This window comes from Streptomyces sp. NPDC088707 (assembly GCF_044752725.1).
Classification (GTDB): domain Bacteria; phylum Actinomycetota; class Actinomycetes; order Streptomycetales; family Streptomycetaceae; genus Streptomyces.
Window position 1 is genome coordinate 458,224 of record NZ_JBIVLV010000004.1, and the last position, 56,413, is coordinate 514,636.

Consider the following 56,413-nt stretch of genomic DNA (forward strand, 5'->3'; position numbering starts at 1 on the left):
GGGTGGGCCGCGGGTGTGGTGGGTCTGGAGGACCTGCTGCGTCTGGCGGTGGTGCGTGGCCGGTTGATGGAGTCGCAGCCCGGTGAGGGTGCGATGGCCGCGGTGCATGGCGACGCGGCTGTGGTCGTGGAAGCGCTGAGGGCGTTCCCGGGGGTTGAGGTTGCGGCGTTCAACTCGCCTCGTGTGGTGACGGTTTCGGGTTCGGTGGATGCGGTGGCGCGGTTCCGTGCGGAGTCGGGTCTGCGGTCGCAGCCGTTGGTGGTGAGTCATGCGTTCCACTCCGCGCTGATGGAGGGGGCGGTGGCTCCGTTCGCCGAGGTGGTGTCGGGTGTCGAGTGGTCGGCTCCGCGGGTGGCGTTCGCGTCCACGGTGTCGGGTGGCTGGCACACGCCGGAGTCCGTGAAGGACGCGGGGTTGTGGGCGCGGGGCATTCGTGAGCCGGTGCGGTTCTCGGATGCTGTCGGGCTGGTGTCGGGTGTGGGTGCGGGTGTGGTCTGGGAGATCGGTGCGCAGCCGCAGTTGACGTCGTTGGCGCGTGCGTCGTGGTCGGGCGATGAGCCGTTGTGGTTGTCGACGCTGCGTCGTGACCGGGTGGACCAGGCCGAGGTGTACGCGGCTGTGGCGTCGTACACGGGTTCGGGTTCGGGTTCGGTGGACTGGGCGGGTGTGCATGCCGGCAAGGGCCACCGCACGATGACCCTGCCCACGTACCCCTTCAACCGACAGAGGTACTGGATCACCCCGAACGCGAACCCGAACGCGAACACGCACGCGACACGCGCCCCAGGCGTGGACTCGACCCCACCTTCTCCCCCTGCTCCGCCCCCGACCCCGTCCGCCCCCCGTCCCGCCCTTCCGAACAACGTGCAACACCCGCACCACACGAACGAGAGGTACCAGCACCATGGCTAGCGAGTACGGACTGAAGCGTCACTTCAACGGTGACGCGGCCCGCCTCATCGGCGGCAAGATCCGAGTCGTCCACCCCGATTTCGACGTGGAGGACTACGCGGCCGAGACCGAGCGGCGCATCCCCGGACTGGAGCTGAAGGACCGCGTCCTGGTCCTCGCGGAAGGCCTGCGGTCCCGGCTCCCCGAGGACTACGCGAAGGCCGTGCCGATCCTCCTCGCCATCCTCGAGGATGAACTCGCCGAGGGCGAGGGCATGTTCAACAGCAGCTGGTTCCTCATGCCGGTGGCCCGCTTCGTCGAGGAGTACGGCCTCGACCACCCCGAGCTGTCCCTCGAAGCCATCGAGGAGATCACCAAGCGGCACACCGGCGAGTACGCCATCCGCCCCTACCTCGAACAGCACTACGAGCTGACGATGGAGAAGGTCGCCGGCTGGGCGGTGAGCCCCAGTCACAACGTGCGCCGGCTGGCCACCGAGGGCGTCCGCCCCCGGCTGCCCTGGCATCGCACGCTGGCCTTCTTCGTCAAGGACCCGCAGCCGGTCCTGGAGATCCTCGAACCGCTGCGCAGCGACCCGTCCGAGTACGTACGGAAGTCCGTCGCCAACAACCTCAACGACATCTCCAAGGACCACCCCGAGGTCGCGCTCGCCACGGCGCTGCGCTGGCTGGAGGAGAGTCCCACCCCCGAGACCCGGTGGATCGTCAGGCACGGCCTGCGGACCCTCGTGAAGAAGGGCGACCAGCAGGCCCTGGGCCTGCTCGGGGCCACCGGCGGCGAGCACGTGGTCGTACCCCGGCTGCGGATCACCCCGGATGCGGTGACCGTCGGCGACACCCTCGTCATCGACTTCGACATCGAGAACACCGACGACCGACGGCACAGCATCGCCGTCGACTACGTGGTGCACCACGTCCGCAAGAACGGACGCAGCATCCCCAAGGTCTTCAAGCTGACCACGATCGAACTCGGGCCCGGCGAGAAGCGGACGCTGGCGAAGTCCCACCCCATCAGGGAGGTTCAGACGCGTACGTACTACTCCGGCGAGCACGCCGTCGACATCCAGGTGAACGGCCTCGTGCGGGCCACCGGCCGCTTCGGGTTGCGTACGTGAGCGCCCGTCGGGTCACCCTCAGGGCCGCCGATCCGCTGGTCGCCGACCACCGGATCGGCGGGGTCCCGGTCGTCCCCGCCGCCGCCCAGATCGACGCCCTGCTCTCCGCCCGCGCCGCCGACCTGCCCGACCGGGTGTGGCAGCTGGACCAGATCGCGTTCAAGACGCCGCTGACCGTCTCCGGCCCCGAGGCCGCCATCGAGGTGGCGCCGGCGGGAGAGGGCCGGTACGCGGTCCGTTCTCTGCCGTCCGCGCCCGGTGCGGAGCCGGTCGAGCACAGCGTCGCCCGTGTGTCGAGCACTCTCTTACCGCCGCCTCGGTACGTCGACGTGGCCGCGCTCAGGGCGGGCTGCACCCAGCACGTTCCGCTGACGGACATGGCCGCGTGGCGGGACGCGAGCGGCATCTCGTACGGGCCCGCATACCGGGTCGTCCGGTCGGCGGACCGGGGGCCCGGACGCATGCTGCTGATGCTCCGCGTCGAGGACGGGGCGGAAGGCGGCGCCGTGCCCCCGTTCGTACCGCCGCCGCTGCTCGACAGCGTCTTCCAGGCGCTCGGCATGCTCGACGACGGCTCGGCCGGCATGTGCCTGCCCTGGTACGTCGGTCGGCTGGTGGCCCGCCGCCGGATCTCCGGCACGGTGATCGCCCTGGTCGAGAGGGACGAGACCGCCGACACCGGTGGCGGGGTCGTCCGGGGCCGGGCGGTGGTCTGCAGCCAGCAGGGGGAGGTACTCCTGGAACTGGACCGGATCACCCTCAAGGCCGCGGGCCCTGCGGCACCCGACCCGGCCGGCGGCACCGCCACCGCGCCCGTCCCGGTGTCCCGGCCGGGCGGCCTCCCCGTGGCGCCCGCCGTGCCCGGGGCACCCGCGGTGTCCGCCGCACCCCCGGCGCCCGCCGAAGGGCTCCGGGGCGGTGCCGGGCAGGGACCGGCGGCGGTCCCGACGATCGAGGCCCTGGTCTGGCGCGAGACGGCCCCGGGACCCGCCCGCCCCGACCCGGCCGCCGCCCCCCAGGAATCCGCCGGTGCCGGGGGACCGGTGGCCGGCGCCGAGTGCACCGTCCTGCTGGTGGCGGCACACGCGCCCCGTACGACCGAGGGCCACCGCGTCCTCCACCTGACGCCGGAGCGGCTGGTCGACGAGGGCCTCGACGCCCTGCCGGACGGCACCGCTCCCCAGGACGTCGTCTACGTGGTCCCCGAAGGCCCGGCGGACGACGCGGCGGCGGCGACCAAGGCCCTCCAGGGCGTCTTCGCGCTGGTCCGCCGGCTCGCCGCCCGCACGCCCATGCCCGACCTGCTGATCGTCACCGGCACCGCGCACGCGGTGACGGAGGGGGAGGCGGTCGACCCCCTCATGACGGCCCTGTGGGGCCTCGGCCGCACCCTGCGCGTCGAGCACCCTCGCACCAGGGTCCGCCTGGCCGACCTCGGCTCCGGCCCGGACCGGGCCGGGGGAGCGGGGGACGCCGACGGGGCCGCCCTCTGGGAGGCGCTGCGCCGGGACGGCACGGAGCTCGCCCTCAGGAACGGCACCTGGTACGAGCCCCTGCTGCTGACGGCGCCCCCGACCCCCGCACGCGACGTGCGGTACCGGGGCGGCCGCTTCCTGATCACCGGCGGCATGGGCGGCATCGGCCTGCGCGTGGCGGAGTTCCTCGCGGACGAGGGATGCGCCCGGCTGACGCTGGTCGGGCGGACCGTACCCTCACAGGGCGAGGCACGAGAGCGCCTCGACCGGCTCGCCGGGCGCTGCGACCTCGATGTCGTCGCCGCGGACGTCCGCTCCCTCGGGGAGGCGCTGTCCGGCCCCTTCGACGGGGTGTTCCACGCGGCGGGCGTGCTCCGCGACGGACTCGCCCGCAGCCTCATGCCCGACCGGGTGGACGCCGTTCTCGGCCCCAAGGTCGGCGGTACGCACGCCCTCGCCGACCTCGTCTCGGGCGGTGAACACCCCGCCTTCGTCGTCCTGTTCTCCTCGATCGCGGCCGTCCGGGCCAACCTCGGCCAGAGCGCCTACGCCGCGGCCAACGGCTACCTGGACGGCTATGCCGCCCGCCGACGGGCGGAGGGCCTCCCCTGGTACAGCCTCGGCTGGGGCCTGTGGACGGTCGGCATGGGCGAGAGCATCGCGCCCAAGGCCGCCGCCCACGGCGTCGCCGCGCTCACCGAGGACGACGGCATCGCATTGCTCCGCACGGCCCTGAGCCGTCCACCCGCGCACTACGTACTCTCCGCCGCGAACGCGAAGGACGCATCCATGACTGCTGTCACGCCCGATGCCGGCCTCTGGCCGTCGCTCACCCTCGCCCTCGGGAAGGTCCTGCACCTCGACTCGGTCTCCGCCGAGGACGACCTCCTCGAGCTGGGCCTCGACTCCATGATGGCCGTCGAACTCGCGGCCTCGCTGGCCGCCGATGGGCTCGACGTGGACCCGATGGCGTTCTTCGAGCACACCCGGGTCGGCACGCTCCTCACGCACCTGGAGTCCCTCCCTCGCGCCGCCGCCCAGGCGCCGCCCCCGCCCCTGCTCGCGCCCCGCGAGTCGCCCTACGAGGCCCCCGCGGCGCCCGTCGCCGCGGCCCCGTCGACCGCCGTACGGGCGCCGGAGCGGCCGCCGGTACCGGAGCCGGCTCCCGTCCCGGCCGCGAACGGCTTCGTGCCCGACTGGGACCGCTACCGCGACACGGCGCCCTCTCCCGCGGTCCCCGCGGCCCGGGCGAACCCCGCCTACGAGCCCTCCCGCCCGCTGTCCCCGCGCACCAGCCCCGACACGGCCTCCCTGCCCACACCCGCCGTCACGCCCACCCCCGGCACGGCGCCCGCTCCCGGAGCCCGCACCCCCCGCCGAACCCTCCCCGGCCGGCTGGCCGACGCCCCGCAGGGCACCTTCCTCGACCGCCGCATCGACGCGCTGTCGGCCGAGGACCGCGGGATCGTCGCGAGGGGCGAGTACTTCTACGAGCCCGTGATCGAGGAGGCGTCGGGGTCCCGCATCAAGTTCGACGGCCGCTGGTTCCTGAACTTCGCCTCGTACAGTTACCTCGGGCTGATCGGGCACCCCTACATCGACGACCAGGCGCTGCGCGCCGTCGAGCGGCACGGGACCGGCGCCCACGGTGTACGGCTGCTGGCCGGCACCCTGCACCTGCACCGGGAGCTGGAGCTGGCCCTCGCCCGCTTCCTCGGCGCGGAGGACGCCATCGTGTTCTCCAGCGGCTACATGGCGAACGTGGCCACGGTCGGCGCCCTCGTCGGCCCGGGCGACACCGTGATCGGCGACGTCTACAACCACGCCAGCATCCTGGACGGGTACCGGCTGTCCAACGCCAAGGTCGTCACCTACGCCCACAACGACCTCGCCGACCTCGAACGCGCCCTGCGCAAGGCGGGAGACGGCGGTCGGCTGGTGGTCACCGACGCCGTGTTCAGCATGGACGGCGACGTGGCCGACCTGCCCGGCATCCTGGAGCTCTGCGAGCGGTACGACGCCCCGCTGATGGTCGACGAGGCGCACAGCCTCGGCGTGCTGGGCGACACCGGGCGCGGCATCACCGAGCACTTCGGCATCGACCCGGACCGCGTCCACGTCAAGATGGGCACGCTCTCCAAGACCGTCCCGAGCGCCGGCGGCTACGTCGCCGGCTCCCGTGACCTGATCTTCGCGCTGAAGAACAACGCGCGGGGCTGGATGTTCTCCGCGGCGGCCACGCCCGCCCAGGTGGCCGCCGCCAAGGCCGCCGTCGAGGTGATGACCGCCGCGCCGTCCCTCCCCCGTGAACTGCGGGCCAGGACCACCCGGTACCGGGACCAGCTGCACGCCCTGGGCTTCGACACGCTCGCCAGTGAGACGCCCGTCGTGCCCCTGATCTGTGCCAGCGCCGACCAGGCCGTGGAGATGGCGCGCTTGTGCCAGCAGGACGGGCTCTTCGTCCAGCCGATCGTGTACCCGGCCGTACCGCGGACCCTTCCCCGGCTGCGGACGATCGTCAACCTCAGTCACACCGAGGCCGACTTGGACGCGGCGGTCCTCACGCTGGAGAAGGCCGGCCGCGCCTGCGGCCTCATCCGCTGACAGACCGGTGCCGCGCGGCACCGTTCCCCGGCACGGGGGAGCACCGCGCACCCGCGACGACCGACGTAGGGATCAACGCACCGACCGGTGCACCGAGAGGTGTTCCGGCCGAACACCGGCCCGCCGGCCGCACAGCGGCCGGCGACCCGGATGACGTACCGACCGATGTACCGCGAGCAAGGGGGATTCGACCATGACCGACACCACGGCGTTCTTCGGAGCGGTTCTGAAGACCATCGCCTCCACCCGCAACCACGACAGTGACCCGGCGGCGTTCGCGTCCGGAGTGGCGGAGCCGGCGGCGCGCATCCGCGCGCTGGAGAAGGAGATCGGCGAGAGGGGACTGACCCCCGCCGAGGCCGAGGAGATCCTCCGTCTGCTGGAGACGACGCTGCGCACCAAGCGCACACCCGACGAGGAGCGCGAGTACTACCTCCAGTACATCGAGAAGGTGTCCGGCGTCAGCCGCGCCTCGCTGGGAGTGTCCGGCTGGTGAGCGGCTCCCGACTCGCGTGGTTCAGCCACGAGATCTGCTTCTGGCACGACCCGGGCGCCGGTTCGGGATACGTGCCGGTCGGGCCGGGCGTCGAACCGCTGCGGCAGTTCGCGGTCGACCCCGACCTGCGGCGTGCCGAGGGCCTGGTCAAGGCGACCGGGGTGATGGACCACTACACCGTCCACACCCCGGCGCCGGCAACCGACGAGGAACTGCTCCTCGTCCACGTCCCCGGCCACATCGACCGGGTCGAGGCCGCCTCGGCAGCCGGTGCCGGCGACGCCGGCGTGTACGCGCACGTCAACTACCACAGCGCGCGGGCGGCCAGGCTCGCCGCCGGTGCCTGTGTCCAGGCCGCGACGGGCGTCCTGGACGGCAGGTTCGACCGCGCCTACTGCCTGGTGCGCCCGCCCGGCCACCACGCCGAGCCCGACCGGGCGATGGCGCTGTGCCTCTACAACAACCTGGCGGTGGCGGCCCGCGCGGCACAGCGCCACGGGGCGCGACGGGTACTGGTCCTCGACTGGGACGTGCACCACGGCAACGGCATCCAGCGCACCTTCTACGAGGACCCCGACGTCCTGTACATCTCCGTCCACCAGGACGGGCTGTTCCCCACCGCGTCCGGTCTCGTCATGGAGACCGGCGCCGGCGAGGGCGCGGGCAGCACGCTGAACGTGCCGCTGCCCGCCGGTTCCGGCCACGGCGCCTACCTCGCGGTCATGGAACGGATCGTGGAGCCGGCGGCCCGCGCCTTCGCCCCGGACCTGATCCTGGTGGCGGCGGGCGTGGACGCGGGCGGCCACGACCCGATGGGCCGGATGATGTGCACCAGCCGGACCTTCCACGCCATGGCCTCGGCCATGGTCCGGCTCGCCGACGAACTGACAGGCGGCCGGGTCGTGTTCGCCCACGAGGGCGGCTACTCGGCGTGGTACCAGCCGATGCTGGTGCTCGGCACGGCCACCGGGATCGCCGGGCTGCCGACGCCCGAGGACCCGTTCCTGCACTCCCTGGAGCACCTCCCGGGGCAGCGCCTCCAGCGCCATCAGGAGCGGGTGATCCTGCACCTGCAGAAGCACCACCCGCTGCTGGCCGGCCGCGCGCCGGCCGGGCTGCCCGTGACTGCCGGACACGCCGTGTCCGGGGACGCGGGGACCGGATGAGCGGCTGGTGGATGAAGGTGGGCAGCGGGGCCCGCCGTACCGCCGAGAGCGGCCCGGGGCACGCGCCCCGGGCCCGCCCGCGGTTCCGGGTGGTGGCGCTCCCGCACGCCGGCGGGTGGCCGTCCGCCTTCCGCTCCTGGTGGCAGGTGCTGCCGGAGGAGGTTGAGTGCGTCGTGGCCCAGCTGCCCGGCCGAGGCGCGCGCATCAGTGAACCGCCCATGAACCGGTTGGAGCCGATGGTCGAGGCCCTGGCCCGCGAACTGGCCGAGCTGGAACCGCTGCCGTACGCCGTCGTCGGGCACAGCTTCGGCAGCGTCCTCGGCTTCGAGCTCACCCGCGCGATGGAGGCCAAGGGCCTGCCCCCGACGCGCCTCGCGGTATCGGCGCGGCAGCCGCCGTGCTTCCCCAGCGAGCCTCCCTTCGCCCACCTCAGAACCGACGCGGAGCTGCTGGAGCACCTGACGGACATAGGGGGGATGTCCCCGGGGGTGAGGGACCGCGCCGACCTGGTCGGTCCGTCGCTGCTGGCGATCCGCGCCGACCTGGAGGCGATGGAGACCTATCGGCGTCCCCGGTCCGGGGTGGGTGTCCCGATTCTCGCACTCGGCGCCGTGGACGACCCGGTGGTGATCGGCGACCGGATGCACCTGTGGTCGCTGGAGACCTCCGGCCCCTTCGAGTACCGCACCTTCACCGGAGGCCACTTCTACCTGTACACCCCGGCCAACGCGGCCGCCGTCACGGCGCTTCTGCTGCCTTCCGCCACCGCGCCGCCGCAGGCGGCGCCCCTTATGCCTCTGCCCGGCGCCCGCGCCGGGCAGCGATGAGTACGTCCCCGAAAGGAACACCGTTGACCACCGACGTCGACACCCCCGCACAGGCGACGCCACGTGAGTGGCTGGGCCTGGCAGTCCTGGCACTGCCGACCCTGCTGCTCTCCATCGACGTGAGCGTGCTGCACCTCGCCGTGCCGCACATCAGCGCGGCCCTGGACCCCTCCGCCTCCCAGATGCTGTGGATCATCGACATCTACGGCTTTCTGATCGCCGGCTTCCTGGTGACCATGGGCACCCTCGGCGACCGCATCGGCCGCCGCAAGCTGCTGCTGATCGGCGCGGCCGCCTTCGGCCTCGCTTCGCTGGCAGCCGTCTACGCCGACGGCCCGGTCGCCCTGATCGCGGCGCGGGCGGCGATGGGCCTCGCCGGAGCCACGCTGATGCCCTCCACGCTGGCCCTGATCATCAACATGTTCCAGGACGCCCGGCAGCGCGGTGTGGCCATCGCCGTCTGGGTCACGATGTTCTCCGTGGGCATCGCGCTCGGCCCGGTGGTGGGCGGCGCCATGCTGGAGTACTTCTGGTGGGGTTCCGTCTTCCTGCTCGGCGTGCCGATCATGGTGCTGCTCCTGGTGGCCGGTCCGCTGCTGCTGCCGGAGTACCGTGACGAGGAGGCCGGGGGCCTCGACCTGACGAGCGTGGCACTGTCGCTCGCCGCCATACTCCCGGTGATCTACGGCCTGAAGGAGATCGCCAACTCCGGGTTCGGGGCGGTTCCCGTCTCCGCCGTCGTCGTGGGCCTCGTCGTCGCCGTGCTCTTCGTCCGCCGCCAGCGGACCCTGGAGAACCCGCTGATGGACCTGGCGCTGTTCCGGACCGCCACCTTCCGCACCGCGCTGGTGACGCTGCTGCTCAGCATGCTGGTGGCGGGCGGCACGTACCTGATGGTGACCCAGTTCCTCCAGCTCGTCGGCGGCCTGAGCCCCATGAAGGCGGGCCTGTACCTGCTGCCGGCGGCGTTCGCGCTGATCGTCACCGCGGTGGTGTCCCCGATGGCGGCGAGCCGCTTCCGTCCCGCGTACGTGGTCGCGGTCGGCCTGCTGGTCTCGGCGGTCGGTCACCTGATGCTGAGCATGGCCGACAGCACCTCGGGCATCGCCCAGGTGGTGACCGGTTTCGCCTTCGTGTACGCCGGTGGCGGCCCGCTGATCGCGCTGGGCACGGACATCGTGGTCGGGGCCGCTCCGCCGGAGCGGGCCGGCGGGGCTGCGGCCCTCTCGGAGACGAGCACCGAGCTCGGCATGGCGCTGGGCGTGGCGATCCTCGGCAGCCTCGGCGCCGCCCTCTACCACGCAGGCGTCAAGGTGCCGGAGGGGGCTCCGGACTCCGCGGGTGACACGCTGGCCGGGGCCGTCGACGCCGCTCGGGGCCTGCCCGCGGAAGCGGCGTCCGGGCTGCTGGCCTCCGCGCGTGAGGCGTTCACGGACGGCCTGAACGTCATCGGCGGCATCGGGGCCGCCGTCGCGGTCGCCTCCGCCGTGCTGGTGGCCGTCGTCGTGAAGCTGCCCGCCACGGGTGGGCAGACCGACGACTCGGACGGTGCGCCCGAAGCGGCGCCGGTCGTCGGCGCGGAGAAGTAGCGGTACGTCCCGCCCCTGAAGGGCGGCCCGAGTTCGGCCCGCGTCCCTGGTGGACGCGGGCCGAACCCGTCATGCCCCCGTACCGGAGCCGTCCGTGTACGCGTCGGCGTAGTCGGCCGTGGGAGGGATGGGCGTGATGACGTCCACCAGAACGCCGTCGGGGGCGGCCACGATGAAGTGGCGCTGTCCGAAGGCCTCGCTCCGCAGCTCCAGGGCGACCCGGAGCCCCGCGCGCCGCACCAGCCGCTCGTACTCGGCGTCCACGTCCGTCACCTCGAAGTTGAGGAGGAGGCCGCCGGCCGGGCGGCGGTGGCCTTCGGGAACGGTGGGGTGGTCGGCCGAGACCAGGGCCAGTTCGTGGTACGGCGGTTCGGGCCGGCGCAGGCTGACGTACCAGTCACTGGAATAGGTCGTCTCGAAGCCGAAGTGCGTGCGGTAGAAGGCCACTGCCTCTTCGAGGACTTCGGTGCAGATCACCGGATAGAAGCTGGTCAGGGTCGAGGAGGTCATCGGGGCACCGTTCCGATCGCGAGATACGTCCGTTCGGTTCCTCAACGACCCTCGCGTCCCGGCGTCACGCCAGGGCGTGTCCTGGGCGCCCCCCGCTCGTTGCCCCTCTCAAGGGCGCGTTGACATACCTGAGGTACGCCCTTAGCGTCATTTGACCTACCGTTGGTATGTGAGCGGAGCCGTCTCGATGATAACCAGCCTGTGTCCGGTGATCTGCACGTCCCGCATGGACCAGACCCGCAGCTTCTACGGAAGACTCTTCGGGCTCACCGTCGCCTATGCGACCCCGTGGTACACCGCGCTGGCCCGGTCGGGGGAGCGGCACCCCACGCTCGCCCTCCTCGACCACACCCACCCCGCTCTACCCGAGGCGTTCCGCACGCCGATGCGCGCGGTCCGGATCACCCTGGACGTGGAGGACCGCCCCGAGGTGTGGGAGCGGTTCGCCGCCGACGGAGCCGTACGGGGCGGGGGCCTGCGGCATGCTTCCCTCGTCGACCCCAACGGGGTCCGGATCGACGTCCAGGTGGCCTGACCCGCAGGCTGAGCGGCCGTCACTTCGCCCGCAGCGCCTCCAGGAGCCGCGTCAGCGCGTGCCGAGTGGCCTCCAGGTCGGCGGAGTCCTCCGACGAGGCCAGCCACAACGCGGCCTCGTTCATCGCCCCGGAGAGCAGATGTGTCAGCGGCGCTGCGGGCTGTGCCGGGATGACGCCCTCGGCGATCAGGGTCTCGATGGCATCGGCGAGGTGCCGACCTGAGGTGGCCGCGGTCATCGCCCGCCAGCTCGGCCAGCCGAGCACCGCCGGTCCGTCCACCAGCATGACGCGCTGGACCGACGGATTCGTGGTGGCGTCGAGGAACGCCTGGCAGCCCGAGGCGAGTTGGGTCCAGGAGTCTTCCTGGGCGTCCGCCGTCGCGGCGACGTACGCGGCCACCTCCTCCTGGACCTCTTCCAGCACGGCCTGGAAGAGTGCGCTCTTGCTTTCGAAGTGGTGGTAGAGCGCTCCCTTGGTGACGCCCGCCGCCTGGACGACCTCCGACAGGTTGACGGCGGCGTACCCGTGAGTCGAGAAGAGCCGTCGACTCTCGCTCAACAGGGTGTGCCGCGTCTGTTCGCGCTGCAGCGCCCGGACCCCACTTCTCATCGTGCCCCCGTTTCCCGCCTGGCTTGCTGAAAGCTTGCCCATACGGTACTTCGTGACCGCGCGAGGAGGCAGCCTGCCGTGCTCGGCGTCGTCAGACAGGGTTGCCGAGCGGCGGGTGATCGAGCACCCGGGGCTTGTACTCGACCAGCTGGATGCGGCCGTCGAAGGTGCGGTGCTCGGTCATCTCAAGGGCGACGTCCGGATAGCCGTCGTAGATGCGTTCTTCGCCGGTGGCCCCGGTGATCACCGGGAACATCACGACCCGGAACCGGTCGACGAGCCCGGCCCGCAGCAGGGACCGGCACAGGGCGAGGCTGCCGATCGTGCTGAGGAGTCCCGATCCGCTCGACTTCATGGCGCGCACCGCCTCGACGGCATCGTCCCGGACGAGCGTCGAGTTGGCCCATGTCAGTGGCTCCTCCAGCGAGGAGGAGAACACCACCTTGGAGGCTTGCGTGAGCTCGTCGACGGACGCCTCCTCCTCGGGCCTGAACTCGTCCTGGCCCGCCGGAACCTCGCCGGCGGCGAAGCCCGACATCAGGCGGTAGGTGTTCGCCCCCATCAGGTAGGTGGCCTCGGGCTGCTCGCTGAGCCACGCGAGGTACTCCGGGCCCTCAAGGCCCCAGAACCCGGGCCATCCCTCTCCCGAGGCGTAGCCGTCGAGGGAGGTGATGAAGTCGACGAGAAGCTCTGACATGGCGGTGTCCTTCCTAGGGGTGGCACGACCTTGGACCGGCCGGGCGACACGAACTCGTCGGCCGCGCTGGGGAATACCGAGATGCCCACGAGGCTGCAGCCGATCGGATCAGCGGGATGGCCGACCGCTACCGACAGCCGGCGACCCTGGAGCCTGACGTCCGGGCTCCTTCCGGACCGTACGCATGTATGCCTTCCGGTGCTGACGGAACGAGGTATGAGGGGGATCTTCCCGGGCACCCGAGTGAGGGAGGGAGTTGCTTCCCTCCCGACTCAGTGAGGTGGTGTGGTGATGGCAAGCGACGTACAGGTCGGCCCTCCGACCCGGCTGGGCTCGACGGAGCCGCAGCAGGCGCTCCCTGCGAATCCGGTTCCTCCCGGCCCACCGGCGCCGTCGCCGGAGCTGGTTCTCGAGCGCAGCCGACCAGAGGCGACCATGGGGACTCCGCCCAACGATCCGGTCCCGCCGAGCCCCACCCCGACGCCAGGGCCGGGGCCTGGCCCGCAGCCGGGCCCACTGCCCGGTCCGGTACCCGTGCCGGGGGGCCCTGACCCCGTGCCGCCGGCTCCGCCGCAGCCCGAGCCGGATCCCCAGCCGGGCGGTCCGCGACCGGAGCCGGGCCCCCACCCTGGTCCACTGCCCGGTCCGGTACCCGCACCGGAGCCGGTCATCTGACGGCTGCCCCTGCTCCGGCGCGCGACGACTGGCCACCCCGCGGCCCGGCCCTCGCTCCCCGGCCGTTGACGAGCGTGGGGCCGTGGTCGCCCAGGCGTTCAGCGACCTCCGGCGTGCCGGGCCACTCGCTTGGCAAGGTCGGCAGCAAGCCGGCTGGCCGCATAGCCGTGATGCGTGGTGTCGAGGGACACCAGTCTCTGCAGGTAGCCGATGGTCTGCAGCACCTCAGCGGTGGTCAGCAGAGGCAGGCGGGGGTCTTCGGTCTCCGTGGGGTCGCCGGTCATCGGCTCAGCAGTCTTCATGGGGGTTGATACTGGCTTGTCCAGGCCTCGGCTGGAAGAACCCGCGCCGTCGGCAGGCCGACGACGCACGCGGACACAGCATCGTCCCCGGCGGCCCCGACCTTGTACGCCCCCAGTCGTGGACCGCGTACACGAGCGTCGGCGGAAACACTCCGTAGCCGGTGCGCAGCCCGCACCGCGCGGAGGCCGAGACCGTTCGACCGCAACGTGCATGGAACGGCCTGCGGGGGAAGGCGTGCAGGGGACGCGTACACCCGAGAAGGGACGGACACCATGGCACGACCGAGGATCGTGGTCGTCGGCGCGGGCTTCGCCGGCGTCGCGTGCGTACGCCGCCTAGAGCGGACGCTGTCACCCGGAGAGGCGGAGATCCTGCTGGTCACTCCGTTCTCCTACCAGCTCTACCTGCCCCTGCTGCCGCAGGTGGCCTCCGGGGTGCTCACCCCCCAGTCCGTGGCCGTGTCGCTGCGCCGCAGCCGCCGCCACCGGACCCGGATCGTGCCCGGCGGGGCCGTGGGAGTCGACACCCGGGCCAAGGTCTGCGTCATCCGGAGAATCACCGGGGAGTTGGTCGACCAGCCGTACGACTACCTGGCGCTCGCGCCGGGGAGCGTGACCCGCACCTTCGACATCCCCGGCCTGGCGGAGCACGGCCGGGGCATGAAGACGCTGGCCGAGGCGGCCCACCTGCGCGACCACGTGATCGCCCAGCTCGACCTGGCGGACGCCGCCGCACCAGGCTCGGCGGAACGGGCCTCACGACTCGGGTTCGTCGTGGTCGGCGGCGGCTACGCGGGCACCGAGACGGCCGCCTCCCTGCAGCGGCTCACCATGAACGCCGTCGGCCGCTACCCCCGGCTGGACCGGCGCGACATCAGCTGGCACCTCGTGGACGTGGCCCCGAAGCTGATGCCCGAGCTCGGCGACCGGCTGGGCCAGGCGGCCCTCGATGTGTTGCGCCGCCGAGGCATCGAGGTCTCGCTCGGTACCTCCGTGGCCAAGGCCGGCCCCGAGGACGTCACTCTCACCGACGGCCGCGTGCTGCCCTGCCGCACCCTCGTCTGGACCGCCGGCGTCGCCGCGAGCCCGCTCGTCGCCACGCTGGGCGCCGAGACCGCCAGGAGCGGAAGGCTGGTCGTCTCGCCGGACCTGCGGGTGCCGGGGGCGGAGGGCGCGTTCGCCCTCGGCGACGCCGCCGCCGTGCCCGACCTCGTCGGCGGCGGGGACGGTGTGGTGTGCCCGCCCACCGCACAACACGCCCAGCGCCAGGGCAAGGTCGCTGCCGACAACCTCGTCGCCACGCTCCGGGGCACGCCGCTGCGCTCGTACACCCACAAGGACCTCGGACTCGTGGTGGACCTCGGCGGCCGCGACGGCGTCTCCCGGCCGCTCGGCATCGACCTGCGCGGGATGCCCGCCCAGGCCGTGGCCCGCGGCTACCACTGGGCGGCACTGCGCACCGGCGCCGCCAAGACCCGGGTGATGACGAACTGGCTCCTGAACGCGGTGGCCGGCGACGACTTCGTCCGGACCGGATTCCAGGCGTACAAACCAGGGACGCTGCGGGACTTCGAGTACACGGACGACTACCTCACCCCGGAGGAGGTGCGGGCCCGCACGGCGACCGAGGGAGCCTGACAGTCCCGGCGAGCGAGCTCGCCGGCAGGGCGGCCGAACCACCAAGGGGCGGCTCCTCGTTCCTGCGGCTCCATCCGAACACCGGGCAAGGGCGCGGCCATCGCACGGCATGGCCGCGCCCAGCACGCACGGTGATGCCGCGGTGCGGGGGTTCGAAGGCCAGGCGCACGAGAGGGCGGTGACTGTTCGGTCCAGCAGTCTCGTACGGGCGGCCGGTCGTCCGACAGGAAACGTGCAACGACGCTGCAGTCGCGCGGGTAGCGACGCGGTTGCGGGGTAGGCGCGCCGTGACGGCGACATGACCCCTTTGAACAGCAACCGAATCGTCTCGGTCAAGCGCGGCGCCGATGCTCCCATCCGGGACACCACCAGCGCTGACCGCAGCACCTGACTGACGTGTCGCCCGGTTCGGCAGATCGACGGAAGGCAAGGTGTCCCCATCATGAGCAGGGCAGAGCGGCAGCCCCACCCCCCGGACGACTCGGTCGGCGTCCTGGTTTCGCGCGCCTCACAGCAGATATCCGAGCTGGTACGCGAGGAGATGCAACTGGCCCGGGCGGAGATGACCCAGAAGGGCAAGCGCTACGGGAAGGGCGGCGGCCTCTTCGGTGCCACAGGAGTCATCGGCCTCCTGGCCCTCCAGGCTCTGACGGCAGCCTGCATCGCCGCTCTCGCGCTGGTTCTGCCGGTGTGGGCGTCCGCCCTCATCATCACCGCGGCCCTGGGGATCGTGGCGGCCGTGACCGGCCTGGCCGGAAAGAAGCAGATCGCGCGGGCCGGCAGCCCGGCTCCCGAGCAGACCATCGACAGCGTGAAGGCCGACCTGGCCGAGATCAAGGAGAAGGCACACCGATGAACGACGACGCCCGAACCAACATCGGCACCCCCGACCCCACCCCTGCCGACCTCGGCTCTGCCGAACTGCGCGACCAGGTCGAACGCACCCGTGACGAGCTCGGCCGGACCGTAGAGGCCCTCGCCGCGAAGGCCGACATCAAGGCACAGGCCAAGGAGAAGACGGCCGCCCTCAAGGGCCAGGCCGCCGAGAAGGCCGCACAGGTCTCAGAACAGATCCGCGAGACGGCGGGGCACGCCGCCCAGGCGGTGAAGGACAAGACGCCCGACTCGCTCCAGCAGAAGACCGCGCAGGCCGCAGCACATGCACGGGAGAGTGCGGCCAAGGCCGGCCAGTACGCGACGGACAAGATGCCCGACCCGCTGCTGGAACAGGCCGGGCACGCGGCGACGGCCGCACGATCCAACCGCGCCCCGCTCCTGGCGGCCGTCGCCGCCGTAGCCGTCTTCCTCCTGGTCCGCCGCAACCGGGGACGTCGCCGATGAAGGCATCCAAGGCATCCACGATTGCCTACAAGCCGGTCGGGCTGGCCCTGGGCACCCTCAGCGGTGTGCTCGCAGGCGCCGCGTTCAAGCAGGCGTGGAAGCGCATCGAGGGCGAGGGCGATGCTCCTGACGCCACCGACGAGAACCGCACCTGGAGGGAGATCCTGCTTGCCGCAGCCATCCAGGGCGCGATCTTCGCCGTGGTCAAGGCGTCGGTCGACCGGTCGGGGGCCGTGGCGATCCGGCGGGTGACGGGCACCTGGCCGGGCTGATCCGTCGCGGTGCCGGCCGCTTTCCCCGAGGCGGCCGGCACCACCCGTGTCGGGACGCCCCGGCCTGGTGCGTTCGGGCAGCGAAGTCTGCCCCGCCCCCGCCCTTTCTGTCCTTCTCCACGTACCGGGACTTCTGTCATGGATGGCTTCAGCCCACTTCCATGAAAGGCGCTCCCTCGTATGTCTCAGGAACGCATCCCCAAAACCTCCGGTATCGAACGGCAGGTTGCGGCCCGAGCTCCGCTGCCTCCGTCCGACGCTCTGAACATCCAGCGCACCGCTGGAAACGCGGTGATGGTCCAGCTGCTCCGCCAGTCCGGTCACCCCTGGGCCCAGCCCGCCCACGAGCAGCACGGCCCCGGCTGCAGCCATCAAGACGGGCCGGGGGGCGAGGCACTGGAGCCGGTGCAGCGATCCGCAGTCCACGGCGGGCCGGTGCAACGCTCCGCAGTCCACGGCGATACGGTGCAACGCTCCGCAGTCCATGACGTGCTGTCCACCGCCGGCCGGCCACTGGACGACTCGACCCGTACCGATATGGAGGCGAAGTTCGGTGCGGACTTCTCCGGAGTCCGTATCCACGACAACTCGGCGGCCCGGGCGTCGGCCGCCGAGGTCGGCGCGCGCGCCTACACCTCCGGCGACCACGTGGTGATCGGTGAGGGTGGCGGAGACAAGCACACCCTGGCCCATGAGCTGACCCATGTCATCCAGCAGCGCCAGGGCCCCGTGGCCGGAACCGACAACGGCGGCGGCCTGCGGGTCTCCGATCCGTCCGACAGGTTCGAGCGCGAGGCCGAGGCGAACGCGAGCCGGGTGATGAGCATGGGCTCCTCCCGGACCACGACACCCGGCGCCGAGCCGGCCGGGCCGGTGGGGCACGGGGGAGCCGGCCCGATCCAGCGAGCCCCCACGGTGCGGGAGACCAGGCTGATCGGGCAGGTGGGTCCTTCGTGCTGGCTGTACGTGCTGGAATCCATGGCCAACGCGTACGGCCTCAACACCACGGCACTCAACGCGGCGATGCGGTCCTTCCCCGAGAAGGCCGATCGAGATGCCAGGGCCGCCACCCAGAAAACCGAGAGGCGGTCGACAGGTGTCCAGATGATGGGGGAGAGCCTGCAGGCGATGCGAGCGACCATCGAGAGCATGGACGGTGACGCGGTCACGTACGACCAGCTTCTGGCGACGATCCGTACCCGCGTGCCGAAACCCGGCCCGTCCGGTGCCTTCGCTAACAGCATCTGCGCCCAGGGCGAGAGCGTCCGGAAGGAGACGCTCATCGGGCTGTTCGACAAGGCGATCGAGAAATCGGAGCTCCTCCTGTCGCTCACCTCCGCCGACGGCGACGAGGTCACCAAGATCCTCAACGCCGGCCAGCAGGTGATCAGCCCGTTCCCCGAGAACGGCAGCGACGAGGATCAGCGTTACGCGATCTCCGACGCCAAGATCTCCATGGGGCAGATCACCAACTTCCCGCAGTACATGACGGTGCGGAAGAGGTTCACCAGCGCCACCGTCACCGCGGCCGACCGGCAACTCGTCAACGACTTCCGGAACATCCCCGGGAACGCAGGCAAGGCCGCGCTCCTCGACTGGACGGCAAGGACGGGCCTGCAGCGCTCGGCGCATGCCGTGCTGCTCACCGGCTACGACGAGGCGAACGGGTTCGTGTACTACAAGGACCCGAACGTTCCGGCCGCCGAGATCAAGGTCACCTTCCAGCAGTTCCTGGAGATGGCGGGCGAGGACGGGACGAAGGACAAGCTCACGATGCGCCCGTTCATCGCGGGTACCAACGGCCGCCAGTCGAATCTGGAGAAGCTGGCGGACTGATGCACCCGCGGGTCACCGGAGCCGGGACAGGCGGGACGGATGCCCGCGGGTCGTCAGACGGTCAGGGACCAGGCGACCGAGTTCTCCCGCCACAGCCGGACGAGCGCCTCGTGCCCGGCCACGACACCGGGGAGCCGGTTCCACAGCGCCAGGTACAGACGGTCGGCGGGCCTGGGCACTCCACGGCGGCCGGGCCGCGCTCCGGCGCCGCGGCATGGCCCAGCTCCGGCACTGCGGCCGGGCCCCGGCCCGTCCGTGGCGGTTCCGTCACCGACAGGTGGCTCGTTCCGCGACACCCTCGACACCGCCCCCCAGCCCACGAGCTGGACCGGCTACCCGCCGACCGGTAACGAGACCCCGCTCCTACTCGGCGTGCGAGGCTGGTGGCTGCACTACACAAGGCGCCCCAACCAGTTCGGCGACCTGTGTCAGCTGCGACCACCGGCTGCGCATCCGTACCGCGACCTGCACCGATCAGGACCACGACAGCTTCGAGCCGCCGTTCTAGGGGCTGTCCGGCCGCACTGCTCGTTGCGGACGTCCAGGATCAGGTGCCGGCTCCTGCGCCGGGTTCGTGGCGGCCCGCTTCGAGGGAACGGGGGAGGGGTCCCTCCTTCGGGACGATCGCATCTGCGTCATCTCGGCGAACCACCACGTACCCGCCACCACGCAGGCCAGCAGCAGTCCGTTCAACATGGCCCTGGTCCAGGTGGCGTGCTCCGCCCAGCGTCCCATAGCGGTCAGCGCGCCCCAGCTGACCAGCAGGACGCCCGCAACCCTTACACGTCGGTGTCTGAACATGCCGGCTCGGCTACCCGCGGCAGCAGCGCTCACACCACTCTCGCGCCCCGCGTCGCAGGAGGGGGCGCCGACACGTGGGGGTAGCCCGTGAGCCGGAACAGCATGGCGGGGCGGATGATCCGCTGTGGGGTGACGTGAGTGCCTTCTTTGACCTGGCCCTGACGGGGGCGTTGTTGCCGGACGTGCGTGTCCCGGACGCCTCGGTGGAGGACTGACAGGCGGGTGACGGCGCCCCGACGCAGAGGACGGCTCCGGAGGTGGTGGCTGCAGCACGGTCGACTCGATGCGGCTCACCGCCCCGGCGGTCGCGACGCCGCGTGCGGCGGAGCACCGTCTCGTCGCCCGCTATACCGATACCGTCCGCATCCTGAAAGCCGGACGGATCACCGGCAGCGGCTCCGCCGCTCGGCGCCTGCCCGATTCAGACGCGCCAGGTCAGATCGCGGTGGGGATGTAGCGTGCTGCAGCGAGCCTGGCCAGTGTTCGAAGTCTCGCAAAGTACCAGGCGCAGTATTCCGAGTTGATCACGGGCGCGATCTTGTCGAGATCGGCCACGCATGCCCAGAGGGTGGCGACGCCGCGGTCGTCGAGCCCTCCGTCCAGCTCTCTCTGAACGAGGCCGGCGACGTCGGCATCCAGAAGGATCAACTCCACGCCCTCAAGGTCAATGCCGCGGAAGCTGTCGGGGTACAGGGCGCGCCGGTGCTCTTCCCACAGTCGGGCGAGCGCGTCGTCTTCAGGGTGTGCGCGGCTCGTGTCGACGACCGCCGCATTCACCTCGGAGGGTGGGAGAAGGAGCAGGGCGACAGCGTCGAAGACGGCCCCCACCATGACGATGGCCCCTGCCGCGTTGAGAGCGGCACTCGTCTGGGTGCCTTGCGTGAGACTGTCGCGCAGTCGTCGGCTGCGGTCGAGTGCGGCTGCGAGCTCGGCCGTGATGAGTCCGGTGTCCGTGGCACGCTCGATGAGAATGTGGAGCGGTTCGCTCAGGGCCAGTTGCTCGACGAGGACGTGCTCCAAGGCGAACAAGGAGTGCGTGACGGCGACGGTGGCGAACTCGTACCGGTAGAAGGAGTGTCGGATGAGCTCGCGGGACGTCTCCAGCGTACTCATGACGTACATCGACGCCCCTTCGGGCATGACGAGATCAGCCACCAGCGCGTCCATGTCCGCGAAGTCGAGAACAACGCCGTGGACGCGCGGGTCCTGTATCGGCAGAGGGAGTGGGCTGGGCAAGGGAGGCAGGGGTGTCACCCCCGCAGTCTCGTCAACTGAAGGACTTGTGCCAACGGTTTTACTCGCACCCTTTCGCCGTCTCGGGCAGGCTGCGGTGGACCAGCCGGCATCCCCTTGGGTAGGGGTGGCAAGCCGGGAAGCGGCAATGTATGCCTGCCCGGGGCCTTCCTACCCGCAGGCGCCCCGCCCCGCCCTTCCCCCCTGGGGGGCACCCTTTCCGCCTCCGGCGCTGATCCGACTCGGAACGGAAGCAGAGGGGAAGAGGTGTATGGAGTGGTGCCCGCAGCGCGGCCATCGGCGTGCTGGTTGTTCTCGACCCGTTGGGAAGCGCAACGCCCCCGGATCTCGTCACCAATGGTCGGGTTCGAGGAGCATGCTGCTGCTTTCGCGTATCTCCCTGACGGAGCCAGGGCTGTGGGAGTGGTGCCGGCACGGGCGGTGTGACCGCCCCCGAAGGCGGCCCGTAGTGCCCGAGTCATCGCCCACCCATCCAGCCTCTACCTGCTGCACTTCCGCACTGCGGTTGCTGTCGAGGTCAGAACCCACGGTGGGGAGGAACGTCCGATCGCATGAGGCGGACTCGCTCGGCTGGTATACGGCCGGGCAGGTAGACGAATCCGTTGCCGTTGTCGAGGAGCAACCCCTCATCGACGCCGTCCACGGACCAGAGATCAACCGGCCCACCGGTGTTGTTGATCTGAAGGAAGAACCCCACTTCCTCCTCGCCTCGACAGAGGAAGATCCCCTCCACCTCAGGGCGGCGGCTGCCGGCGATTCCCGGTGCGGCGCCCATCCGGGCCCAATCCAGACCATGCCGTGCGATCGACTGCCGATTGAGCAGGGACGAGACGTGGATGTAGTTCGACGTATTCAACACTCCAGGAGTATAGGAGGCAGTGAGGCTTACTCCTCAGGTCGAGGTGGTCAGCCGGGTCCCGCCGGTGTCGAAGACATGAGCTTCCCGAACGGGTCGGTGAGGCCTTGGATGTTCATGCCGTGCTGACGGTGCTTGCCGGAGTAGATGGGGCGGTCAGCCGCGATGCGTTCGATGGCCAGCAGGGTGCCGTGCAGGATCACGAACGCCTTGGGCGCGGCAACTGCCATTGCCTGCTGGAGGGCGGAGGCGAGGACGGCCAGGACGTCCACGGCCTCGGTGCCGTAGCGGTGGGCGGTGGCCAGGCCGACGTCGAACCCGGCCGCGAGGTGGGCGAAGGTGTGACCGCAGCGCAGACGCCAGCGGGTGCCGAGTCGTGGTGCGGCGGCCTCATCCTTACGATGCTTGTGGGGTTGAGGGCGGGGCCACCGGGGACCTGGCTGGGGTCGTTGGCGATGGCGGTCGTTGCGCCAGCCTCTTCTGTAGTGCGTATGGGGCAGCCGACGAGCACTCGTCCCGACAACGTGAACTATGGGACGACCTCAAGCACGGTTGATCACCAGCGACCAGCCCGTCATCCTCTCGACCGACGCGCCAGTGGGTTCCCCCTCAACGCTGCCCAGTCGATACCTGCGGTGGCCCCTCAGCCCCAGCCGCATGCTCGTGCTCAGCCCGGACCGGCAGCCGCACAGAGTCGTGCACTGCGTTCTCCCCCGTAGGGAGGTCGATCGGTTCCGTGCTGCAGCCATCAGGATGCCGAAGCAGCGATCACTGCCCTTCCGCACGACATGGACCTGCCGTAGGCCGAAGCCTTCGACGCCGACCCCAGCCCCCCGCCGTGGCGGCACCGCTGCAGGCCGGCAGGCCATCGATCGTGCCCGCGGACGGGTGGTCCCTGTCCGGGGCGGCATGCGGCACCCGAGTGCTGGGGGTGCTGCAAACGTGATGTGGCGCCCCCAGCCCGGCACCGGGCTGAGGGCGGCACGTCGGGTCTGTCAGGTGCCTGCCTTCGGGTAGAGCAGGTTCAGCACCGAGTAGTCCTGGGACGACGGGTGCTGCGGGAACTCGGGAACCGACATGCAGCTGTTGGTCGACCCGTTGTGATCCAGCCCCAGTGCGTGCCCCATCTCATGGCACGCGACGCTGCGCCGTGCCGCGTAGGTGTTCGGCGTGACCTGATCGTTGAGCCTCACGACGACTGAACCGTCTACGAAGTACCCGCCGGAGGTCGTGTACGAGGTCTGGCCGTACCAGTCGGTTCCGTAGCTGCCGCTGTAGGTGTGCACGCAGTGCCGGCCGCTGGGGCAGCCGGCTGTGTACCAGCGGTAGTAGGCGTCGATGCCGGGCGACTGGTACCAGTCGACCTGGGCGTCACTCACCGGCCAACTGTCGCTGGTGTGGTCGAGGAAGTACACCTGCGGGTCGTTGTAGGCCCCGTAGGACCACTTGGCGCCGCACAGCGCGGACGCGGTTCCGACGATCGGGGAACAGCCGAGTGTCCCGATGCCGGCAGTGGCTGTCGGTTCTGCGTCCTGCACACCGCGGATGCCTTGGTGTCGCAGGGACGCCCTCAGCTCATCGGGCGTGACGCCTGCGGCGGGCTCGTAGATGGCGGTGTAGACGGTGCCGTCCCCTCGTTCCTGAACGACGTACACCGCTTTGTCGTACTGGGCGGCAGCGGCCTTGGCGTCTGTGCCGCGCAACGGATCTGCAGCAGCTTGTGGCACCGTCAGCCCCATCAGCATCAGCATGAGGCCGGCCAGTCCGACGATGGGTCTGGTTACTCGTAGCACGTAGTTCCCCCCATTTGGACGCCCCCGACCGCGTCCGCGATCGAAGACACGGCGCCGCGAGGAGCAGACTGGCATGTATGCGTCAGGGGCGGGGACTCCATTTTCGGGCGATCAATCGCGGAGTGGAACGAGGTGCGTGCTGTCGGGGATGTGCGTGCTGCCATGCCCGGTGGAATAGGACAGGTGGGCGTCGGCCCTGGGCAAAGCGCACCAAGCGGAACGCCTCAGGACTTGGCCGACTGACCGGCTTCTGCAAGCCGGTGAGGGCTTTCCAACCGGGCTGCCTGGCTTACCGGTTGGGCTTACAGACAGGTGAAGCCGCTGGTAGATGGGCTCTCGGTCAAGAAACTCGTCTCCACCAGAGGCTTCGCACGCCTGTGACCCCTTCGGCGTCGACGTGTCCAGTTCTGCCCTGCTCTCCCTGCCGGACTGGCTCCGCCGACGCCCGCAAGGAGCTCGCTATCCGGTGGAGACGACTGAATGCGAGGCGGGGCTTGCTCGCACTCGCCCATGCCCATGCCCATGCCCATGCCCTCGAGCATGTCGGCGTACAGCGGGGAGTCGGCGAGGGGCTGGCGTTCGCCGATATTGCGCTATCCCCACGTCTCGTAGGGGGCCTGGACGCGGGGGTGGGTGACCTCGACAAGGAGGGCGGCCAGCGGTCCGGGGCCCCAGCCGACGAGGTCGGCGTGCAGCTGCTGGGAAGTCTGGACGATCGCGTTGTTCCCCAGGGGGAAGTTCACCTATTCCCCAGGTCCTGGCTTGGGAGATTAGGTTGCGCCGGGTAGTCCGAGGGCGACCATGAGGGCCGAGGAGAGCTGTTCCGCGAACAGAGCCGACCCGGTGAGCGTCTGCCGGATGGCCTCCTCGTCGGGAGTCAGTCCAGCGGCGGCCGACCAGGCGAGTGCACCGGCGACGGCGGGTTCGATGGGGAAGTGCTCCAGAGGGATCTCGTAGCTCTTCGCCGTCTCGCGGTTGAGCAGGCCCTCCCATCTGCTCCCGTCCGGCGTGAGGGCCTCGACGAAACCCACGTCGCTGTCCAGGAAGGACACCATGACGGCCGATGTCCCTGTGCTCTGGACGAGCTTCGCCAGGCTGCGCCGACCGGCGTCGGCGAAGTCCGTCACTCGCCAGCCTTCCGCCGACGCCTCCGTGTCTTCAACGCCCGTGAACCCGGCTGCCCGCATGAGTCGGTGCAGTTCCCCCGTGGACCGGGTCGTCAATGATCCGCCTGAGTTTCCTATGGCCAGCAAGCTAGCGGATGCCTCTGACAAGCCAGCTCGTGGCACTGAGACGCCGACGAGGGAAGCCGCGGTGGCGGACCCTAATGCACCTTGTCGGTCGTGTTCCTGGGCCGCTTGTACGGGCGGTAGCTGGGCCCGTTCATGATCACCTGATGACTGGTGTTGATGGAGCCGGTCCAGGAGCGACTCGGCGACGACGGGGTTGGGAAGAGGGGATACCAGTCGCTGGACGCCCGGTTGCTGGTGATGATCAGAGACCGACCCTGGCGCTCGGAGACGAGCTCGTAAAGGTCATCCGCCTGGGCCGCGGACAGCTGGCGCATCGGGAAGTCGTCGAGGATAAGGACGTCGGGCCGGATGAGTTCGCGGAGCCGTTTCTCCCACGTGCGGTCTGCGTGGCCGCCGGCGAGCTCGGCGAGGATGCGGCTGGTCTTGGCGAAGCGGACGTGGGCGCCCTGGCGGACGGCGAGGTGGCCGAGGGTCTGGGCGATGTGCGTCTTGCCGACGCCGACGGGCCCGAAGAGGATGACCGATTCGCCGGCGTGCAGCCAGCGAGTGCGCCGAGGTCGCGGATCTGGGCTGCGGGCAGTTTCGAGGGGGCGGTGAAGTCGAACTCCTATCCAGCGTGACCTGCTGCTCGAACTTCGCCCACTGCAGACGTCGTTGGAAGGTGACGGTCTCACGGCGGGTGATCTCGTCTTGGTAGAGGACCTGGAGGAAGTCGAGGTAACGAGCTCGCTGCCGTAGGCCTGTGCCGGGCGGGCGTCGAGGGTCTCCAGCATGCGCACGGTCGCAGCGACTTGAGCGACTTCCGCAGGGCGCCGTCCATCAGGGTCATCGGGCTTCCACCTCGGCTTCGTCGTGCACCTGGTCGTCGTGGATGTCGTCCGTCGTGTCGGGGGCCGCGACGGTGGCGAAGAGCCGGGCGGGATCGTGGAGGACGGCCGCAGCCCCCGCATCTCCGCTGGTGTCGGGCTCGGGATCGGTCTCGGTGCCGGCGATGAGGATGCCCTTGATCGTGCGGTAGGACGGGTCGCCGACCGCGATGGTCCCGGCGCAAGCGGCCTCCAGTCGCGTGTCGCCGTACTTCTTCCGCAGACCGAGCACCCCTGGGCCGCGCGGAGCTGATAGAGCACGTTGACCTCCAACAGCTGGTCGACGACGTCGCCGCAGGCGTCGCCGACCTCGGACGCCTGGCCGCGACACCAGACCGGCGTGCGCATCGCTCTTATCAGTGCATTTTCCCTGGTCAAGGGCTGCATGCGTCTTGACGAGCTGTCCATCGTGGAAGACCTGGACCATGTGGCGGTGGAGCGGACATCGACGCGGCAGCCGATGAGCTTCCAAGGAACCGAGTAGAGGGTGCGGCCGATCGGCCGCACCAGGATCACCCCGGAGTTGGTCCTGGCCGCAAGGCTTATACGTCTCGGGCGATCCGCAGTCATCTCCGTCAGTGCCGCATCCGGGCCGTGATCCCGCAGCCCGCCCGCCGACCAAACCGCGAACCGCCAAACGCCTGGGCAGCCCGCGGCGGCAGGCCACCGGCCTTCGACCTCGAGGCATACAAGCAACGCAACACGGTCGAGCGGTGCATCAACAAGCTCAAGCAGTGGCGCTGCCTTGCCACCCGATACGACAAGACCGCCACCATCTACCTGGCCGGCCTTCACCTTGCAGGGATCCTCATCTCGTCGGACAGATGATCCGGAGGTGCGGCTAATCTGCCCGGTCGAGTGTGACTTCGATGTCGATCGGAGCGGACCGCCACATCGCGCTGAGGAGCGGGTCCTGGTCGATGAAATGGCGTGTCTGCGCGAGCGCATCCGCTCTGGGCTCACCGATGGCAGCGTGATCGAAGCCGCTATCTCCGGCACCGTTGATGCGCAGGTCCGCCCAGGCTGGGTCCTCGGCGAAGCATGCCTGGAACGCCACCTTCCAGTACTGGGGCTGCCAGTGCTGATCCTGCCGATCGCCGTCCTCGTTGACCGCTAGCAGTCGCCCAAGAGACAGCGCGGGCTGGTTCTGGGTCCAGTCCCAGACGCCCCACTCAACGATGAAGCCGTCCCCGTCGTCCTCAGGCCCCTCAATGCCCTCGAGCGGTACCTGCACGAACTCCTCAAAGGCAGCCCACGCCGCCTCCATGATGCAGGCACCAGCGGTGACGCCATGCCGGCCCAGTAACTGCTCGAACACTGCGGCGCTGGTCCGCCATGAGATGGACATGCCGCCAGGCTAGCTGTACCGATCACCCCCTCCAGGCTCAGGACGAGGCCCCGCTTCGTGATCCGAAGGAAACGGCCTAGGCAATGTCTTCAAATGATCACCGCTGGTGGATGATGGTGTCGTGATACGTCGCCATGAACTGTCCGACGCCGAGTGCGAGTTCGTCCGGCCGCTGCTGCCGGAATCGTTGCGGGGACGCAAGCGGCTGGATGACCGCAGGGTCCTGAACGGGATCGTGTGGAAGTTCCGGACCGGGACGGCCTGGCGGGACGTGCCCGAGCGTTATGGTCCGTGGGCCACGCTCCACACGCGTTTCCGCAGGTGGGCGGCGGACGGCACCTTCGACCGGATGCTCCGGGCGCCCAGGCCACAGCGGACGCGGCGGGCGACATCGACTGGCTGGTGTTGGTCGACTCCACGGTCGTCCGAGCCCAGCAACATGCGGCGGGGGCCCGAGAAGGAGGCTCCGCGACCCGGCGCTCGGCCGGTCCAGAGGCGGGCTGACCAGCAAGATCCACCTGGCCTGCGACGGGCGGGGCCGGCCGCTCTCCTTCGTCGTCACGGGTGGCAACACCAACGACTGCACCCGGTTCACCGCGGTGATGGAGCGATCCGAGTGCCCCGGATCGGACCGGGACGGCCCCGGGTCCGGCCCGATCACGTCCTGGGCGACAAGGGCTACAGCTCGAAAGCGATCCGCGCCTGGCTCCGCCGCCGCGGCATACCGCACACGATTCCCGAGAGGGCCGATCAGGTTCGCAACCGGGCCCGGCGGGGCAGCCGCGGAGGCCGCCCGCCAAGCTTCGACCGCGAGGCCTACAAGCACCGCAACGTCGTGGAACGCTGCTTCAACCGCCTGAAGCAGGCGACACCCTGCTTGTTCCCAAGCTGCGCCGCCTCGCGCGTTCGGTGCCCGACGCCCGCGATATCGACGACTTGCTCCCTGCCTGCGGAGTCAAGCTTTCGCTCGGCGGCACCCTCAACGACCCCGCCGACCCGATGGGCAAGATGTTCTTCAACATCCCGGCCACCTTCGCCGAGTTCGAGATCGACCTCCTGCGCACGCGCCACCCGTGAAAGCATGGCGGTGGCGCGGGCCAAGGGCAAACTCAAGGAGAAGCAGCCCACGCTCACCGCCCGCCAGCAGAGCCACCTGGTCCAGCAGCACCAGTCCGGCGAGCACACCACCGCCGACCTCGACGAGCTCCTCTCCGTCAGCCGCGCCACCGTCTACCGCGTCCTTGAGCGCCATCAGAACGCATCCGCGCCTTGTACCGCTGGTGGGCCGTGACGTGATGCCCTACGTCTACCGGGTCACCAAGTACGACCCCGTCGACCGCGACCAGTACGGCCACTACGCCGGCACTGAGCCAGCGACCAGCGACCACGGACCGGTCGAAGCCGCCTATCTGGAGGCCGTCGCCGCCTTCGCCGAGGAATGCGGCGTCGACCAGCTGGCGATCCGTGAGCCGCAGCTCGGCCGTTTCGCCCACTTCGGCCTGGAACCACCGGTCGATGGCTACGGTTTGGCTCGCCTCATTCCCGCCGACCCCGCCGACCCCGCCGGGTTTCACGACGGTGCGCTGGTGCGCATCGGCGTCGGTCTGGAACTCGTCCGGGCCATGCTCCGCGACCACGGCGCCTGGTGCCGTCTGGAGGCGGAGGGAGCGTTCACGGTGCACGTCGGCTGGGACCAGTACCTCTACGTCGGCAGCAACCTGCTCTGCGAAGAAGCGCTGACACGCACCCGTGCGCGCGGCCTGTTCCCCGAACGACTGAACGCATCGCCGTACGACTTCGCCCCCGACGACCCACAGCACGAGCAGCGCCCGGCCGACGCCGACTTCTGGGGTCGCCTGCGCTGGACCGTCAGCGCCCACCGCGTCACATACCTGGAGGAGACCTACGCCGCGAACGCCTCCCGGTGGCACCGCCTGACCTGCGACTCCATCGAGACCGTGCGCTCTCGGTTGGCCCCACGCTCCCAGCTGGCGGTCTGGCCGGACCTGCTCACCGACGTCGACACGGCCGTGGCGGCTCTGCCCGACGAAGGCCCGGTGGAGGTCATCTGGGAGGACGAGGACGGACAGATCACGAGCATGGTCTGGGACGAGACCCGGTTCGAAGCAGTGACCTCCCAGCCCGCCGGCGCGCGTGCCGCCGCCGTCGTATCCATGGACGCCGGTGAAGCTCTCCCCCTGTTCACCGCTGTGCTGCCGGACAGCGACGGTGTCCTGCGAGCACGCTGGCAGACCGAACCGACGCCAGCGACCGGGAATGGGCCTTCCTGAAAACCCTGCGACGCGGCCAGGTCGTCACCGGCTTGGTGACGACCATCGCAGCCTTCGGCGTCACCTTCGTGGACATCGGCGGCTTCACCGCGATGATCAACATTCCGGAGCTGTCCTGGCGGCACATCAACCACCCGTCCGACGTCGTCAGCGTCGGCCAGGAGATCACCGCCGAAGTCCTCGACGTCGACATGGTGCGGGAGCGTGTGCCGCTATCGCTGAAGGCACTGCAGCCGGATCCGATGCTGGATCTCGCGCGGCAGGTCGGTCAGATCGTCACCGGCCCCGTCACGAAGCTCGTACCGTTCGGCGCCTTCGTCCGTATCGAGGACTCCGAGGAAGGTTTCGAGGGACTGGTCCACAACCCCGAACTGGCTGACGAGCACGTGGAAAGGCCCGAAGACGTCGTTCAGGTCGGCGCATCACTCACCGTCAAGATCCTCGACGTCGATCCCACCCGGCGCCGGATCGCACTGTCACACAAGCAGGCACTCGCCGTCGCCCCGGAGGGGCACCGTCACGCCTGACGAGGAATTCGACTCGATGAGCCCCACAGCGGGCGTGCAGAGGACTGCTGACCTCAGCGCAGACGACCACGGGATCCGACAGACGCCCTGGCGGTCCCGCTTTACTGGGCAGGACGTTCGTTGTCGGTCAGTCCCGGCGGGCGCCCGGGAAGATCCAGGGGATGACGACTGCAGCCCGCCTGGTCTCCTTCAGCCACCTGCCGAGGTGGTCCGGACACGATCGGTTTTCAGCGCGTGGTGAGGACAGGCTGGGGTCGGTAGCTAGAACGGCGGGTCTTCGCTGCATCCACTTGTCCAGTCGTCTTCCGACGACGCGCGTTCGGCCATAAGGCGGGCGTATCGTTCACGGGCTGCGATGTCGGCCGCGTTGTCCGCATCGCTGGTTTCGTGACCCCAGGCCTTCGGCGCGTCCAGGACGCGCGCGCATCTCAGCGTCCTCGTGGAGGAACCGTCGGTACATTTCCGGTTCCGCCAGAAGAGTCACGACCCTAATGTCTTGCGACGACATGACACGGCACGACACGACACCCGCATGACTCCTTGACACCGGCTGCCCTCGCCATCGCACGTGGCCACAGGATGCCCGCCGAGGTAGCGCCGTAGCGCCGACGCCGCGTGACACGCTGGCTCCGGCCGGCAGGCACAGGCGGTCCGGCCGGATCTGCGCGTGCAGCAGCCTGTCCCACCACCGGGCCACACGGTTGCGTGCGCCATCACGAGCAGGAGCTCGGGGCCCCGGCCGGCACATCCACGGTCAAGCACTCGCGAATGGCCCCAAGAACGGGGACCGGTGACGGCGCCCGTCGCGCGGTTCGCGGTGTAATCAGGTAGTCAGGAAGGGTGAACGAGGACGCGACCGACCCTTTCGTGCATGTCCGGGGCGCCGGCGAGAACAACCTGCGGAACATCGATGTCGACGTTCCGCGGAACGCGCTCGTCGCCTTCACCGGTGTCTCCGGTTCGGGTAAGTCCTCGCTCGCGTTCGGCACGCTCTACGCGGAGGCCCAGCGGCGCTACTTCGAATCCGTGGCACCGTACGCCCGAAGGTTGTTGCAGCAGGTCGGCGCACCGCACGTGCAGGAGATCACGGGGCTGCCGCCGGCCGTGGCACTGCAGCAGCGACGTGGGGCGCCCAGCTCGCGCTCGACGGTCGGAACCCTCACCACGCTGTCGAATCTGTTGCGCATGCTGTACTCCCGCGCCGGCACCTATCCGCCCCGGGCCGCACGGCTCGAAGCCGAGTCCTTCTCCCCCAACACGGCGGCCGGAGCGTGCCCGGAGTGCCACGGGCTGGGCGCCGTGCACGACGTCACCGAAGACCTGCTCGTCCCGGACCCCTCACTGAGCATCCGCGAGGGAGCCATCGCCGCCTGGCCGGGCGCCTGGCAGGGCGCCAACCTGCGCAGTGTCGTGAGCGGCCTGGGAATCGACATCGACCGACCGTGGCGCAGGCTGAGGAAGAAGGACCGGGAATGGCTGCTGTACACCGACGAGCAGCCCTCCGTATACGTCGAGCCGGAGGAGGGCCGCGTCGACTACGGCTACCAGGGGAAGTTCTGGAGCGCCCGCAAGCACGTCATGCACGTCCTCGCGGACTCCAAGAGCGAGAAGACGCGCGAGCGGGCGCTGCGGTTCGTCATGAGTGTGCCCTGCCCCGCGTGTCAGGGCAGCGGGCTGCGGCCCGAAGCGCTCGCCGTGACCTTCGCCGGACGTTCCATCGCCGAGATCAACGCGATGCCGCTCACCAAGGTCGTGGCGCTGCTGCGGCCCGTCGCGGCGCGGTCCGAGGCCGACGCCACCACGTCGACCGCCCGATCGGGGGAGACGACCGAGGTCGCGGTCCGGATCTGCGGCGACCTCGTCGCGCGAATCGAGGTACTGCTCGACCTGGGCCTGGGATATCTCAGCCTCGGGCGCCGCTCGACGACCCTGTCGCCGGGCGAGGCGCAGCGCCTGAGGATCGCCACCCAGCTGCGCTCGGGGCTGTTCGGCGTGGTCTACGTCCTCGACGAACCCTCCGCGGGGCTGCACCCCGCTGACGCGGAACCGCTGCTGGAGGTGCTGGATCGCCTCAAGGCGGCGGGCAACTCGCTGTTCGTCGTAGAACACGACATGGACGTGGTACGGCGGGCGGACTGGGTGGTCGACATCGGTCCCGGCGCGGGTGAGGGCGGCGGATGCGTGCTGTACAGCGGCCCGGTCGCCGGTCTCGAGCGGGTCGGGGAGTCGGCCACGGGCCAGTACCTGTTCGGGCGCGTCCAGCCGCTCGATCGGCGCCCGCGCGCACCGCACGGCTGGCTGCACCTGCGCGGTGTCTCCCGGCACAATCTGCACGACGTGTCCGTCGACGTGCCGCTCTGTGTACTGACGGCGGTGACGGGCGTGTCCGGTTCCGGGAAGTCGACGTTGGTGACGCAGGTGCTCGCCGAGGTCGTCCGCGGCCACCTCGGACTCGTACCCGAGGAGCCCGCCGAAGCGCAGCTGGAGGTCGACGTCCAGAACGCGTCGGGGGTCGAGTCGTTCGACCGGCTGGTCCGGGTTGACCAACGGCCCATCGGCCGAACGCCCCGATCCAACCTCGCCACGTACACCGGGATGTTCGACGCGGTGCGCAAGCTGTACGCGGCGACGGACGAAGCCAGGGCACGAGGCTACTCGGCCGGGCGGTTCTCCTTCAACGTGCCCGAGGGACGGTGCGAGACTTGCCAGGGCGAAGGATTCGTCGCGGTGGAACTGCTGTTCCTGCCCGGCACATACGCGCCCTGCCCGACCTGCGAAGGCGCCCGGTACAACGCCGAAACGCTGGAAGTCACCTACCGCGGCAAGAACATCGCGGAAGTTCTGGCGCTGTCCGTCGACAACGCCGCCGAGTTCCTGTCCGCCATTCCCGCCGCCTCCCGCAGTCTGGAGACGTTGCGCGAGGTGGGACTGGGGTACCTGCGGCTGGGCCAGCCCGCAACGGAACTCAGCGGAGGTGAGGCGCAACGCATCAAACTGGCCACCGAACTGCAACGAGCCCGCCGCGGGCACGCCCTCTACCTGCTCGACGAGCCGACGGCGGGTCTGCACCCCTCGGACATCGCGCTCCTGCTGCGACAGCTGCACCGCCTCGTCGACGCCGGCAACACGGTCGTCCTTGTAGAACACGACCTGGACACGATCGCCACCGCCGACTGGGTCATCGACCTCGGCCCGGGCGGCGGCGACGCGGGCGGGCGGGTGGTCGCGGCGGGCCCGCCGGCCAAGGTGGCGAAGGCCCGGGGCAGCGCCACCGCGCCCTATCTCGCAGCCCGGCTGGCGCGCTCCTGACGACAGCGCGAGCGACTGAGCACGGGTCAGCTCCGATCGCCCCCCGCTCGGCGGTGAACAACTGGAAGGCCCGCCGCGGCGGGCGGTGCTGTCCTAGACGAGCTGGTACCCCCAGCGCGGCTACGACGGGCCGACGGTCCCGGCTTGGGCGAAGCGGATGCCAGGTGAGTGGCCGAGACCGCGATGCCGGAGTTGGGATCAAGAGGGGGGTACGGCCCGGTCCTCGACAACCTTCGCGTCCTTGAGGTCCACGACGGCCAGGTGCTTCCCAATCGTGCGGTCGACCGTGTTCCGTTACTGCATCGGCGAGGGCGCCGGCCGGGGAGTACTCAATCTTCCCTATGGCCGCGTCGGCGGGAAGGTGCACGGCCGTGCCTGCGGGCTTGGAGACGAGGTGCAGGCTTTCGCGCCGTGACCCGTCCTACCGCACCATCATGATCGTGTCCCCAGCGAGCTTCCAGAGGGGCGCGCCCGGGCCGGCAGAGCTGGTGTCGATGTCGACGGGCGCGCCGCCCGCCACGTCCAGGATCCGGTAAGCAGACGCGCGGATCTGCTCAAGGCCTGCTCGAACTGGCCTGCAGCCTCATATGCCTCCGCCGCCTGCGAACTTCCTTCAAAAAGATCAACGTGGGGCAACATGCCGGAGCCGGCGGCAGGGCGGCAATGTCGGCTCGTGCCCTTGGGGCTGAGCTCAGGTGAGGTCGAAGGTGATGTGCACCGAACCGTGCCCGTTTGGCACCTCCATGAGCGTGAGGCAGCCATCCGCCGCTTCGAAGACTCTCACCAACACCCCGCTGTTCTCCTCGTTGTCCTCGCCGGGAAACACAACGGAGAAGTGGGGGTCCATCTCCATCAGGAAGTCCCAGCCCTCCCGCTGGGTCGTGTCGAGGAGATGGGCATGGCGACCGGTTGCCTGCCACGTACCGACCTCGTCGACAGCGACTGTGATATCGATGCCGTACTTCTCAAGGCAGATCTCGCGATTGGCCCACCATTCGAGGCTGGCCTGACCCACGAATCGATCCATGAGCACACTATGCACGGCACCCAGGCCGGACGGTCAAGTTCGTTGGGCTGCCGGCCGTCGTAGGGCGGTCCGTGAGACGAAGCTTTGGGCAGGCTGGACAGGCCTCCGCCCCAACAGAATGCACCGTGTATGCCTTCGCTGCCTCCGGATCTCATTCCGAAACCATCAGTAAGCCAAGCGGCGATACACCTCACCGGCCGAGTACTTCGCCACCGTCACCCAGTTCGTCGACGACTTCGACCGGCCCCTGAGGACGGCGTACACCGTCCCGGACTCCCAGGGCGACCTGACCGGCACTTACGTCTACAGCGACACCTACAACACCGACGGAACCCCTCAAGGCTCTTCCCTACCGGCCGAAGGCGGCCTGCCTGCCGAGCCGCTCCGGGTACTGGCGTCCACGTACCAGGTCGCACCCCCGGCTGCTCCGAGTGGAATCGGTGCGGGGGAGAGAGTTGGCGTGAGTAGTGCAAGCCGCAGGGCCCTTGGCTCTGGCCCTGATGTCCTCGAGCCGGCTGCCCGTGACCCGCGGGCCCGGACCGCCGCCGAACGCGCCGTCACCGGCCAATGGATCGCCGAACCGTGCTCCACCCCAGTGGAGCCCCGGCCCGCCCGGCGGCCTCTCGGCGGGTAGCCGGCAGCGTCGATCATCTGGACGGGATCGACCACGCCGTCGCGGGCGTCCGTTCCTTCTCCGCCTAACCGAGTCCACCGAGTCGGAGGGCGTTCCTCATCTCACTGAGCTTCGCGGTCGTCGCCGGGGTCCACTCCTTCGCCTGTTCACCGAGACGGAGGGCGTTGTCGATCTCGCTGAGTTTCGCGGGGGACAGAACACCCGCTCGCTCGATCAGGTCGTCCCGGGACACGGTGGTCAGCCACGTGCAAGGGGTGAGGCCCGGGCGCGGCAACGCGAACCGCAGCACGCCTTCAAAGGGCAGGCCTTCCACGGCGCCTACTGCCACTTCGACGCCCAGACCGGTGATGTCGACACCCGCCCGAGCGACGACCTGCATGACCCGGATCCCGGACGCGTCGTCTCCCGACAACAGCACGACCGGCCGCGGCTCGTCGAACTCCACCCACCAGACTTCGCCACGTTGCACATGTCCTCCTGACACAGGAACGGCGGCCGGACGCTGCGCGACGCCGGCGCGCCCGGAGACGGGTGTGGCCACCCGTTGATCATCGGCGTGAAGACAAACGATCACGCTGTGGCCGCAGGCCACAGCGTAGGCCCTGCCCGCTGGCAGGAGGCGTTCGAGGGTCTGATGAGTCGGATAGCGGGAACGGGTCACACGGGGACGAACCCCGTTACCGCATCCGGAAGTTGTGCTCGGACTGCTGTCGGCCCGGCCGCGCAAGAGTGGTGGACCACCTGCACGACGACCAGACGGTACTGGTGGTCGACGAGACCGGGAACGTGAAGAAGGGCACCGACACCGCTCGGCGCCGCCAGAGTCACTTGCGCCTGCTGTTCGTGCCGCTGTAAACCCATGGCCATGTTGCCCGAGAGATCCTTCCGCAGTGAAGAATTGGCACCCGGTGACCGATTCGACTGTTTCGCGGCCCTCATGGCCGAGACGCACGCACCGATGGAAATGGAAAGCGACTATGCTACTGAATTCCTAGTGAACCAGCGCGTCATTTCTCTGGGGGAGGTAGCGGTCTACCCGGCGGAATGCCAACCCCTTGTCTTCCGTCGCACCGCGAAGCTCATCCGGAAGGCTGATCCCGAGGCGTACCACCTGTCCCTCATCCAGCGCGGGGAAGGACACGTCACCCTCGGCAAAGAGACCCGTACGCACCGCGCGTACGACCTGCACACCAGCGACACTTCCAGGGTCTGGGAGATCCAAACCGGGCGTGAGCCCCTCCGCTTCATCGGCGTGGAGATACCCAAGGCGCTGCTGCCCCTGCCCGCGCGGGAAGCCGACCGAGTGATCGGTGGGAGGTTGTCGGCACGAGAGGGGACGGGGGCGCTGCTGGCGCAGTTCCTGACCCGGATGGTGGCGGACAGCAGGTCGTACCGGCCATCCGAGGCACCCCGTTTACGGACCGTTCTGGCTGATCTGGTGGCCGCGGTCTTTGCTGGTTCCCTCGACGCAGAGCGCAGTCTGCCGTACGAGACGCACCGGCGGACACTGGCTCTCAGTATCAGGACCTTCATCCGGGAGAACGCCGACGACTCCCGGCTGGATGTCCCCTCGATTGCTGCCGCGCACCACATCTCGGTCAGCTACCTCCACCGGCTGTTCCAGCAGGAGGGGGACGGCACCACGGTCGGGAGGGCTCTGCTGCGTCAGCGTCTGGAGCACGCGCGTCGTGACCTGCTCGACCCGCTGCTGCGGGAGATGCCCGTGAACGGGATCGCCGCACGCCGTGGCTTCAGTCACCCGGCTGCCTTCAGCCGCGCGTTCCGCGACGCCTACGCGATGACCCCCACCGCCTACCGCAGGACGACGCCCACCACCACCGGGGGTGGCGAGTAGACGGATCGTCAAGGCGCTGTCGACTCCTGGCCAACGACTCGGCCCGGCTCCGCTCCACACAATGATTCACGTTCGAGCGGGACCCGCCGAGTCCGGTAGGGATCCCTGTGTCAGTCAAGGAAATGGAGCTCCCATGAAGATGGGCATGCGTCGTGCCGCCGTCGGTCTCTTCGCTCTCGCGGCGATCGCCGGTTCGTCCCCGGCCTTCGCCTGGTCGCAGACGCACTACGGGGCCAAGGCGTGGACGGAACAGTCCGACACGGTCATGAACATCCGCGACCTGGAGGCGGACGGCAACTCCGTGAAGGCCGAGTACTACCGCAACGCCCACCCGGCCGACAAGCTCACGCTGTGGAACAAGGCCGGCGCTGAGGGCCCGGCCGACAACGACGGCAACCCGGGCACGGTGGAGAGCGGCAAGCACTCCACCATCTTCCGCGGCCAGGCCTGCGAGGTCCGCAACAACCTGCCCGACCTCTGCGGCGGTATGGAGTCCTTCTGAGCAAGCCGCCCTGCGGCCCGTGAACGCCCGCGCCCTACCGGGGCGTCACCCCGCAGGACCTGACAACCGCTCGTCGCACGCCGGGAGGCGACCTCTCGCACAGGCCGCCTCCCGGCGCCGACGTGGAGTGTACGCAGCCGCCCATCGAGAAGAACGGGGAGACCACGCAGTGCAAGGCCAAGACGACCCACCGGTACTCGACATCCAGAGGCTGACCTGCCACGTGCCAGGCCGGACGCTCTTCGAGGACGTCACCCTGAGCATCCGGGCAGGTGAGTCCGTGGCTGTCACCGGACCGAGCGGCAGCGGGAAGAGCACGCTCCTGATGAGCATCCTCGGCCTCATCCGCCCGGCCGAGGGCACCGTACGGGTCGCGGGCGCCGACCTCGGCGCGATGTCCCCACGTGCGCTCGCCCGGCACCGGCGCCGCAACATGGGCATGGTCTTCCAGTTCGGTGAACTCCTCCCCGAACTCTCTCCGTTGGAGAACGTGGCACTGGCCGGCCTGCTCGGCGGCATGCGGCCCAAGGAGGCCGACCGCCGCGCGACGGAACTGCTGGACGAGCTCGGCGTCCACCCGGTGAACGGACCCGTGGACACCTTGTCCGGCGGCGAACGCCAGCGCACTGCGGTCGCCCGCGCTCTGATGAACGAACCGGCACTGCTGCTGGCCGACGAACCCACCGGCTCGCTCGACCCCGCCCACCGCCACGCCGTCACCGAACTCCTCCACACCCTCCCCGCCACCCGAGGGTGCGCCTTGCTGCTCGTCACCCACGACGAGGCAGTGGCCCGGCGCGCCGACCGGCGCGTCACCCTCGATGCCGGGCACCTGGTGCCGCAAGACGCCACCGCCCCACCGCAACCACGCGACACCTCCACAGGCCGACAACGCACCGCGCCGCTCGACTGGCTACCCGGTGCCCGCTCCACCTCCCGTTCCCGGGCCCGCTCATGACCACAGGCAGGCTCGCATCGCAGCTGTGGAGGATCGGTGCGTCGACCGCACACCGTGCGGAAGCCGGTCGCATCCGTTCCTGGGCCCTGGCCCTGGCCACCGCGCTGCTCACCCTCGCCGTCGGCGGACTGGCGGTCACCGACGCCTCCTTCGACGGCCGCACACAACGCACTCTGGAACGCTCTCCCCGTCTGACCGCCGCCTACCCCGACGAGCCGGTGCGAGCCCTGTGGAGATGGGATCCTGCCGAGGCCGACGGCCTGGCCTACGACGTCATCCACCTCGAACCGCTCACGGACCGGCTGACGCCCCCACCCGGCCTGCCACGCTGGCCCCTGCCCGGCGAAGCCTTCGCATCCCGTGCACTGCTCGACGCCTCCGGCGAAGACGCGGTGGCCGCGCAGTACGGCCGCCTCGCCGGTGTGATCGACCCCGCCGGCCTGGAGGCTCCCGGCGAGTTCCTGGTCTACACCCGGCCCACCGCAGCCATGCTGGACCGCTCTGTGATGCAAGGAATCAGCGGCTTCGGCGAGACGACCGGTACCGGCGTCCTGGGCGAGCACCTGCACTACTTCGGGAAGGGCGAACTCCTCGCCGCCTACGCCGGGTTCGTGCTCCTGCCCGTGGCCCTGCTCGTCACCATTGCCGTCCGCACAGGAGCCGCTGCCCGGGACCGCAGAACCATGCTGCTCGCGGCACTCGGCAGCAGTTGGTTCGCGCGTGCCTGCTGCACGGCCGGCGAGGCGGCCCGGCCGGTTGCACTGGGCGCGGCCGCAGGAGCGGTGGCCACGCTGCCCGCACTCCTCACGGACATCCCCTTCCCTTCCACGACGTTCATCCTGGCAGCCCGGGACGTACGTGCGGTGGCCCCGCTGCTGGCAGGCATCCTGGTAGCCGTCCCGGTCGCCACCCTCCTCGTGACTGTCCTCGCGCAACCGCGCCGCCGCGCGCGGGCCACCCGCCCGACGGCAGTCCACACCCGCAGAGCCACCTGGAGCCTGTGGCTGTTCCCGGTCGCGCTGCTCTTCACGGTCCGGGTCGTCGACCTGGCGCCTCCCGACACAGTCGTGGTCCTCTATGCCACCGGGTACCTGCTCGTCCTGGTCACCCTCCCCAGCGCCATCGGCACGGGCGTCAGCCTGCTGGGACCGCATCTCGCGACCCTCGGCTACCGGAGGGGCGCCGCCGGCCTGCTCCTCGCCGGGCGGCGGATGGCCGCAGCGCCCCACACGGTCACTCGCCTGGTCGCCGCCCTCGTCATCGCCATCGGCATCGCCGTTCAGATCCAGGTGTGGACGGCGTCCCTGACCGCGGCAGGCCAGGGAGCAGTCGACTCGCGCCATCGGCTGGGCACCAGTGTGCTGCGGGTCGCCCCGTACGCAGAACCCGCCAAGGTGCAAGCGTTCCACGACGCGCTGCCGCCGGAAGTACACGCACTCGCGGTGCGGGTGCACACAGAGGGCAGGGGCCGGGTTGAACTCGTCGGCGACTGTCCCGCGCTGCGCGAGCTGCGCATTCCCTGCAACGTGCGTCCGCAGCCGATCTCCTTGGCAACATCCGGGCCACGTCTACGGGAGTACCTCGGCGGTGCCGGCGCAGCAGACGGCATGGAGGTCGTGGTGCGATCTGGCGACATCGCGCAGCTACCTGCGGCCGCCGATGCCGGACGCGAGCTGGTTCTCTTCGGCACCGGCGGCCGGCAACTTCCGCTGGCCACGCTGAACGGGGTTGCCCACCGCCACCTCGCCATGACCGCCAGAGTCGATTACGTGCTCAACGGCGGCGGCCTGGGCAAACTGACCATCGCGGCGGGCTGGCTGCGTCTGCTGTCCACGGCCGGCATCACCATCGTCTGTCTGAGCGCGGGCATCGGCGCGACAACAGACTTCCTGCGCTTCGGACGCGAACTCGCGCCCCTGTCCGTGATAGCGCCCGGAACGCGGCTCTACGGTGCGGTCGCGGGCTGGTCCCTCCTGCTCCCGGCAGTCCTGGCCTCGCTCGCCGGGGTCGGCTTGGCCTGGTGGCTGGCCGCGCCGGTCAGGAGTGTCGCCCCCAGCGACCCCCTGGGCCTGGCGTCCCTCACCTCGGGCGCGCTGCTGTGCGCCCTCGCGCTGACGGTGTGGGGGGCAGCCACGGCGCTACGGGCAGCAGCCGGGTGGCGGCCGGTCGGCGACTGAACCCCGCCACCGACCCGGGCGGTGATGTCCACCCACCGCAACCGCGTCCGGCGGACTACGTCCCTCATCCATACCCATGCACCGCATGATCAGCGAGGCGTTCCCGCTGCGGTACGCGAATTCTCAGATCACGCGAGTTCTGCCTCAGACCAGTGCGCCGGTTCCTTGCTGGCGGCCCCTTGACCAGCGGGTTCGTAGGACTGAAAGTGGATCTCCTGATCGACTGGGGCGGGATGCATGACGCATGACGAATACGCCGACCGTTGCGAGGAGCTCTTCGCAGTGGGTGGGTTCGCGGAGGCGCGTAAGGCGGCCGAATCCGGTCTGGGGGAACTCGGGCCCGATCCGGTGCTCTACCGGTGGCTCGGCCTCGCACACGCGGCGGAGGACGAGGACGACCATGATGCCGAGGCGCAGAAGGCCTACGAGACTGGGCTGGCGCAGTGGCCGGACGACCTCGGACTGCTTGTCTCCTACCTGGAGCTGTGTCTGCGGGCCGACGGGTGGACGTATCCCGGGCGGGTCGCTCGGGTGGACCGGCTCAAGGAGCGGATCGCGCGCCTCGCGCCTGCGGGGTCGCCCGAGGCGGTACGGGTGGAGGCCGCGCTCGACTGGGCCGGGCGGGGCTACTGGCAGGACGTACGGGAGAGGACGGCTGCCGCGCGGACCGATCGAGCGGCGGTGACGTCCCACAGCGCTGATGTTGCTGGAGCGTTGGAGCGGGGTGGCCAGGCGCCTGCGCATCCGGAGGACCTGCGTGCCGCGGAGGTTGCGGCCGCGCTGGAGCTGTTGGCCGGCCCGTGGCAGGCCCCGCTCCGGCTCATGGTCCGCCACCGGGTGGCCGCTTACGTCATCACTTTCGTGCTGGTTCTCGCCACGAACAAGGCTCTGGTGCTGAGCGGGACCGTCTCCTACAGCGTGTGGGGCTGGATCTGGTTCGCGCCCCTCCTGCTGGCCGACTCGAAGCTCAAGCAGGCCCGGCGGCTGGCCCGGCAGGGTGTGATTGCCGCGATGGAGGCTCGGCACGCCGCAGGCTGACTGATCGCCGCTCCAGGACCCAGCGGCTCTTGCCCAGGCCCGATCCGTGGGGACGCCGCGTCGGGGGATCTTGGATGAGATGCCGCGGCCCCGGAGGATGCGGCGGTATGTGTCGTAGGCGTAGGCGTAGGCGTAGGCGTAGGCGTAGGCGTAGGCGTAGTCGTAGCCGCGGTCGGCGAACAGCCGGCCCGGCCGATGGCTTGGTCGCCCCCGGAGTCCTCGGATGCGGGGGATCGCATCCGGCGGCGGCGACAGCGGGTGACGTCGTGCCTGTTTCCGCCGGTCAGCGAGACGGCGAGGGGTGTGCCGTGGCGGTCGACGATCAGATGGCACCTGTCGAAGCCGTCGAGCCGGGCACGCTCTCCCCCCAGAGCAAGGGCAGGAAGGAAGATTGAACGCTCAGAATGCGGCCCCCGTCCAGCGCCATGCAGGAACTGGGAACAACTCTTCCGCTCTGACCCAGCCCACCGAACAGAGACTGAAGCGACTCGAACGACTCAACTTCCGGCATCATCCGACGAAATGTGTCTCCGTGACCTCGCCATGCCATCGGGTGACACGGCTCGGCCGGACGAGTGACTGTGGCCGCCGCGGGGCCGCTGCCGGACGAACCGGTGTTCCAAGCTCAGTGCCGCCGCCGTCTCCGGCGGCAGTCTCCACCGCGTCTGTGCCGTGCGTTCGGATCGACCATGGCTGTTCGAGGAGTCTCACTTCATGAGTTCACGCGTCATCGCCGTCACGGCCGCCGCGCTCGCGGCCACCGCGACACTCGTGCAACCCGCCCATGCCGCCCCGCTCGTCGACGGGGTCTACCGGTTCGCGGCTGTCACGGACGGCAAGTGTCTGGTCTGGCCCAAAACACACGCGAGTATCGGCGTGGTGTCGCTGGGTGACTGCACGGAGACCGCGTCCACCTCGGCGAACTGGCAGGTGCTGAGCCGCCCCGACGGAATGATGGAGGTCTCCCCGTCGGGCTCGAACCCGCGCACCTGCCTGAAAGTGACGTCGCAACACAGCGTGTCGGTCACCTGCTGCGGTGACCGGTACGGCGACTGGACCGTCTCCTACGGCTCGGCCGGGCCTGGCAGCGTGGTGTGGGCTGACATCGAGCACACGCCCCGCGACTTCTCCCCCTCGTACGGAAAGATCGTGGACGATCCCGGCGTGACCGGCCGGATCGTGGTCAGGCACGCCCCCATCGAACCGCACTACTGGGCATTGCAGCCGGCCGGATAGGAGTCGTCGGGCCGATCGCGGCCCCGGATGTCCCATGCCCCTTGCCCCCTCGTGCCGCAGGCGGCGCTGAACCCGGTCCACCGCCAAGCGCGGTGTTGCGCCCGGTGCGGTCGCAGAGGTTCACGGAGTCGGGGCCGCGTCCTGCCGCTCCTGCGAAAGGATCTCCGAACCAGGTCACTGTCCCGGAATCCGCTTCTCCGCCCACTCCGGCGTGCGGAAGGCGCCGCCGTACATGGGGAGGTGGATCCGCTCGCCGTAGCGGGCGAGTTGGGCCCAGGGGCGGTTGAGGCCGGCCGAGCCCTGCTCACGTACCCGAGTGACGGTGTCCAGGTCCAGGACGTCGACGAGGATCTCCTCGCCGGTGCCGGCCTGCTGGCGGACGATCCCCTCGGGGTCGACGATCGCGCTGGAGCCGACGCCGGCCGGGTCGGAGGCGTTGACGTTGACGACGTACACCTGGTTGGTCCACGCGTTGGCGCGGGCGCAGACCAGCTCCATCTCCCGGTCGCGGGTGGTGGTGAGGGTGGGCTGAACGATGATCTCGGCGCCGAGCCAGGCGAGTTGGCGGACGGTCTCGGGGAAGGAGCCGAAGCCGTCGATCCCGAAGGGGTCCAGCCAGCTCAGTGAGGGAGCCTGGGCGCCGTCGCGGGCGAGGGCGGCGACTCCGAAGCTGATGAGGGCGAGCAGCTGGAGGCCGAGCAGGACGTACTGGAGGCCGGCCGCGAGGCGCAGGCCCCGGCGGGCGACGCCGGTGAGGACGGCGAGGATCAGCACGGCGACGACGGCGACGATGAGGGCGTCGTCCGCCTCCTTCCCCAGGCCGAGGAAGCTGAGCAGATAGCCGGAACTGACCTGCGCGAGCGCGGCCATGGCGATGAGGGTGGCGATCTGCGGCACCCAGCCGCCGGCGAACCAGCCGGTTCTGGGGCCGAAGGCGCGGGTGTTCCAGACGAAGGTGGTGCCGCAGTCGGGCATCTCGCGGTTGAGCTCGCGGAAGGCGAAGGCGGTGAGCAGGATCGGTACGAAGCCGAGGAGGAGCGCGGCCGGCGCGAGGTCACCGACGACCAGGGCGACGTAGCCGAGGGTGACGGTGATGCTGTAGGCCGGAGCGGTGGAGGACAGGCCGAGTGCGACAGAGGCGAGGAGACCGACGGAGCCGCTGCGCAGGCCCTTGTCCGTCTCGTCCGGGTGCGGCGTCGTCATGACGTGCTCCTGGGGAGGGGAGGAGTTTGTTAAACGCAGATTTAAGAGCGGGTTGCTGGGCGAGTCAAGGCTGTACCGACTATTCTCTGAATCGACGTATAACTGACTCAGGAGGGGAGAGGGCCTCATGGCGGCGAAGTCCAGAGAGACGAAGAAGGGCGCCGGCGGCGGCAGGGGCGCGCGCAGGGCCGAGCTGGCGGAGGCGGTGCAGCGCGCTCTCCTCACCCGCGGCCTGGAAGGGCTGCGGCTGCGCGACGTTGCCGAAGAGGCCGGCGTCACCCCGGCCGCGGTGCTCTACTACGGAGACCTCGACGCCCTCGTCCACGAGACCTATCAGCAGGCCATCACCCGCTACAGCCAGGACCGCGAGGCGGCCGCCGACGGCTTCGACGACGCCCGCCTCAAGCTCAGGGCCTGCATCGACAAGGGTGTGGCAGCCGGACCGGACGACGGGCTCACCCGGCTGCTCTTCGAGTACTGGCCGCGCTGTCTGCGCGACGCCAAGGCGGCCGCCCTCGACAGCTCTCTGACGGAGCGCCAGGTCGCGGTCTACGCGGAGATCCTCACTCTCGGCCGCGCCCAGGGTCACTTCGCCCTCCAGGACCCGCCCCGGCTGATCGCCGCCAACTTCGTGGCCATGGAGGACGGCTACCAGATGGAGGTCCTCGCCGGCCGCCGCACCCGCGCCGAGGTGATCGCCGCCCTGCACTCGTACGCCCGCGCCGCCACGGGCCACGACCCCAGCGCCGCGAGGGACCACGAGGCCCGCCAGGCTCCCTGATCACGAGCACCACCGGCAGGGACCGACGATCCGATGTTCTGAACGAAACAGCCTGGTGCCCTGAGTCAGAGGTTTGTCGCTGGTTTCGGTGTGAGTCGTCCTGGTCCGAAGACCCCGCCGTTGTCAGTGACTGCTGCCCAGCGGGCTGTGTGGGAGGGCTGGCTGCGTCGGCGTATGACCGCTCAGGCGTTGGCTCAGCGATCGCGGATCGTGTGGGAGTGCGCGGACGGCCACTCGGTCATGGAGGTGGCCCGCCGGCTGCGGATTGCTCCGGACACGTCCGCACCTGGCGGCGTCGCTTTCTCGGGAAGGGCCTGGACGGCCTGTGGGACGAGTCCAGGCCGGGTGTCCCGCGGAAGATCACCGACGCGGACGTGGAACGGGTGATCATCAGGACGCTCGGGGAGACACGAAGACACCGGAGAACGCAACACACTGGTCGACGAGGTCGATGGGGGCGCCGACGGGCATGCCGCAGTCGACCGTCTCAAGGACTGGGGGGCGTTCGCGCTGGCACCTCACCGTTCGCAGAACTCAGGTTGTCGACCGATCCGTTCTTCATCGACAAGGTCCGCGACGTCGTCGTCACAGGTTCAGGAGGAGTCCTCAGAGGCGGCCGCGAGCGTCTTGTCCACAGCACCTGACCGGGCGGCACCGTCGACTGCCACACAGATACCGAAGACACGATCGTGGCTGGTCCATCCGTTGACCCGACCACGGTTGTTGCTGATCTGCACCCGCTTCCTGGCGGGGTCCACAGACGACACCACGTGCAAGTAGACCGTTCCGGCGACACGGGCAAGGACGATGTCCCCGACCCCCAACTTCGACGGGTCGACGGGAGCAACGACCACCTGCTGCCGACTGCGTATCAGCGGGACCATCGAGGAGCCGCTGGGCCGGAACGTCACGGTGGCCCCGCCTGCAACCCTGCCTGCCAGTGCATCCAATGCGCCCATCCGACGATCGTGGCAGATTCCCCCGCCCCACCCCACCGATTACTTGTCCGTGCTCCACCAGCGAGGCGAACGTCGCCTGATGCGGCACTCGTGCGACGTGGACCGTCCCACGATCACCTGGACCATCGGCGACGAGCGACCCTTGCTCGCCGAGCGCGCGTGCACGACCCGCCCCGGCGTCCGGCTGCGAACGTCGACCCGAAGTCATCGCCGGAGTCGGCAGCGACCTCACCTTCTTCGGGACCCCGGACCGGCTGGCCACCTTCGCTGGGCTCGCGCCGGCACCGCGGTACTCGGGGAAGAAGAGCGGCAACTTCCACCGACCCGCCACTACCACCGAGGCCTACAGCGCGTCTTCTACCTGTCCGCCCTGACCGGCGTCCGCTACGACCCCGACTCCAGGGCCTTCTACGACCGCAAACGAGCCGAGGGGAAAGGCCATACCCAGGCCGTGTTGGCCTTCGCCCGACACCGTGTCAACGTCCTATGGGCTCATCGGTGACCAGTGGCTCTACGAAGTCGCACCACCCCTGGCCACGCTGCACTGAGCATTTTACAACCTCACGTTGATGCGAGGTGAAGGATGTAGACGGCCTTCACGACGTCGGTGATCCGGTGGTGCTGCAGCGAAGCTTCCGCAGTAGGTGCCACCCTTTGAGGGTGGCCATGGCCTGCTCGCCGACGCAGCGGATCTTGGCGTGGGTGGTGTTGTGGGGCGCTTCCTCCCCTTGAGCTGGCGGACTTGGAACGGTACCCGAACGGGGTCACCGGCACCTTGTTACGCCTTGTCGCCCAGCATCCGAGTCCTGCATCGGCGAGGGCTTCAATGGTCCCGTGCTGTCGCCCGGCGGTCAGGTCGTGAGTCGAGCCGGGCAGAGTCCGCGAGGCCCAAAGCAGCCGTCCATGCGGATCTGTGAGGACCTGGACGTTCATGCCGTGGTGCTTGTGTTTCCCGGAGTAGTAGAGGTGTCGTCGGCGATGCGGTCGATCGGCAGCAGGGTCCGTCGGGGATGACGAATGCCTTCTACCGGATCGTCCGCATCGCCTCGGCTTGGTCGAGAACCCGTCTACCAGGAGCTTCGTCGTTGCACAGGACTGTCCAACTCGCGGTCGGCACAGCCAGCTGGGAAAGAGTTCCGTGCCCGCTGAACAGCGTGGACGCTGGGCGGTGTGAACGCGCGACTTGAAAGGTTCTGGTTTGTAGCGCTTTACGCTGAGGCGGGCATCACACCTGCCGGGCAGCTCTTGATCTTGTGGGGAGTCGCTGATGAAATCCAGCGTTCCGTTGAAGAGGGAGAGACTGTGGGATACCTGATTGCGGTGATCGCCACGGGGGTGCTGTGGGTCGCTATCCACTTGGCCAGCAGGGATGGTGCTACCTGGGGAGCCGTGGCTGACTGGGCACGCTCACAGCGATAGGGCGGTCGGGCTGAGGTTCCCCTGAGATGCGGAGCCTTAGCTACTCGCTGGCTACGTCCGGGACGCTGAAGGGCCGTAGACCGCCGGGTGGTCAGATGCTGGACCAGCATCGATGCCACCGACCTTGCGTAGGACGAGGGCCAGGAGGCGTGCTCGCGCTGGCGCAGCCTGCACTCAATGCAGACTCGTTTAGACCTGGGTGGACTGGTAGCCAGTTCAGGAGGCCTTGCGCCCATCTCGGTGGTACACCGCCAACTCCGCGACAGTTGCCAGCTGCTCAACAACGCCGCAGCGATCCCGCCACAGCGCCAAGGTTCTCTGCGAGACCGCTGACCAGGAGATGCAAACCTGATCGTGCTGACAAACAGGTTGGAAATGCTTACTGACCTGGCTCGGTGCCAGGTCGGCCTTCAATGTGCCGAGCGCGAAGGAGTCGGCGGGCGCATTCGCAGGCCTCGTGACGTTGGCTACGGATCCCGGATGACCTCGACGGCCTTCATGCTGAAGGCGGGGAGGCGGTCCTGTTGTACTCATCGACATCCGGAATCACGCCAGTAGCGGCAAGAAAGGCTATTGCTTCGCGGTCCAGCGCCAGCCGAAGGGGTTGTGCTTGTCGTCGGCCGGCCACCACGCACTCACCCAACGGGTGTTGCTCCAGCGGTGCCCTCTGCAGTGCGTCGGTCCAGGGGCGCGCAGAGGGTACGGGACGTCCCCACTGCTCCAGGATGACCAGGCCGCCGGGCTGCCCCACCCGCGCGTGCCGGCCGTGCGAGGCGGGCCGGCTGCCCGGTGTCCGTACGCCCGCAGCAGCTCCCGCGGGCGGGTGCGGTGCTGCTCCACGAGCGCTTCCAGGCCTTGATGCAGCCCTCGCGTTTCTGGGTGCGCACCGCTCCCAGTGCGATGTCCGAGAACTCCCCGTCCGGTCAGTGGCGCATCCCTGGGCAGCAGCGGTCCACCGCAACCCTTCCGCGGCCGCCAGGACGTCCCAGTCAGGCAGTCAATGGATCCAGGACGAACAGCCATACCGCCGTTCGACGCAGCGACGTATCTGCCCAGCCGGCCAGTTGGGCTTGTGGTGTCACGACCATTTCCGGGCATTTCCGTTCTCTGGTGGCTCGAACCTTCATTCCGGACTGTTTAGATAGAAATCCGGTCATGCGAGGAACTCTCCGTTACCCCTGATGGACCGTCCGTATAGGTTCTGGCGTGGTTCGGGCGTCCCGTAACGGCCCGGGCCACAGGCTCATCCACCGGATCTGAAGGGGGAAGTCGCATGGCTGACATCGATCTCGGAGTGGCGTCGGACTGGGACGAGGGGGACACCCACGCCCGTATCAAGCTGCGGGAGAACCAGGTCTACCCGGGCTCGCCGAAGAAGGACGTGCTCATCAGCTCCCCGGTGAGCATCGAGCTGTCGGTGAACACGAACCACTCGACCTCGCAGGAGGCGGACAAGATCTACTTCACGACCCACCACGGCTCGACGAAGAAGATCATCGCGGTGCTCGACTCCGACGGGAACCTGCACATTGCCGGACGCCTGATCACCGAGCAGAAGGACCTCGGCTACTAGGACATCCCTCCCGGGGGAGGCCACGCGAGGGGCAAGGCCGCGTGATGACGTGCGCTTGCCCGCCATCCGTCCGCACCGCACAAGGGCCCGCACGACCGATCCGGTCGGCGGGCCCTTCTCGTTATCGACACCGCCAAGGCCGGTATGCGAAAGCCGGCAGGGAAGGAGCCGCCACGATCCCGACGACGCGCGTCACTCCCACCTCATCCCGATCGCCGGCACCTGCTCCATCCGCTCCGGTGACAGTGACGCGGCCCGGCTTCGCTGGTTCCCGGTCCAGGCCCCCAGCTCGCGTTCCCGCTCCTGTTCCAGCGCAAGCACTTTCGCCGACGTGCGGGCGGGCGGCGGGGGATGGCCGAATTCTCCGCTCTACGACGCCCTCGAGCGGCAAGGGCGCGGAAGGCCGGGAGGTTCCCGGCGGTGAAGGAACCGCGCCAACAGGAAGGCACCGGTCGGCAGCGTAGACCTGTTCCCCCGCGGCTGGCCGTAGCGGCGGTGCCGCCGGTATCGCCGAGAGATCTGAACCGCTACCGGCGATCGACCGGATCGCCGCCGACCCCCTCTACTCCGGGAAGCACAAGAAGCGCCGGTCATCAGGCCGCGACGAGCTCCTGCTCGCGGTCCGGCGCTTCGACCTTGGGCTTCTTGTTCGGCAGTGAGAGCCGGAAGACCTTGCGCCACGCGGAGAACACCTGCTTGGGGAGCGGCCCGGTGACGTACTCCAGCTCGTACTTCTCGAACAGCGCGTGCACCTTTACCGCGACCTCGGCGTACCGGTTGCTCGGCAGGTCCGGGAACAGGTGGTGCTCGATTTGGTGCGACAGGTTGCCGGTCATGAAGTGCATGGCCCTGCTGCCACTGATGTTCGCCGAGCCCATCATCTGGCGCAGGTACCACTGGCCGCGTGTCTCGCCCTTGATCGACCGGCGCTCGAAGACCTGTACGCCTTCGGGGAAGTGCCCGCACATGATCACCGAGTGGGACCAGATGTTGCGGACCAGGTTCGCGGTGAACGTGGCGGCGAGCGTGGTGAAGAACGACGGGCCCGACAGCAGCGGGTGGATCACGTAGTCCTTGAGCACCTGCTTGCGGATCTTGCGGCCCACTGCCTTGGCCTGCGTGCGGAACTCCGGGTTCTTGCGGCGGCGCTTGTGCAGGTTCTTGCCGAGCTCCAGGTCGTACGCTGCGATGCCGTACTCGAAGAAGCAGGCGTTGATGAAGTTCCACAGCGGCTGGCCGAGGTGGAACGGGTGCCACTTCTGGTCCTCGTCGACGCGCATGATGCCGTAGCCGAGGTCGTTGTCCTTGCCGATCACGTTGGTGTACGTGTGGTGCAGCTCGTTGTGCGAGTGCTTCCACTGCTCGGACGGCGAGACGTGATCCCACTCCCAGGTGGTGGAGTGAATCTTCGGATCCCGCATCCAGTCCCACTGGCCGTGCAGGACGTTGTGACCGATCTCCATGTTGTCCATGATCTTCGCCACGGACAGACCGGCGGTGCCGAGCAGCCACGCGGGCGGGAAGATCGAGAACAGCAGCACGCCCCTGCTGACCAGCTCGAGCTTGCGCTGCGCCGAGATGACCTTACGGATGTAGGCGGCGTCCTTCTCGCCGCGGCTGGCGATCACCTCGTCGCGGATCGCGTCCAGCTCGCGGCCAAGGTCCTCGATCTGCTCCGCGGTCAGGTGGGCGGTGGGGTCGATGGCGGTCAAGGTGCTCCTACCGTTCGATGTCGCAGGGGCCCGCCGCGGCGGACACGCAGGTCTGAATGAGGACGCCCGGCTCGGCCTCGGTGATCTCGCCGGTGCGCAGGTCACGGACGGCGCCGGCCTTGAGGGGCGTGATGCAGCCGAAGCAGATGCCCATGCGGCACCCGGAGGGCATGAGCACGCCGGCCTCCTCGCCGATGTCCAGCAACGGCGTGGCGCCGTCCGCGTCGACGGTCCTGCCGGTGGCGCTGAACGTGACCTCGCCGCCTTCGCCGGCGACGACGATGCCGGGGCGGAAGCGTTCGGTGTGCAGGCGATCTTGTACGCCGTGCTCGCTCCAGTGCTCTTCGGCGGAGTCAAGCAGGCCCGCGGGCCCGCAAGCCCAGGTCTCGCGCTCGGCCCAGTCGGGCACGAGTTCGTCGATACGGGCGATGTCGAGCATCCCGTCTGTGGCGGTGTGCACCTCGGTGAGCCGCAGCCTCCTGTCCGCGACCATGTCGTGCAGTTCGTTGCGGAAGATCACGTCGTGCGGCTGTGGCGCGCAGTGGACCATGACGACGTCGTCGAACTCGATGTCGCGCAGCATGCCCATCACGGGCGTGATGCCGCTGCCGGCCGTCAGGAACAGCACCTTGGCGGGTTTCGCCTGCGGCAGCACGAAGTCACCTGTCGGCTGGTCGAGCTGGATCAGCGTGCCCGGTTTCGCCCTGCGGACCAGGTGGTTGCTGACCTTGCCGTCCGGGATCGCCTTCACGGTGATCGTGACGCGGCCGTCCTGGCGGTCCGTCGGCGAGGTGAGGGAGTAGGCACGCCACAGGCGCACCCCGTCGACGTCGACCCCGATCCGCACGTACTGACCGGCTGTGTGGCCGCGCCAGCCCCGCCCAGGCCTGATCACGACAGTTGCGGCGTCACCCGTCTCGGGCTGCACGGCCTCGATGCGCCCACGCAGGTCAGCGCCCGCACGCAGCGGGCTGACCAGATCGAGGTAGTCCGACGGCAGCAGCGGCGTCGTGACCATCTCCAGCAGTTTCCACGCCCTGCTGCGAAGGGCTGCACTCGTCATGACTCCCAGCTTGCTGCGCCTCAAGGGGTAAAGTCCTGACCGCAAGACGTGAAATTGATCGGCTGAATTGTTCGCAGGAAACAGAATCGTGAGCCATGCAACTCGAAGGGCCAGCGAACTGGCTCTGGACGAGACGACGGTCACCGCACTTCGGGCCGCGCTGAAGACCACCGCCGACGAGGTCGTCCAGGCGATCATCGACGAGGTCCCTCCCTACGCCAACGCCCTCTCGGGCCACATGGGCGCCACCATCCGCCGAGCCGTCCGCACCGCCCTGGGGCACTACCTGGACCTCGCGAGCGGGAAGGCCACAGGCGGCGACGCCGGTGACGCGGCCTACGAGCTGGGCCGCGGCGAGGTACGCGACGGCCGTTCGATGGACGCCCTGCTCAGCGCCTACCGCGTCGGCGCCCGCGTGGCCTGGCGATGCCTGGCAGCAGGGGCCGTACCCGCAGGTCTGCCCGCCGCCCAGGTCGCCAAGTTCGCCGAGCTGACCTTCGCCTACATCGACGAGCTCTCCGCCGCGAGCGCCGCGGGCCACGCCGACGAACTGGCCGCCCGGGGCAGAGCCCACGAGCGCCACCTGGAACACCTGGCCCGCGACCTCCTCGCCGGCGCGAGCCCGGACGTGCTGCTGGCCTCTGCTCAACAGGCCGGATGGCAGCCTCCGGTTTCGCTGACCGCGGTCCTGCTGCCCGCCGCCCAGGCCCGGCCCGCCTACCGCGCGCTCGACCCGAACACCCTCGTCCTCGACGATCTGCCGGACGCCACCGGTGTGCTGCTCGTCCCCGATGCCGACCGACCACATCTCCTGCGGCAGCTGACCGACCGCACTGCCGTGGTCGGCCCGGCCCGGCCATGGACTCGTGCGTCCGCCTCGTACGCACGAGCCGTACGCGCGCGCTCCCTCTCCGGCGACATTCGCGACGTCGAGGACCACCTGCCCGAGCTGGTGCTGAGCGCCGACATGGACGCGTTCGCAGACCTGCGTGCCCGAGCCCTCGCACCGTTGCGGACCTTGCCTGTCGCGACCGCACGGCGGCTGGAGGAGACGTTGCGGGCGTGGCTGCTGCACCAGGGCAGGCGCGACGAGGTGGCGGCGGCGTTGTTCGTCCATCCCCAGACGGTCCGGTACCGGATGTCGCAACTGCGGGAGCTGTTTCCGGATCTCGCAACGCCACACCGGGTCCTTGAACTGACGATGGCGGTCGGTCTTCGGGTCAGCTGACACGTTGCCGGTCTCTCCGACCCGTTCGGCCGCCTGCTGTGGGCCTCGCTCGCCCTGCCCGGCGCCGTCCACGACATCAAGGCGGCCCGCAGTCACGGCATCATCGATGCCCTTACCGACGTCGGCCTGGCCTGCTGGGCCGACAGGGCTACCAGGGCGCCGGCGGCACCGTCCGGGTGCCCTCCGCGGCCGGTGGGAGCGATTGTCCGCAGGACAGCAAGCCGTCAACATCGCCCACGCGCTCATCCGGGCCCTCATCAGGGCGGGACCGGCGAAACGCCTGCCAGGCGTGACCCTAGGCGCTGGTGCCGGCAGTCGGCTGCCTCAGGTCTGCGAAACGGCCGGACACCGGCCAGTTCAGTGCATGACCGGTTCCGGGGTCCAGGGGCGGGCCCGTCGTCCCGCAGGGACGCGGGGCGCTCCCGGCTGTCCAAGCCGCGTGATCTACTGAGACGGTTCTGTGGACCTGTCGATCCGAGGCGCGAAGGGTGCAACCGTATGCGAAGGCAGGACCCGGCGCGAGCCGTACCGGCAGTCACCGCTCCCGCTGTCGGTGAGCTCGGCAGCTATGTGGTGGACGAGACCGGGCGGATCATCTCGGTCAATGACTCCGCCCTGAAGCTGCTGCGCCTCACTCTCGAGGCCGCGCTAGGCCGCGACCACCACGAGCTGCTGCATCGCGACTCCGGCGGGAATACCGGCCCCCGGGCGCTGTGCCCGGTCATGGACGCGGTTCTGTCTCGCGCCGCGTGCAGCGGCGAGAGCCTGTGCTTCCTGCGCGGAGACGGCCTGCTGCTGCCGGTCCACTGGACTGCCGTCCCCTACCCTGCCGCGAACGACTCCGGCACACTGGTGCTCTTCCACCCCTCTCCGGTCGAGGTGCGCGCCGACGCCGAGGGCACACTGCCGGAGCTCGACCGCCTCGCGCTCCTCGCCGAGACCACCACCTCGCTGACCTCCACGCTGAACGAGCAGGAGACCGTCGACCGGCTGGCGCAGCTGGTGCTTCCCCGTCTTGCCGACTGGATGATCGTGGACCTCATAGCGGACGGCGGCGACATCCGACGCACCCACGTGGTCGAGCACCAGGCAGGCCGTCTACTCAGGCGCCCGGACCTGGAGGGGCCGATCCCCGCCGTCACTGAGAAGTCCCCCCTGCCTCTGTCACGGGCGCTGCGCGGCAGCGGCGCCTCCCTGGCCGGGCCGCAGGTCTACCAGGGCGAGCCCGACTCCGGTATCGCCGTCGTCCAGCACGAGCTGTTCGCCGCCACCGGCATGCACTCGGCTGCCATCGCCCCGATCCGCGGCCCCCGCGAAGTCCTCGGTGCCCTCACCCTGGGGCGCGGCCACAATCCTGTGCCGTTCGCCACCCGTGACCTGTCGCTGCTGGAAGACATCACACGCCGTGCCGGACTGGCCATCTCCAACTCACGTCTCTACCAGCGCCAGCGCCGCATCTCCGAAACCATGCAGCGCCACCTGTTGCCTCGCCTGCCCGATGTACCAGGGGTCGAGCTGCATGCGAGTTACCTGCCTGCGCCCGACGCTTCGCAGGTCGGCGGCGACTGGTACGACGCGTTCCCGCTTCCCGACGATACAACCGGCCTGGTCATCGGCGATGTCGCCGGCCACGACCTGGAGGCGGCCGCCCGCATGGCGCAGCTGCGCAACATGCTCCGTGCCCTGGCATGGTCCGAGCCGCACCCGCCCAACGCGGTCGGTCAGCTCGATCAGGTGATGGCGCGTACCACTGACCTGGCCACGGCCACCCTCGTCCTGGGCCGCCTTGCCTTCTCTCCGCAAGCCGGCTGGACCTGGGAGTGGACCAACGCCGGCCATCCGCCGCCCCTGCTGCTCACCCACGACGGCCGCGCCGAATTCCTGCACACTCCGAACAGTGTGCTCCTGGGCACCGGCATCAGCGTCGCCCGGGGACGGGACAGCGTCCACCTGCCGCCCGGCTCGACCCTGCTCCTGTACACCGACGGGCTTATCGAGTCCCGGCAGCACGGCGTCGACCACGGTCTCGCCCGACTCCGCCGGTACGCCGCGGCTGCCGCCCACCACACTCTCGGCGTGCTCTGCGAACGGCTCATCGAAGAGGTCCGCCCTTCGGACAACGACGACGATGTCGCCCTGCTCTCCGTGCGCGTACCCGCCGTCCAAGCACCTGACCGACCGGAAAGGCACCCCACGGCACGGTAGCGGCGAAGCATGGTTTCGCGGCCACCTGTGGTGATTCTGTTCGCGCAACGGCTTGCGCCGGGACCCGGGACGAGCACCATCGGCCGGGAGCCGCGCACCGGGACTGGAACATTGAAGAGCCGAATCGGTGAGTGCCCGCGGCCGGGTGCCGGTTCGCTGGTGTGGGTGAGGTCCACGGCGAGAGGCCAGCCCGGTGAAGCGGGGTGGCGGTCCACGGTGCCATCCATGATCGATTGGCTGAGTCTGACCCCGCTGGACGCGGACGGCACCACGGTGGGCCGCGCCGGGGAGCATCCCGGCTTCGCAGCCCCGGCCTACGCGCGCGCCGCAGGCATCTGACCGCCGACCGGGCGGAAAGCCACCCGGTGGGGGAACCCCCATGTGAGGTGCACTCCACCGACGCCGAGCATGTCACCCGGCGCGCCGTGCACGGTGCGCTGCTGCGCGCGCAGGCCTTCTGGGCCTGCCGGGACTCCCACCTGCGGCGATAGTTAGGTGGACGCGGCATCACGCACCGTATCGCTCGCAGGGGCATCGAGTCCTCACAGCGACTGGACCGGCACCGCTGGACCCTCGAACGCACCATGACCTGGCTCGCCGGCTGCCGACGCCTCCACCGCCGCCACGAACGCGAAGCCGACCACTTCCTCGCCCGCACCCTCAGCTGCTACCGCAGGTTCACCACATAAGAGGACGTCTCAGTACTGCCCGCCTCAGTCGTCGTCCTCGTCCAGTTCCGGCGCCTCTGGGTCGCGCAGCGGGCGCAGGGTGCAGGGCGCCGGCGGCCGGGGCGCTGCCGTGAGGTGTTCAGCTTGCGGTGCTTGAGCGGGGGAGAAGGGGCGATATCCTCATCGCCGATCTCATGGCTTTCGGCATGAGCTGAGGGACGGCGGCGTCGACGCACTTCGTTCGTTGCCGGTTTCGGGAGTCACATCGCGGCCCCGTAGCTTGACCAACGACTCCCTCGCAGTCTGTTCGTCAGGTGGGGTCCGCGGCGGCCGGCGACGTCTTGCCCGCGAGCGGGATTCGGGCTTCCCCGCTCGTCCGGGTCGGTCCGGAAGTCCGTGAGTGCGGGCTACGGGGACGGCCGCGTTTCCTCGGGGCCATGTCACAGAACGCCGTGCTGTCCTGTCTAGAGGGTGAAAACAGGCACTGACTCGGGCGGATGGTGGGCATGCGGGTGTTGATTGTGGGCGGGAGCTCGGTTCTGGGGCGACAGTCGGTGCCTCGGCAGAGTGCGCCTGGGGCGGCCATGAGCGAGGGGTACGGCTTCCTCGGTGCGTCAGGAGAGAGGTGGCGCGGCCGGCGGTCGCGTCGCGTGTCCTGGCACCGGCCTTCCGTGCCGGGGCCGGCATGACGCGGGTCGAGGAGTTCCAGGGTCTGCGGCCACTGCTGTTCTCGATCGCCTACCGGATCCTGGGCAGTGTGACCGAGGCCGAGGACGCCGTTCAGGAGGCCTGGCTCCGCTACGCGGCCTCGACGACTCCACCTGACTCCGTCAAGGCCTACCTGGCGACCGTGGTCACCCGGATCTAGATCAACGTGCTGAACTCCGCCCGCGTCCGGCGCGAGGAGTACGTCGGACCGTGGTTTCCCGAGCCGTTGCTGACCGATCCTTACCAGGACCCAGAGCGTACGGCCGAGTTGGCCGACTCGATGTCGACGGCGGCGCTTCTTCTCCTGGAGCGGCTCACGCCGCTCGAACGCGCGGTGTTCGTGCTGCGCGATGTGTTCGACTTCGGCTTCGAGGAGATTGCCACCGCGGTCGGTCGCTCGGAGGCGGCATGCCGCCAACTGGCGGTCAGGGCGCGTCGCCACATGACCGAGGGCCGGCCACGGTTCGCGGCCGACCGCCGCACATGCGAGAGACTCGCGGCCCGGTTCTTCGACGCCTTCACCGAAGGAGACGTCGACGGGCTACGAGAGCTGCTCGCCACCGACGTGGA

Annotated in this window: 49 protein-coding genes and 12 pseudogenes (2 of these 61 running past the window's edge); 38 read left to right on the forward strand and 23 right to left on the reverse strand. The window is 69.6% G+C overall.

Features of this window, described 5'->3' with window-relative positions; all coding sequences use genetic code 11:
- The 7 genes from ACIP84_RS15800 to ACIP84_RS15830 all read left to right on the forward strand — a co-directional run.
- Positions 1–912 carry the 3' end of a beta-ketoacyl synthase N-terminal-like domain-containing protein gene (locus ACIP84_RS15800; RefSeq protein ID WP_401798259.1) on the forward strand. It extends 5,679 nt beyond the left edge of the window, so only the last 912 of its 6,591 coding nucleotides appear in the window; its start codon lies off the left edge, out of view; the stop codon is at positions 910–912.
- Positions 905–2,026 (forward strand): DNA alkylation repair protein, encoded by a 1,122-nt coding sequence (locus tag ACIP84_RS15805; RefSeq protein WP_401798260.1) that lies wholly within the window; start codon positions 905–907, stop codon positions 2,024–2,026. Before ACIP84_RS15800 ends, ACIP84_RS15805 begins: the two co-directional genes overlap by 8 nt.
- Positions 2,023–6,105 carry an aminotransferase class I/II-fold pyridoxal phosphate-dependent enzyme gene (locus ACIP84_RS15810; RefSeq protein WP_401798261.1) on the forward strand — a complete coding sequence of 1,361 codons (4,083 nt, stop codon included), beginning with the start codon at positions 2,023–2,025 and terminating at the stop codon, positions 6,103–6,105. Before ACIP84_RS15805 ends, ACIP84_RS15810 begins: the two co-directional genes overlap by 4 nt.
- A gap of 193 nt (positions 6,106–6,298) precedes the next feature.
- Positions 6,299–6,601 carry a hypothetical protein gene (locus tag ACIP84_RS15815; RefSeq protein WP_355967335.1) on the forward strand — a complete coding sequence of 101 codons (303 nt, stop codon included), beginning with the start codon at positions 6,299–6,301 and terminating at the stop codon, positions 6,599–6,601.
- On the forward strand, positions 6,598–7,767 hold the full coding sequence (locus tag ACIP84_RS15820; RefSeq protein WP_401798262.1) for a class II histone deacetylase: 1,170 nt from the start codon (positions 6,598–6,600) through the stop codon (positions 7,765–7,767). Before ACIP84_RS15815 ends, ACIP84_RS15820 begins: the two co-directional genes overlap by 4 nt.
- The gene (locus ACIP84_RS15825) at positions 7,764–8,594 is read left to right on the forward strand and encodes a thioesterase II family protein (protein ID WP_401798263.1); all 831 of its coding nucleotides are present in this window, start codon (positions 7,764–7,766) and stop codon (positions 8,592–8,594) included. Before ACIP84_RS15820 ends, ACIP84_RS15825 begins: the two co-directional genes overlap by 4 nt.
- A complete protein-coding gene (locus tag ACIP84_RS15830; protein ID WP_401798264.1) occupies positions 8,591–10,183 on the forward strand; it encodes an MFS transporter in 1,593 nt (530 codons plus the stop codon). The genes ACIP84_RS15825 and ACIP84_RS15830 overlap by 4 nt, the downstream gene beginning before the upstream one ends.
- Before the next feature lie 69 nt (positions 10,184–10,252).
- Here ACIP84_RS15830 and ACIP84_RS15835 read toward each other — a convergent pair whose 3' ends face one another.
- On the reverse strand, positions 10,253–10,693 hold the full coding sequence (locus ACIP84_RS15835; protein ID WP_355967345.1) for a VOC family protein: 441 nt from the start codon (positions 10,691–10,693) through the stop codon (positions 10,253–10,255).
- Between the two features lie 208 nt (positions 10,694–10,901).
- Here ACIP84_RS15835 and ACIP84_RS15840 point away from each other — a divergent pair, with 208 nt between their 5' ends.
- A complete protein-coding gene (locus ACIP84_RS15840; protein ID WP_401798265.1) occupies positions 10,902–11,228 on the forward strand; it encodes a VOC family protein in 327 nt (108 codons plus the stop codon).
- Between the two features lie 19 nt (positions 11,229–11,247).
- Here the strand turns inward: ACIP84_RS15840 and ACIP84_RS15845 are convergent, their stop codons facing one another.
- The 3 genes from ACIP84_RS15845 to ACIP84_RS15855 form a co-directional block, all read right to left on the reverse strand.
- Positions 11,248–11,838: a TetR/AcrR family transcriptional regulator gene (locus tag ACIP84_RS15845; RefSeq protein WP_355967351.1), complete on the reverse strand. Its 591-nt coding sequence runs from the start codon at positions 11,836–11,838 to the stop codon at positions 11,248–11,250.
- Between the two features lie 91 nt (positions 11,839–11,929).
- Positions 11,930–12,535: a dihydrofolate reductase family protein gene (locus ACIP84_RS15850; RefSeq protein ID WP_401798266.1), complete on the reverse strand. Its 606-nt coding sequence runs from the start codon at positions 12,533–12,535 to the stop codon at positions 11,930–11,932.
- Positions 12,536–13,308: 773 nt separating this feature from the next.
- On the reverse strand, positions 13,309–13,512 hold the full coding sequence (locus ACIP84_RS15855; protein ID WP_355967357.1) for a hypothetical protein: 204 nt from the start codon (positions 13,510–13,512) through the stop codon (positions 13,309–13,311).
- 273 nt (positions 13,513–13,785) lie between these two features.
- Here ACIP84_RS15855 and ACIP84_RS15860 point away from each other — a divergent pair, with 273 nt between their 5' ends.
- From ACIP84_RS15860 to ACIP84_RS15880, 5 genes and pseudogenes are all read left to right on the forward strand, one after another.
- On the forward strand, positions 13,786–15,150 hold the full coding sequence (locus tag ACIP84_RS15860) for an NAD(P)/FAD-dependent oxidoreductase (protein ID WP_401798267.1): 1,365 nt from the start codon (positions 13,786–13,788) through the stop codon (positions 15,148–15,150).
- A gap of 442 nt (positions 15,151–15,592) precedes the next feature.
- Positions 15,593–16,006 carry a phage holin family protein gene (locus ACIP84_RS15865; protein WP_355967363.1) on the forward strand — a complete coding sequence of 138 codons (414 nt, stop codon included), beginning with the start codon at positions 15,593–15,595 and terminating at the stop codon, positions 16,004–16,006.
- Complete coding sequence (locus tag ACIP84_RS15870; protein ID WP_401798268.1) at positions 16,003–16,491, forward strand: DUF3618 domain-containing protein; 489 nt, start codon at positions 16,003–16,005, stop codon at positions 16,489–16,491. Before ACIP84_RS15865 ends, ACIP84_RS15870 begins: the two co-directional genes overlap by 4 nt.
- Positions 16,488–16,763, forward strand: a complete 276-nt coding sequence (locus ACIP84_RS15875; RefSeq protein ID WP_355967368.1) for a DUF4235 domain-containing protein — start codon at positions 16,488–16,490, stop codon at positions 16,761–16,763. Before ACIP84_RS15870 ends, ACIP84_RS15875 begins: the two co-directional genes overlap by 4 nt.
- Positions 16,764–16,943: 180 nt before the next feature.
- A pseudogene (locus tag ACIP84_RS15880) lies at positions 16,944–17,681 on the forward strand (DUF4157 domain-containing protein); the annotation flags it as partial.
- A gap of 971 nt (positions 17,682–18,652) precedes the next feature.
- Here ACIP84_RS15880 and ACIP84_RS15885 read toward each other — a convergent pair.
- Complete coding sequence (locus ACIP84_RS15885; protein WP_401798269.1) at positions 18,653–18,778, reverse strand: hypothetical protein; 126 nt, start codon at positions 18,776–18,778, stop codon at positions 18,653–18,655.
- Between the two features lie 905 nt (positions 18,779–19,683).
- On the opposite strand from ACIP84_RS15885, the gene ACIP84_RS15890 reads away from it, so the two are divergent.
- The gene (locus ACIP84_RS15890; protein WP_401798270.1) at positions 19,684–19,857 is read left to right on the forward strand and encodes a hypothetical protein; all 174 of its coding nucleotides are present in this window, start codon (positions 19,684–19,686) and stop codon (positions 19,855–19,857) included.
- Here the strand turns inward: ACIP84_RS15890 and ACIP84_RS15895 are convergent.
- From ACIP84_RS15895 to ACIP84_RS15930, 8 genes and pseudogenes are all read right to left on the reverse strand, one after another.
- On the reverse strand, positions 19,836–20,654 hold the full coding sequence (locus ACIP84_RS15895; protein ID WP_401798271.1) for a hypothetical protein: 819 nt from the start codon (positions 20,652–20,654) through the stop codon (positions 19,836–19,838). The two genes, ACIP84_RS15890 and ACIP84_RS15895, sit on opposite strands and share 22 nt — an antisense overlap.
- Positions 20,655–21,171: 517 nt before the next feature.
- On the reverse strand, positions 21,172–21,513 hold the full coding sequence (locus ACIP84_RS15900) for a hypothetical protein (protein ID WP_355967378.1): 342 nt from the start codon (positions 21,511–21,513) through the stop codon (positions 21,172–21,174).
- 50 nt (positions 21,514–21,563) lie between these two features.
- Positions 21,564–21,881 (reverse strand): annotated as a pseudogene (locus ACIP84_RS15905) (transposase family protein); the annotation flags it as partial.
- A gap of 624 nt (positions 21,882–22,505) precedes the next feature.
- The gene (locus tag ACIP84_RS15910) at positions 22,506–23,261 is read right to left on the reverse strand and encodes a matrixin family metalloprotease (protein ID WP_401798272.1); all 756 of its coding nucleotides are present in this window, start codon (positions 23,259–23,261) and stop codon (positions 22,506–22,508) included.
- Between the two features lie 635 nt (positions 23,262–23,896).
- Positions 23,897–24,046: a hypothetical protein gene (locus tag ACIP84_RS15915; protein ID WP_401798273.1), complete on the reverse strand. Its 150-nt coding sequence runs from the start codon at positions 24,044–24,046 to the stop codon at positions 23,897–23,899.
- Between the two features lie 27 nt (positions 24,047–24,073).
- A complete protein-coding gene (locus ACIP84_RS15920; protein WP_401798274.1) occupies positions 24,074–24,430 on the reverse strand; it encodes a hypothetical protein in 357 nt (118 codons plus the stop codon).
- Between the two features lie 197 nt (positions 24,431–24,627).
- The gene (locus ACIP84_RS15925; RefSeq protein WP_401798275.1) at positions 24,628–25,329 is read right to left on the reverse strand and encodes an ATP-binding protein; all 702 of its coding nucleotides are present in this window, start codon (positions 25,327–25,329) and stop codon (positions 24,628–24,630) included.
- Positions 25,330–25,381: 52 nt separating this feature from the next.
- Positions 25,382–25,654, reverse strand: a complete 273-nt coding sequence (locus ACIP84_RS15930) for a hypothetical protein (protein ID WP_401798276.1) — start codon at positions 25,652–25,654, stop codon at positions 25,382–25,384.
- A gap of 30 nt (positions 25,655–25,684) precedes the next feature.
- Here ACIP84_RS15930 and ACIP84_RS15935 point away from each other — a divergent pair, with 30 nt between their 5' ends.
- On the forward strand, positions 25,685–25,906 hold the full coding sequence (locus ACIP84_RS15935; protein ID WP_401798277.1) for a hypothetical protein: 222 nt from the start codon (positions 25,685–25,687) through the stop codon (positions 25,904–25,906).
- Positions 25,907–25,918: 12 nt separating this feature from the next.
- Positions 25,919–26,250 (forward strand): annotated as a pseudogene (locus ACIP84_RS15940) (transposase); the annotation flags it as partial.
- Between the two features lie 13 nt (positions 26,251–26,263).
- Here ACIP84_RS15940 and ACIP84_RS15945 read toward each other — a convergent pair.
- On the reverse strand, positions 26,264–26,770 hold the full coding sequence (locus tag ACIP84_RS15945) for a hypothetical protein (protein WP_401798278.1): 507 nt from the start codon (positions 26,768–26,770) through the stop codon (positions 26,264–26,266).
- A 121-nt stretch (positions 26,771–26,891) separates the two neighbouring features.
- On the opposite strand from ACIP84_RS15945, the pseudogene ACIP84_RS15950 reads away from it, so the two are divergent.
- From ACIP84_RS15950 to uvrA, 6 genes and pseudogenes are all read left to right on the forward strand, one after another.
- A pseudogene (locus ACIP84_RS15950) lies at positions 26,892–27,635 on the forward strand (IS5 family transposase); the annotation flags it as partial.
- A 44-nt stretch (positions 27,636–27,679) separates the two neighbouring features.
- Positions 27,680–27,847 (forward strand): hypothetical protein, encoded by a 168-nt coding sequence (locus ACIP84_RS15955; protein ID WP_401798368.1) that lies wholly within the window; start codon positions 27,680–27,682, stop codon positions 27,845–27,847.
- Positions 27,848–27,851: 4 nt separating this feature from the next.
- The gene (locus ACIP84_RS15960; RefSeq protein WP_401798379.1) at positions 27,852–28,061 is read left to right on the forward strand and encodes a hypothetical protein; all 210 of its coding nucleotides are present in this window, start codon (positions 27,852–27,854) and stop codon (positions 28,059–28,061) included.
- A gap of 4 nt (positions 28,062–28,065) precedes the next feature.
- Positions 28,066–29,061, forward strand: coding sequence for an RNA-binding protein (locus ACIP84_RS15965; RefSeq protein WP_401798369.1), 996 nt, complete (start codon positions 28,066–28,068; stop codon positions 29,059–29,061).
- Positions 29,037–29,552: pseudogene (locus ACIP84_RS15970) on the forward strand (S1 RNA-binding domain-containing protein); the annotation flags it as partial. The gene ACIP84_RS15965 and the pseudogene ACIP84_RS15970, both read left to right, overlap by 25 nt.
- Before the next feature lie 876 nt (positions 29,553–30,428).
- Entirely contained in the window at positions 30,429–32,897 is a 2,469-nt protein-coding gene (gene uvrA / locus ACIP84_RS15975; protein WP_401798279.1) for an excinuclease ABC subunit UvrA, read from the forward strand.
- A gap of 691 nt (positions 32,898–33,588) precedes the next feature.
- Here uvrA and ACIP84_RS15980 read toward each other — a convergent pair.
- Both ACIP84_RS15980 and ACIP84_RS15985 read right to left on the reverse strand, forming a co-directional pair.
- Positions 33,589–33,924, reverse strand: a complete 336-nt coding sequence (locus tag ACIP84_RS15980) for a hypothetical protein (protein WP_401798280.1) — start codon at positions 33,922–33,924, stop codon at positions 33,589–33,591.
- 698 nt (positions 33,925–34,622) lie between these two features.
- Positions 34,623–35,027, reverse strand: coding sequence for a type II toxin-antitoxin system PemK/MazF family toxin (locus ACIP84_RS15985; protein ID WP_401798370.1), 405 nt, complete (start codon positions 35,025–35,027; stop codon positions 34,623–34,625).
- 263 nt (positions 35,028–35,290) lie between these two features.
- Between ACIP84_RS15985 and ACIP84_RS15990 the strand changes: the two genes are divergently transcribed.
- From ACIP84_RS15990 to ACIP84_RS16015, 6 genes are all read left to right on the forward strand, one after another.
- Positions 35,291–35,413, forward strand: coding sequence for a hypothetical protein (locus tag ACIP84_RS15990; RefSeq protein WP_401798281.1), 123 nt, complete (start codon positions 35,291–35,293; stop codon positions 35,411–35,413).
- A 4-nt stretch (positions 35,414–35,417) separates the two neighbouring features.
- The gene (locus tag ACIP84_RS15995) at positions 35,418–36,413 is read left to right on the forward strand and encodes an AraC family transcriptional regulator (RefSeq protein WP_401798282.1); all 996 of its coding nucleotides are present in this window, start codon (positions 35,418–35,420) and stop codon (positions 36,411–36,413) included.
- 133 nt (positions 36,414–36,546) lie between these two features.
- Positions 36,547–36,915: a hypothetical protein gene (locus tag ACIP84_RS16000; RefSeq protein ID WP_030326431.1), complete on the forward strand. Its 369-nt coding sequence runs from the start codon at positions 36,547–36,549 to the stop codon at positions 36,913–36,915.
- Between the two features lie 280 nt (positions 36,916–37,195).
- A complete protein-coding gene (locus ACIP84_RS16005; RefSeq protein WP_401798283.1) occupies positions 37,196–37,873 on the forward strand; it encodes an ABC transporter ATP-binding protein in 678 nt (225 codons plus the stop codon).
- Positions 37,870–40,050: a hypothetical protein gene (locus ACIP84_RS16010; protein WP_401798284.1), complete on the forward strand. Its 2,181-nt coding sequence runs from the start codon at positions 37,870–37,872 to the stop codon at positions 40,048–40,050. Before ACIP84_RS16005 ends, ACIP84_RS16010 begins: the two co-directional genes overlap by 4 nt.
- 237 nt (positions 40,051–40,287) lie before the next feature.
- On the forward strand, positions 40,288–41,088 hold the full coding sequence (locus ACIP84_RS16015; RefSeq protein ID WP_355967417.1) for a hypothetical protein: 801 nt from the start codon (positions 40,288–40,290) through the stop codon (positions 41,086–41,088).
- A 7-nt stretch (positions 41,089–41,095) separates the two neighbouring features.
- On the opposite strand, the pseudogene ACIP84_RS16020 reads toward ACIP84_RS16015, so the two are convergent.
- Positions 41,096–41,417 (reverse strand): annotated as a pseudogene (locus ACIP84_RS16020) (transposase); the annotation flags it as partial.
- Between the two features lie 385 nt (positions 41,418–41,802).
- Here ACIP84_RS16020 and ACIP84_RS16025 point away from each other — a divergent pair.
- A complete protein-coding gene (locus tag ACIP84_RS16025; protein ID WP_401798285.1) occupies positions 41,803–42,324 on the forward strand; it encodes a hypothetical protein in 522 nt (173 codons plus the stop codon).
- 174 nt (positions 42,325–42,498) lie between these two features.
- On the opposite strand, the gene ACIP84_RS16030 is transcribed toward ACIP84_RS16025, so the two are convergent.
- Positions 42,499–43,527, reverse strand: coding sequence for an amino acid permease (locus tag ACIP84_RS16030; RefSeq protein ID WP_401798286.1), 1,029 nt, complete (start codon positions 43,525–43,527; stop codon positions 42,499–42,501).
- 127 nt (positions 43,528–43,654) lie between these two features.
- Between ACIP84_RS16030 and ACIP84_RS16035 the strand changes: the two genes are divergently transcribed.
- Together ACIP84_RS16035 and ACIP84_RS16040 are read left to right on the forward strand one after the other, a co-directional pair.
- A complete protein-coding gene (locus ACIP84_RS16035) occupies positions 43,655–44,308 on the forward strand; it encodes a TetR/AcrR family transcriptional regulator (RefSeq protein ID WP_401798287.1) in 654 nt (217 codons plus the stop codon).
- A 218-nt stretch (positions 44,309–44,526) separates the two neighbouring features.
- Positions 44,527–44,952 (forward strand): helix-turn-helix domain-containing protein, encoded by a 426-nt coding sequence (locus ACIP84_RS16040; protein ID WP_401798288.1) that lies wholly within the window; start codon positions 44,527–44,529, stop codon positions 44,950–44,952.
- Here the strand turns inward: ACIP84_RS16040 and ACIP84_RS16045 are convergent.
- Positions 44,902–45,267 carry a S26 family signal peptidase gene (locus ACIP84_RS16045; RefSeq protein ID WP_401798289.1) on the reverse strand — a complete coding sequence of 122 codons (366 nt, stop codon included), beginning with the start codon at positions 45,265–45,267 and terminating at the stop codon, positions 44,902–44,904. The genes ACIP84_RS16040 and ACIP84_RS16045 overlap by 51 nt on opposite strands.
- Positions 45,268–45,509: 242 nt before the next feature.
- Between ACIP84_RS16045 and ACIP84_RS16050 the strand changes: the two are divergent.
- A pseudogene (locus ACIP84_RS16050) lies at positions 45,510–45,769 on the forward strand (transposase); the annotation flags it as partial.
- Between the two features lie 59 nt (positions 45,770–45,828).
- Here ACIP84_RS16050 and ACIP84_RS16055 read toward each other — a convergent pair.
- A pseudogene (locus ACIP84_RS16055) lies at positions 45,829–46,291 on the reverse strand (transposase family protein); the annotation flags it as partial.
- A gap of 1,668 nt (positions 46,292–47,959) precedes the next feature.
- Here ACIP84_RS16055 and ACIP84_RS16060 point away from each other — a divergent pair.
- Positions 47,960–48,259: a DUF6342 family protein gene (locus tag ACIP84_RS16060; RefSeq protein WP_319317860.1), complete on the forward strand. Its 300-nt coding sequence runs from the start codon at positions 47,960–47,962 to the stop codon at positions 48,257–48,259.
- A 593-nt stretch (positions 48,260–48,852) separates the two neighbouring features.
- Here the strand turns inward: ACIP84_RS16060 and ACIP84_RS16065 are convergent.
- Together ACIP84_RS16065 and ACIP84_RS16070 are read right to left on the reverse strand one after the other, a co-directional pair.
- The gene (locus ACIP84_RS16065; RefSeq protein WP_401798290.1) at positions 48,853–49,971 is read right to left on the reverse strand and encodes a fatty acid desaturase family protein; all 1,119 of its coding nucleotides are present in this window, start codon (positions 49,969–49,971) and stop codon (positions 48,853–48,855) included.
- A 7-nt stretch (positions 49,972–49,978) separates the two neighbouring features.
- The gene (locus ACIP84_RS16070) at positions 49,979–50,989 is read right to left on the reverse strand and encodes a ferredoxin reductase (RefSeq protein ID WP_401798371.1); all 1,011 of its coding nucleotides are present in this window, start codon (positions 50,987–50,989) and stop codon (positions 49,979–49,981) included.
- Between the two features lie 133 nt (positions 50,990–51,122).
- Here ACIP84_RS16070 and ACIP84_RS16075 point away from each other — a divergent pair, with 133 nt between their 5' ends.
- The 4 genes and pseudogenes from ACIP84_RS16075 to ACIP84_RS16090 form a co-directional block, all read left to right on the forward strand.
- Positions 51,123–52,262 carry a helix-turn-helix domain-containing protein gene (locus ACIP84_RS16075; RefSeq protein WP_355967442.1) on the forward strand — a complete coding sequence of 380 codons (1,140 nt, stop codon included), beginning with the start codon at positions 51,123–51,125 and terminating at the stop codon, positions 52,260–52,262.
- An 18-nt stretch (positions 52,263–52,280) separates the two neighbouring features.
- Positions 52,281–52,521 (forward strand): annotated as a pseudogene (locus ACIP84_RS16080) (transposase family protein); the annotation flags it as partial.
- Between the two features lie 239 nt (positions 52,522–52,760).
- Positions 52,761–54,467 carry a SpoIIE family protein phosphatase gene (locus ACIP84_RS16085; RefSeq protein WP_401798291.1) on the forward strand — a complete coding sequence of 569 codons (1,707 nt, stop codon included), beginning with the start codon at positions 52,761–52,763 and terminating at the stop codon, positions 54,465–54,467.
- A 500-nt stretch (positions 54,468–54,967) separates the two neighbouring features.
- Positions 54,968–55,156: pseudogene (locus ACIP84_RS16090) on the forward strand (IS5/IS1182 family transposase); the annotation flags it as partial.
- Positions 55,157–55,180: 24 nt separating this feature from the next.
- On the opposite strand, the pseudogene ACIP84_RS16095 reads toward ACIP84_RS16090, so the two are convergent.
- Positions 55,181–55,376 (reverse strand): annotated as a pseudogene (locus ACIP84_RS16095) (hypothetical protein); the annotation flags it as partial.
- Between the two features lie 444 nt (positions 55,377–55,820).
- On the opposite strand from ACIP84_RS16095, the pseudogene ACIP84_RS16100 reads away from it, so the two are divergent.
- Positions 55,821–56,413, forward strand: a pseudogene (locus tag ACIP84_RS16100) (RNA polymerase sigma-70 factor) (it continues 331 nt past the right edge of the window).

Excerpts from the sequence above, each read along its gene's own strand:
- ACIP84_RS15830 (WP_401798264.1), top strand. The coding sequence starts at position 8,591 with ATGAGTACGTCCCCGAAAGGAACACCGTTGACCACCGACGTCGACACC.
- ACIP84_RS15910 (WP_401798272.1), bottom strand. The coding sequence starts at position 23,261 with ATGCTGATGCTGATGGGGCTGACGGTGCCACAAGCTGCTGCAGATCCG.
- ACIP84_RS15825 (WP_401798263.1), top strand. The coding sequence starts at position 7,764 with ATGAGCGGCTGGTGGATGAAGGTGGGCAGCGGGGCCCGCCGTACCGCC.
- ACIP84_RS15805 (WP_401798260.1), top strand. The coding sequence starts at position 905 with ATGGCTAGCGAGTACGGACTGAAGCGTCACTTCAACGGTGACGCGGCC.
- ACIP84_RS16030 (WP_401798286.1), bottom strand. The coding sequence starts at position 43,527 with ATGACGACGCCGCACCCGGACGAGACGGACAAGGGCCTGCGCAGCGGC.
- ACIP84_RS16060 (WP_319317860.1), top strand. The coding sequence starts at position 47,960 with ATGGCTGACATCGATCTCGGAGTGGCGTCGGACTGGGACGAGGGGGAC.
- ACIP84_RS16045 (WP_401798289.1), bottom strand. The coding sequence starts at position 45,267 with ATGGGCGCATTGGATGCACTGGCAGGCAGGGTTGCAGGCGGGGCCACC.
- ACIP84_RS15980 (WP_401798280.1), bottom strand. The coding sequence starts at position 33,924 with ATGGATCGATTCGTGGGTCAGGCCAGCCTCGAATGGTGGGCCAATCGC.
- ACIP84_RS15960 (WP_401798379.1), top strand. The coding sequence starts at position 27,852 with ATGGCGGTGGCGCGGGCCAAGGGCAAACTCAAGGAGAAGCAGCCCACG.
- ACIP84_RS15890 (WP_401798270.1), top strand. The coding sequence starts at position 19,684 with ATGCGGCTCACCGCCCCGGCGGTCGCGACGCCGCGTGCGGCGGAGCAC.
- ACIP84_RS15845 (WP_355967351.1), bottom strand. The coding sequence starts at position 11,838 with ATGAGAAGTGGGGTCCGGGCGCTGCAGCGCGAACAGACGCGGCACACC.
- ACIP84_RS15870 (WP_401798268.1), top strand. The coding sequence starts at position 16,003 with ATGAACGACGACGCCCGAACCAACATCGGCACCCCCGACCCCACCCCT.
- ACIP84_RS16085 (WP_401798291.1), top strand. The coding sequence starts at position 52,761 with ATGCGAAGGCAGGACCCGGCGCGAGCCGTACCGGCAGTCACCGCTCCC.
- ACIP84_RS16025 (WP_401798285.1), top strand. The coding sequence starts at position 41,803 with ATGAGTTCACGCGTCATCGCCGTCACGGCCGCCGCGCTCGCGGCCACC.
- ACIP84_RS15860 (WP_401798267.1), top strand. The coding sequence starts at position 13,786 with ATGGCACGACCGAGGATCGTGGTCGTCGGCGCGGGCTTCGCCGGCGTC.
- ACIP84_RS15925 (WP_401798275.1), bottom strand. The coding sequence starts at position 25,329 with ATGCTGGAGACCCTCGACGCCCGCCCGGCACAGGCCTACGGCAGCGAG.
- ACIP84_RS16000 (WP_030326431.1), top strand. The coding sequence starts at position 36,547 with ATGAAGATGGGCATGCGTCGTGCCGCCGTCGGTCTCTTCGCTCTCGCG.
- ACIP84_RS16010 (WP_401798284.1), top strand. The coding sequence starts at position 37,870 with ATGACCACAGGCAGGCTCGCATCGCAGCTGTGGAGGATCGGTGCGTCG.
- ACIP84_RS15815 (WP_355967335.1), top strand. The coding sequence starts at position 6,299 with ATGACCGACACCACGGCGTTCTTCGGAGCGGTTCTGAAGACCATCGCC.
- ACIP84_RS15835 (WP_355967345.1), bottom strand. The coding sequence starts at position 10,693 with ATGACCTCCTCGACCCTGACCAGCTTCTATCCGGTGATCTGCACCGAA.
- ACIP84_RS15850 (WP_401798266.1), bottom strand. The coding sequence starts at position 12,535 with ATGTCAGAGCTTCTCGTCGACTTCATCACCTCCCTCGACGGCTACGCC.
- ACIP84_RS15855 (WP_355967357.1), bottom strand. The coding sequence starts at position 13,512 with ATGAAGACTGCTGAGCCGATGACCGGCGACCCCACGGAGACCGAAGAC.
- ACIP84_RS15865 (WP_355967363.1), top strand. The coding sequence starts at position 15,593 with ATGAGCAGGGCAGAGCGGCAGCCCCACCCCCCGGACGACTCGGTCGGC.
- ACIP84_RS15965 (WP_401798369.1), top strand. The coding sequence starts at position 28,066 with ATGCCCTACGTCTACCGGGTCACCAAGTACGACCCCGTCGACCGCGAC.
- ACIP84_RS15945 (WP_401798278.1), bottom strand. The coding sequence starts at position 26,770 with ATGTCCATCTCATGGCGGACCAGCGCCGCAGTGTTCGAGCAGTTACTG.
- ACIP84_RS16035 (WP_401798287.1), top strand. The coding sequence starts at position 43,655 with ATGGCGGCGAAGTCCAGAGAGACGAAGAAGGGCGCCGGCGGCGGCAGG.
- ACIP84_RS15875 (WP_355967368.1), top strand. The coding sequence starts at position 16,488 with ATGAAGGCATCCAAGGCATCCACGATTGCCTACAAGCCGGTCGGGCTG.
- ACIP84_RS16015 (WP_355967417.1), top strand. The coding sequence starts at position 40,288 with ATGACGCATGACGAATACGCCGACCGTTGCGAGGAGCTCTTCGCAGTG.
- ACIP84_RS16070 (WP_401798371.1), bottom strand. The coding sequence starts at position 50,989 with ATGGTCACGACGCCGCTGCTGCCGTCGGACTACCTCGATCTGGTCAGC.
- ACIP84_RS15995 (WP_401798282.1), top strand. The coding sequence starts at position 35,418 with ATGGCCATGTTGCCCGAGAGATCCTTCCGCAGTGAAGAATTGGCACCC.